At 42.6% G+C, this 57,671-nt stretch carries 39 protein-coding genes and 1 pseudogene (1 of these 40 cut by a window edge); 20 read left to right on the top strand and 20 right to left on the bottom strand.

All coding sequences use genetic code 11. The features are described from left to right. The 6 genes from Xsze_RS16630 to Xsze_RS16655 all read left to right on the top strand — a co-directional run. Window positions 1–348, top strand: partial view of a cache domain-containing protein gene (locus tag Xsze_RS16630; RefSeq protein WP_051462324.1) — the final stretch only. 405 nt of this gene lie to the left of the window's left edge; only the last 348 of its 753 coding nucleotides appear in the window; its start codon lies beyond the left edge, outside the window; it ends in the stop codon at window positions 346–348. Continuing rightward, entirely contained in the window at window positions 345–1,631 is a 1,287-nt protein-coding gene (locus tag Xsze_RS16635; RefSeq protein ID WP_038235864.1) for a 4-aminobutyrate--2-oxoglutarate transaminase, read from the top strand. The genes Xsze_RS16630 and Xsze_RS16635 overlap by 4 nt, the downstream gene beginning before the upstream one ends. A gap of 66 nt (window positions 1,632–1,697) precedes the next feature. Continuing rightward, window positions 1,698–2,081: a DUF805 domain-containing protein gene (locus Xsze_RS16640; protein WP_038235865.1), complete on the top strand. Its 384-nt coding sequence runs from the start codon at window positions 1,698–1,700 to the stop codon at window positions 2,079–2,081. A gap of 32 nt (window positions 2,082–2,113) precedes the next feature. Beyond that, window positions 2,114–3,628 carry an NAD(P)/FAD-dependent oxidoreductase gene (locus tag Xsze_RS16645; protein ID WP_038235867.1) on the top strand — a complete coding sequence of 505 codons (1,515 nt, stop codon included), beginning with the start codon at window positions 2,114–2,116 and terminating at the stop codon, window positions 3,626–3,628. A 251-nt stretch (window positions 3,629–3,879) separates the two neighbouring features. Then, window positions 3,880–4,551 carry a substrate binding domain-containing protein gene (locus Xsze_RS16650; protein ID WP_244431766.1) on the top strand — a complete coding sequence of 224 codons (672 nt, stop codon included), beginning with the start codon at window positions 3,880–3,882 and terminating at the stop codon, window positions 4,549–4,551. A gap of 113 nt (window positions 4,552–4,664) precedes the next feature. After that, window positions 4,665–5,525: a helix-turn-helix domain-containing protein gene (locus Xsze_RS16655; RefSeq protein ID WP_051462326.1), complete on the top strand. Its 861-nt coding sequence runs from the start codon at window positions 4,665–4,667 to the stop codon at window positions 5,523–5,525. A 128-nt stretch (window positions 5,526–5,653) separates the two neighbouring features. Here the strand turns inward: Xsze_RS16655 and Xsze_RS16660 are convergent, their stop codons facing one another. From Xsze_RS16660 to pntA, 5 genes are all read right to left on the bottom strand, one after another. After that, window positions 5,654–11,683, bottom strand: a complete 6,030-nt coding sequence (locus Xsze_RS16660; RefSeq protein WP_038235869.1) for a non-ribosomal peptide synthetase — start codon at window positions 11,681–11,683, stop codon at window positions 5,654–5,656. After that, on the bottom strand, window positions 11,680–16,383 hold the full coding sequence (locus tag Xsze_RS16665; RefSeq protein ID WP_084616174.1) for a non-ribosomal peptide synthetase: 4,704 nt from the start codon (window positions 16,381–16,383) through the stop codon (window positions 11,680–11,682). Before Xsze_RS16665 ends, Xsze_RS16660 begins: the two co-directional genes overlap by 4 nt. Then, window positions 16,380–21,086: a non-ribosomal peptide synthetase gene (locus Xsze_RS16670; RefSeq protein WP_038235871.1), complete on the bottom strand. Its 4,707-nt coding sequence runs from the start codon at window positions 21,084–21,086 to the stop codon at window positions 16,380–16,382. The genes Xsze_RS16665 and Xsze_RS16670 overlap by 4 nt, the downstream gene beginning before the upstream one ends. Window positions 21,087–21,636: 550 nt before the next feature. Continuing rightward, the gene (pntB, locus tag Xsze_RS16675) at window positions 21,637–23,040 is read right to left on the bottom strand and encodes a Re/Si-specific NAD(P)(+) transhydrogenase subunit beta (protein ID WP_038235873.1); all 1,404 of its coding nucleotides are present in this window, start codon (window positions 23,038–23,040) and stop codon (window positions 21,637–21,639) included. A 10-nt stretch (window positions 23,041–23,050) separates the two neighbouring features. Continuing rightward, a complete protein-coding gene (gene pntA / locus Xsze_RS16680) occupies window positions 23,051–24,583 on the bottom strand; it encodes a Re/Si-specific NAD(P)(+) transhydrogenase subunit alpha (protein WP_038235876.1) in 1,533 nt (510 codons plus the stop codon). Window positions 24,584–25,564: 981 nt separating this feature from the next. Between pntA and ydgH the strand changes: the two genes are divergently transcribed. From ydgH to Xsze_RS16710, 6 genes are all read left to right on the top strand, one after another. Further along, window positions 25,565–26,518, top strand: coding sequence for a DUF1471 family protein YdgH (gene ydgH / locus Xsze_RS16685; RefSeq protein WP_038235955.1), 954 nt, complete (start codon window positions 25,565–25,567; stop codon window positions 26,516–26,518). Window positions 26,519–26,899: 381 nt separating this feature from the next. Next, window positions 26,900–28,291 carry a basic amino acid/polyamine antiporter gene (locus tag Xsze_RS16690; protein WP_038235878.1) on the top strand — a complete coding sequence of 464 codons (1,392 nt, stop codon included), beginning with the start codon at window positions 26,900–26,902 and terminating at the stop codon, window positions 28,289–28,291. Between the two features lie 972 nt (window positions 28,292–29,263). Continuing rightward, complete coding sequence (locus Xsze_RS16695; RefSeq protein ID WP_038235880.1) at window positions 29,264–29,797, top strand: fimbrial protein; 534 nt, start codon at window positions 29,264–29,266, stop codon at window positions 29,795–29,797. 135 nt (window positions 29,798–29,932) lie between these two features. Then, on the top strand, window positions 29,933–30,619 hold the full coding sequence (locus tag Xsze_RS16700) for a fimbrial biogenesis chaperone (RefSeq protein ID WP_038235882.1): 687 nt from the start codon (window positions 29,933–29,935) through the stop codon (window positions 30,617–30,619). A 136-nt stretch (window positions 30,620–30,755) separates the two neighbouring features. After that, window positions 30,756–33,293 carry a fimbria/pilus outer membrane usher protein gene (locus Xsze_RS16705; protein WP_244431767.1) on the top strand — a complete coding sequence of 846 codons (2,538 nt, stop codon included), beginning with the start codon at window positions 30,756–30,758 and terminating at the stop codon, window positions 33,291–33,293. Window positions 33,294–33,331: 38 nt separating this feature from the next. After that, window positions 33,332–34,333, top strand: a complete 1,002-nt coding sequence (locus Xsze_RS16710) for a fimbrial protein (RefSeq protein ID WP_038235885.1) — start codon at window positions 33,332–33,334, stop codon at window positions 34,331–34,333. A 51-nt stretch (window positions 34,334–34,384) separates the two neighbouring features. Here Xsze_RS16710 and hrpA read toward each other — a convergent pair whose 3' ends face one another. After that, on the bottom strand, window positions 34,385–38,314 hold the full coding sequence (gene hrpA, locus Xsze_RS16715) for an ATP-dependent RNA helicase HrpA (protein ID WP_038235887.1): 3,930 nt from the start codon (window positions 38,312–38,314) through the stop codon (window positions 34,385–34,387). Window positions 38,315–38,580: 266 nt separating this feature from the next. On the opposite strand from hrpA, the gene Xsze_RS16720 reads away from it, so the two are divergent. Next, window positions 38,581–39,264 carry an FMN-dependent NADH-azoreductase gene (locus Xsze_RS16720; RefSeq protein WP_038235889.1) on the top strand — a complete coding sequence of 228 codons (684 nt, stop codon included), beginning with the start codon at window positions 38,581–38,583 and terminating at the stop codon, window positions 39,262–39,264. 29 nt (window positions 39,265–39,293) lie between these two features. On the opposite strand, the gene Xsze_RS16725 is transcribed toward Xsze_RS16720, so the two are convergent. Genes Xsze_RS16725 through Xsze_RS16735 form a run of 3 tightly spaced genes read right to left on the bottom strand, consistent with a single transcriptional unit; the run spans window position 39,294 to window position 42,502 of the window. Next, window positions 39,294–39,614: a YdbL family probable chaperone protein gene (locus Xsze_RS16725; RefSeq protein ID WP_038235891.1), complete on the bottom strand. Its 321-nt coding sequence runs from the start codon at window positions 39,612–39,614 to the stop codon at window positions 39,294–39,296. Between the two features lie 11 nt (window positions 39,615–39,625). After that, on the bottom strand, window positions 39,626–39,802 hold the full coding sequence (locus Xsze_RS16730) for a YnbE family lipoprotein (RefSeq protein ID WP_071991757.1): 177 nt from the start codon (window positions 39,800–39,802) through the stop codon (window positions 39,626–39,628). A gap of 45 nt (window positions 39,803–39,847) precedes the next feature. After that, window positions 39,848–42,502, bottom strand: coding sequence for a YdbH family protein (locus Xsze_RS16735; protein WP_038235895.1), 2,655 nt, complete (start codon window positions 42,500–42,502; stop codon window positions 39,848–39,850). 245 nt (window positions 42,503–42,747) lie between these two features. Here Xsze_RS16735 and Xsze_RS16740 point away from each other — a divergent pair, with 245 nt between their 5' ends. The 4 genes from Xsze_RS16740 to Xsze_RS16755 all read left to right on the top strand — a co-directional run bounded on the left by Xsze_RS16740 (window position 42,748) and on the right by Xsze_RS16755 (window position 46,078). Then, complete coding sequence (locus Xsze_RS16740; protein WP_038235897.1) at window positions 42,748–43,743, top strand: 2-hydroxyacid dehydrogenase; 996 nt, start codon at window positions 42,748–42,750, stop codon at window positions 43,741–43,743. 25 nt (window positions 43,744–43,768) lie between these two features. Then, entirely contained in the window at window positions 43,769–44,203 is a 435-nt protein-coding gene (locus tag Xsze_RS16745) for an META domain-containing protein (protein WP_038235899.1), read from the top strand. A 292-nt stretch (window positions 44,204–44,495) separates the two neighbouring features. Further along, complete coding sequence (locus Xsze_RS16750) at window positions 44,496–44,774, top strand: hypothetical protein (RefSeq protein ID WP_209435268.1); 279 nt, start codon at window positions 44,496–44,498, stop codon at window positions 44,772–44,774. A gap of 317 nt (window positions 44,775–45,091) precedes the next feature. Further along, entirely contained in the window at window positions 45,092–46,078 is a 987-nt protein-coding gene (locus tag Xsze_RS16755) for a tail fiber protein (RefSeq protein WP_051462327.1), read from the top strand. Between the two features lie 45 nt (window positions 46,079–46,123). Here Xsze_RS16755 and Xsze_RS16760 read toward each other — a convergent pair whose 3' ends face one another. The 10 genes and pseudogenes from Xsze_RS16760 to Xsze_RS16805 form a co-directional block, all read right to left on the bottom strand. Continuing rightward, entirely contained in the window at window positions 46,124–46,507 is a 384-nt protein-coding gene (locus tag Xsze_RS16760) for a phage tail fiber protein (RefSeq protein WP_038235903.1), read from the bottom strand. Between the two features lie 957 nt (window positions 46,508–47,464). After that, on the bottom strand, window positions 47,465–48,235 hold the full coding sequence (locus Xsze_RS16765; protein WP_038235905.1) for a Thoeris anti-defense Tad2 family protein: 771 nt from the start codon (window positions 48,233–48,235) through the stop codon (window positions 47,465–47,467). Between the two features lie 176 nt (window positions 48,236–48,411). Then, window positions 48,412–48,648, bottom strand: coding sequence for an antitermination protein (locus Xsze_RS16770; RefSeq protein WP_051462328.1), 237 nt, complete (start codon window positions 48,646–48,648; stop codon window positions 48,412–48,414). 2 nt (window positions 48,649–48,650) lie between these two features. After that, window positions 48,651–49,118, bottom strand: a pseudogene (locus Xsze_RS16775) (toprim domain-containing protein); the annotation flags it as partial. Between the two features lie 621 nt (window positions 49,119–49,739). Next, complete coding sequence (locus Xsze_RS16780; protein WP_038235907.1) at window positions 49,740–50,078, bottom strand: hypothetical protein; 339 nt, start codon at window positions 50,076–50,078, stop codon at window positions 49,740–49,742. 132 nt (window positions 50,079–50,210) lie between these two features. Then, window positions 50,211–50,522: a type V toxin-antitoxin system endoribonuclease antitoxin GhoS gene (gene ghoS, locus Xsze_RS16785; protein WP_038235909.1), complete on the bottom strand. Its 312-nt coding sequence runs from the start codon at window positions 50,520–50,522 to the stop codon at window positions 50,211–50,213. Between the two features lie 649 nt (window positions 50,523–51,171). Continuing rightward, window positions 51,172–51,609, bottom strand: coding sequence for a YcgN family cysteine cluster protein (locus Xsze_RS16790; RefSeq protein ID WP_209435269.1), 438 nt, complete (start codon window positions 51,607–51,609; stop codon window positions 51,172–51,174). Window positions 51,610–51,627: 18 nt separating this feature from the next. Then, on the bottom strand, window positions 51,628–52,284 hold the full coding sequence (locus Xsze_RS16795) for a fumarylacetoacetate hydrolase family protein (RefSeq protein ID WP_038235913.1): 657 nt from the start codon (window positions 52,282–52,284) through the stop codon (window positions 51,628–51,630). 56 nt (window positions 52,285–52,340) lie between these two features. Beyond that, on the bottom strand, window positions 52,341–53,441 hold the full coding sequence (locus Xsze_RS16800; protein ID WP_099139148.1) for a lytic murein transglycosylase: 1,101 nt from the start codon (window positions 53,439–53,441) through the stop codon (window positions 52,341–52,343). Between the two features lie 44 nt (window positions 53,442–53,485). Next, the gene (locus Xsze_RS16805) at window positions 53,486–53,758 is read right to left on the bottom strand and encodes a YcgL domain-containing protein (protein ID WP_038235916.1); all 273 of its coding nucleotides are present in this window, start codon (window positions 53,756–53,758) and stop codon (window positions 53,486–53,488) included. A gap of 160 nt (window positions 53,759–53,918) precedes the next feature. Here Xsze_RS16805 and minC point away from each other — a divergent pair, with 160 nt between their 5' ends. Genes minC through minE form a run of 3 tightly spaced genes read left to right on the top strand, consistent with a single transcriptional unit; the run spans window position 53,919 to window position 55,711 of the window. Further along, complete coding sequence (gene minC / locus Xsze_RS16810) at window positions 53,919–54,602, top strand: septum site-determining protein MinC (protein ID WP_038235918.1); 684 nt, start codon at window positions 53,919–53,921, stop codon at window positions 54,600–54,602. Between the two features lie 23 nt (window positions 54,603–54,625). After that, the gene (minD, locus tag Xsze_RS16815; protein ID WP_038235920.1) at window positions 54,626–55,438 is read left to right on the top strand and encodes a septum site-determining protein MinD; all 813 of its coding nucleotides are present in this window, start codon (window positions 54,626–54,628) and stop codon (window positions 55,436–55,438) included. Between the two features lie 3 nt (window positions 55,439–55,441). Beyond that, complete coding sequence (gene minE, locus Xsze_RS16820) at window positions 55,442–55,711, top strand: cell division topological specificity factor MinE (RefSeq protein WP_038235922.1); 270 nt, start codon at window positions 55,442–55,444, stop codon at window positions 55,709–55,711. A 97-nt stretch (window positions 55,712–55,808) separates the two neighbouring features. Here the strand turns inward: minE and rnd are convergent, their stop codons facing one another. Next, window positions 55,809–56,969 (bottom strand): ribonuclease D, encoded by a 1,161-nt coding sequence (rnd, locus tag Xsze_RS16825; RefSeq protein WP_038235924.1) that lies wholly within the window; start codon window positions 56,967–56,969, stop codon window positions 55,809–55,811. Window positions 56,970–57,671 lie beyond the last annotated feature (702 nt).

Below are 57,671 nucleotides of genomic sequence, written 5' to 3' on the forward strand. Positions count from 1 at the left end.
CCATATGTAGACTATGTTTGCAATGGCGACTACACCATCACGGCTTCACATCCCGTGATGATTGGAAAGATGTTCGTTGGCGTCGCTGCTGTAGATGTCTTGGTATCCACGCTTGAGCGCCAGCTACAGCCGGTGCTCAGTGCACTGGGACGTCCCGCTCTGATCGTTAATTCCCAAGGTCGGGTTGTGATTTCGACTACGCCGCGTATCCATACCGGCGCACTTTGGTCTGACATGGACACGGTCGTTGCAGCTCATGCACTGCGGCTGGTTTTTCCACAAACAGTGTCAAGGCAAATACATTCTTCTTCAATTCCATATTATCATCACCAAGGATCTCATTCATGACAGCAAACAATCTGGCCGGACGCCGCAGTGCGGCCATTGCTAAGGGCGTGGGAGTAACCACGCAAATCTATGCCGAGAGAGCCGAAAACGCTGAGATCTGGGACGCCCAGGGACAGCGTTATATTGATTTCGCAGCGGGTATCGCTGTAGTCAACACTGGTCACCGACATCCACGTGTGATTGAAGCGGTCAAGGCACAGCTCGACAAATTCACCCACACTTGCCATCAGGTTGTACCCTATGAGAATTACGTTGCCTTGGCTGAACGCTTGAATCGGCTTGTACCCGGTGACTTTGCTAAGAAAACTGTGTTCGTGACCACTGGGGCTGAAGCAGTGGAAAATGCTGTTAAGATGGCTCGCGCTGCCACCGGTCGGCAAGGTGTGATTGCTTTCAACGGTGCCTTCCATGGTCGCACTTTTCTGGGAATGGCCTTGACTGGTAAGGTTGTACCTTACAAAACTGGCTTTGGCTCGTTGGTAGGTGATGTTTACCGAGTTCCGTACCCGATGGAATTACATGGTATCAGCGTCGAACAGACCTTAACGGCTTTGGGTCAATTGTTCAAGGCTGACATCGAACCTTCACGTGTAGCCGCCATCATTCTGGAACCGGTTCAGGGTGAAGGCGGCTTCTATCCTGCTCCACCAACCCTAATGAAAGCACTGCGTGAGATTGCTGACCGTTACGGCATCGTCCTGATCGCTGACGAGATCCAGACCGGCTTCGCACGGACCGGCAAACTTTTCGCAATGGAACATTACGACGTTGTACCGGATCTGACCACTGTAGCCAAGGGCTTAGCCGGTGGCTTTCCTCTGGCTGGAGTAGTTGGCCGAGCTGAGATCGTCGATGCCGCACAGCCGGGTGGGTTGGGTGGTACTTTCGGTGGCAACCCAGTCGCGATTGCTGCCGCACATGCAGTACTTGATGTGATCGAAGAGGAAAAATTGAGTGAACGTGCCATCATACTTGGTAACCGGCTCAAACAACGACTCAACACATTACGTGCGCGAGTTCCGCAGATAGCTGATGTGCGAGGTCCCGGGCTAATGGTTGCAGTGGAATTTAACCATGCTGATAGTTGGGAACCAAATCCAGACTTTACTGCTGCCGTTCGGCTGGATGCACTGGAACGTAACCTAATCTTATTAACCTGTGGCGTACATGGCAACGTAATTCGCTTTCTTCCACCTCTGACCATTCAGGATGCTGTGTTCAACGAGGCTCTGGATCGCCTTGAAGAGGCATTGTTGAATGTTGCTGCCAGGGAGGCTATCTGATGAGCACAGTGATACTGGTGTTGTGCTCAAAAATTCACCCAACAGCTACAAAAGGGAGAATAAAGGATGAAAAGTTATGTACAGGCGTTGAGATACTACGTCACGTTCAAAGGTCGTGCTACGCGGTATGAGTTCTGGGGATTTCTGCTGTTTCACTTGCTGGTGATTTTGCTGATTTCCTTTTTGGAAAGAGAGTTTGCGATCGCCAATCCGGAGATCTACATGGGAAAATTTACCGGGCTTTACTTGTTGGTGACTTTCTTGCCTGCATTGGCGGTGACAGTGCGTAGGCTACATGACAGCGGCTTGAGCGGTGGATGGGTACTGTTTGGTGTCGTCCCTCTGTTGGGCTGGTTGATCGTGTTGGCACTGGCAGCAAGAGGTAGCATTGGCAGCGATGGTACATCGGGTTCCAAACTCGAAGGAAGCACATCTGGCTTAACACGTTAACTCGGCACACTTCAACCGATTGGAAGATAACCATGTCAATGAACAGAAGAGATTTCATTACCAGTACAGCAGCACTGTCGGGTGTATCACTACTGACTTCCTTACTGCCTACAAAGTTACTTGCCGATGTGCCCGGAATTTCTGCGGCAGCCATCAAGCCGGAACTGCTATCAGACGCACGGATGGCACCAACCCGCTTGGGCATCGATTCACGGATTTGGAACTGGCACAAGAATGCGGCTCATTCTGGCCCCATGCCGATGAACTGGTATGAGGCCACCTTGACCGAGTGGCCTAGCTTTGGAAAATTGCCGGGTGATCAGACTTGCGATGTGGTTGTCATCGGTGGTGGCTTGTTGGGTGTTTCTGCTGCATTACATTTAGCGGAATCTGGTCGGGATGTAGTACTCATCGAGAAAGACAATATTGGTTCAGGTGCTTCTGGGCGCAATGGCGGGCAGATTACGCCTGGGTTAGCGCGCTGGGAAGCTGAAACGATGGCAGATAACCTATCGCCTGATGAGGCCAACCGTCTGTGGCGCTTTGCCTCGGTTGAAGCAATGGAGCTCGTCGACGAACTCGCCGCGCGTTATGATTTTACCTGCGACCGAAAACGTGGACACATTACCGCTGCTGTGCATCCGGGACACATGGGGGTTTTGGTCAAAAACGCTGATGCCCGACGGCAACTCGGAGATTCTGCCTTACGCATCATTGGGTCACATGAGCTACAGGAAATGGTGAAATCGGATATTTACCACGGTGCAACCATCGATAGCATTGGCGGGCAAGTTCATCCATTGGCATTACTGCGCGGTATGGCCTATGGTTTTTGTCAATCGGGTGGCCGTATCTATGACGGCACGGCAGTCAAAACCATTCAGGACACACCTCAAGGTACAGTTGTAGTGACTGACTTTGGTACCGTCAAGGCACGCGAAGCTGTCGTATTGGCGGTGCATTATGCAACTGAGGAGTTTTTATCCAATGGAAATACTACTGTGCCATTTTACACTTACGTAGCTGTTACTCCCCCACTTCCGGTTCACGAGTTGCTGCCGGCGGATCTACCGGTTTACGACACTCAGTTACAGATTGATTACTACCGAGCGGTGCGTGGCAATCGACTGTTATTCGGCGGCCAGGGTACTGGTAATTCATGGTCACCGCGTGATGTGAACAACTACCTGCTCGAACGTATCCGCACAGTCTTTCCGCAACTGCACAATCCTGAGCTTGAATACTCTTGGAGCGGTATCAGCGACATTACCCTTAATGGCGCTATTGATGCCCGCAAGAGTGACGGCCAGATTCCACGCTATCTGGTTCATGGCTGGAGTGGTCATGGTGTGGCACAAACAGTGCGTATCGGTAAGGCAATAAGCGATGATATAACCGGCCGCAATGACGACTTTACCATGCTTACCCGCATCGAGCATGATGAAATCCCGCTAGGTAAATACCTCGGTCCGGTGGCAATTCCACTGGTTAAGGGCGCTCTTAGCCTGAAGAGTCTGTTTAATCCTGCGGAGGTGGTCTCGTTCTGATGAATATGTCGATCTTGTACACATTGCCCGACTATTAAGATAAATTGGCCTAGTACTAGTGCTGTCTGGGGTTAGCTAAACTAACTTAGCCTCGTTCGGCGTCATTGAAGCCGTTATATTCCGGAATTCTTTTGGTGACTTGTTCCCCGCCCTATCACGGGTCCGGCGGAAGAACTCTCGAAAATGACGAGTAACGAGGCCTCAATGTTTTTTAGATTAAAATCACATTTTCAGTACGACTCTGCTTTAGCTTGTTCGCTGCTCTCTTTCCTGCATTGCAAAAGATAAGAAAAAAGGTTCGTCTTCCAACGCCGGTCTGTTCACAAACTTCTGCGGCCGCTTTAGCTGAATTTTCGTACAAAGTTCTGGCGTTTTCACATTTCTCAATGTGGGGTCGTGGGCGGCCACCACGTTTACCTCTGGCTTTAGCCGCCGCTCTTCCGGCTGCTGCCCGTTCTGCTTTTCATGGGCGGTTCATCTCCAAGCAAATTCACCATTTGGTTGCCAGCCCGGAATATGTGGAAAAATACGGTGCTCCCACAAGGCCGGAAGATTTAAGTAAACATCATATTTTGGCTTACAAAGGTGCTATGGGGCCACAATATTGGTCATTTACACGAGGCGGAAAAAAAGTTCAGCTGTTACCGGAACCCAAAATAGTTTCAAATAACGCAGAAATGCTGACCCTTGCAACTGAAGATGGCGCGGGAATTATTTTGTTTCCCGACTGGCAGATAAGCGCATCCCTAAAGCAAAAGAAAGTGATTGAATTAATGACGGATTTTGAGGTTTCAACAGGTGTACCCGACCAGTCGATATATATGCTTTATCCTGGAAATCAATATCCGTCCCTGAATACACGCGCTGTTATTGATTTTTTTCTGGAAAAATTTGGTTCACCACCTTATTGGAAGTATCCCTGATAGTGAAGATATCATTTAAGCATAATATCAAACTCATTTATTCAAGCTAATTTGCATTGATACTGATAAAGTCCGCTTAAAGATATATAACCAGCCAATTGATGAGGAAAGATATGTCTGTGATTACCACTAAAACCATTATCTATGAGCTTATTTCCTGGATTGAAAATAATCTTGATAATCGACTCAATATAGATACTGTTGCTGAGCGATCAGGGTATAGTAAGTGGCATTTGCAACGCATATTTAAAGAGATAACCGGCGAATCTCTGGGACGTTATATACTCAAACGTCGACTATACAAGACCGCGGTAGCGTTATGGTTTTCTGGGCAAAAAGCTTATGAAATTGCAATGCGTTATCAATTTGAGTCGCAACAATCATTTTCACGTTCATTCAAATCGCATTTCAGCGTCACTCCGGGGATTTGGAGAAAAACCGAAAACTTAGAGTTAAATCGGCTATTTCCGCCTTTTACCTCAGCAACATTCAACATCCCTGAGCCTACCCTGAAAAAAATAGAAGGTTATGATATTTTCATCCATAGTGATGCAGGTTATTCCATCATTGAAGAGGACTCAAATAGCAACCAATTCTATGATGATGCAAATAATAACCTATATAAACTATTAGAGAAAAACATCCATGGGCCAATAGATACCTATGTCATCATTAACCATGAACCTTCAAAAAATACAGGTAATTTTGCTGTTCGCATTCAACTTGGGCACAATGCATCCGGTTATATTCAAACATCAAAAGTTAATGTTAAGGGTAACTACCTGGTTTTTAAATGGTATGGAAAAAACAATGAGTTCAGCAAGCGAGTACAGCAGATCTATGAGTGTTTGCTCCTTGGTTCTTCTTATGTGTTACGCCCAGATCCTGATATAAAAATCATACGTGACTTTAATGTATCAAATCATGCTCAGGATACGTATTGGGATTATGAATATTTAATCCCCGTTGTATAATTTTATTGCTGGTGTATTTCGCCAGATTTCAGAAGCCTCATGGAACTGATAGCGATTGACGATAATTGGCCTCCTCCATGAGGCCCTATTCTCGCTTATTAATTAAATTGATTTTTTCTTAAATGAAGTTATTCATAAAATCTACTGATACTCACTCTATTTTGATCAGATACGATAGCTTCCAGCAACTTTTCATAATACTTCGCAAGTTTATTGGCAATCTCGTCAGTGTACAGTTCTGGGTTATAGCTTAGTTCACATATGATATTCTGCGATGCATTGACGAAATTTATCCCCAATGACTGAAAAGGCACCGGATCAACTTTTATCATTTCCATATCGAGATTGGGTAACGATATTTTGCTGCTTTCTGGGCTATCCGCGTAGTTGTAGAAATTCTGGGCATCCATATAATTAAAAATAACATTAAATATACAATCCCTGGTCTTTTCTCCTACGTCATCAATCACCGCAGCCATGTGAATATCTGAATTCTCCAGCGAATTATAAATAAACTGGCTGACTTGCAGAATGATGTCATGAAGGCTCATCTCTTTGCTGATAGTGGATTTCACAATCAGGTCATCCAAGAACAAGCCCATGATCTGATGGCTATCGATATGGGAACGATCTGCCTGTGGTGAGGTGATAACATGTTGCGATTCACCAGAATACATAAAGAGACAAGCGTGGAACAACGCCATATATAGCATGTAAGGGGTGATTTTATGGGTTCCGCAGTATTGTGAAACGGCCTTATCCAGTGATTCAGGCGTATTAATATTGATGACTTTAAATTGATTCTTTGTATCCATATGCTTGCTGAAAGGAACAGGGAAGCTACGCCCATCCGTATTAATATCAGCAAATTGTTGCCGCCAGAATTTTAGTTGATTTTGATATTTTTCAGTCTTATGACGTTCATGTGAATCATACGCAAAATCAGAGTATTGCATTGAAAGAGGCGGAAGAGTAATTTTTTGTTCCTGTGAGTATGCCGTATACAATGTCTTCAGTTCATTCATAAGAATATTGATAGACCACCCATCGGAAATAATGTGATGAATGTTAATGAACAAAACTGAGCGTGTTTCTGACATCGGCAATAAAAATGTCTTGAATAATGGGCCAATGAATATATCAAAAGGTGTCTTTAATTCTGTTTTCCAGAGCTTGTTAATTTCAGTGGCAATGTGTTCTTTTTCTAATCCTTTTGGCAACAAATCGATGATTTGTAAATTGACTTTCATATTGTTATTGGGCGTGATGAAAACTTGTCCATCTTCTTCGTAAAATCGTAATCGTAAACTTTCATGTCGTTCTATAATCACAGACAAACTTTTTTCCAATGCCCTTTTATTCAGTTCCCCCTCCAGCAAAAAGAAGAGTGGAATACTGAAAGCATCATCCAACAGACCTTCTTTGGTCAAAGACCAGAACATTTTTTGATAGTAAGAAATCGGTATTCTTTTATCCGTTATATTTCTCCTATCGGATACATTTTCTGTTGGCGAATGTGATGTTGGCGATAATGTGGATATGCCTTGCTCTTGAATGCTGCGGATCAGATTGGCAATCTGGGCAATGGTTGGGTTCGCAAACATATTATTCATGCTGAAGTTGTTGCATAAATCATTTTTTATAGAGGTCGTTATTTTCACCGCCAAGAGTGAATGACCACCGAGTGCGAAGAAATTATCATAAATACCAACTTGGTTGATTTTCAGGTGTTTTTGCCACAATTGACAGAGTTTTTCCTCCATTTCATCCCGTGGTGCGACATAAGTTTGGTGGTGTACGTCACCATCATTTGGCACCGGCAGCGCTTTTTTATCTATTTTATTGCTCAATGAAAGTGGCATGCGTTCCATTGGGATATAAAGGCTGGGGATCATGTATTCAGGCAATTGTTTTTTTAGGGCCGCTTCCAGTAATTTGGGAAGCTCTCCACCAATGGCAGAGATTTTCGGATAATTAGCCAGATGGGTTTGGCTATATTCATGGCGAGCCTGCACGGGAGGCAATTCATGGCGGCTGAAAATCACATCCAGCAGGTCAAATTGCTGTTGTGACCATGTCACGCCGCATTGATAACCGCACTGTTCAGCATATTGGAGCAAGGATTCGAACGCCGAAATTTGCGCCATCGCTTCTGATGTCAAACTACCATCATTTGTCAATGACGAGATGATTTGGCTCGCTGGCCAATGGCGCAACCCTTCTGCCACTTCAACATCATCTTTAATACGGGCGTTGGGAATACCCGAGACACCGAACGTATCGTATGTTCCTGCTTCCAACTGACTGTTAATTTTATCAATCGTATTGAAATTGAACCAGACCACAGACTGTTCGTGGCATATCGCCGCAGTTTCATCGCGTTTATGTAAGATGACTTCATAACGATAACGCAGCATTTCATTGTCGCCGATGCCCCGTTTAACCAGAATATCCACGCGGTCAATTTCCGGATAACGTGTTGGCAGTTGGGTAAAGTAAGTCGGGCTGAGCAGGAATTCTTCTTCTTGCTGTAACCGCCTATGGACACGATTTGCCAGTGTTCCTGCGTCGATGCGCTGCCCATTGCAACGGCTTTGTTCTAGGGCTGTCATGTGGGCTGTCAGCAGATCTAAATTGCGGATATCCCCCAACAAAATGTTTCCCCCTGCTTCAACGACCGGCAATAATTGGGCAATCACTTTGTCCAGATATTGTACGTTGGGGAAATATTGAACCACCGAGTTAATGACTACCGTATCGAAAGTATCGTTCGCGCCCCCCCCTAAATTCAGGGCATCCCCCTGATACAATTGGACATGGGACCAACCCCGCTGTTGCAAGGTTTGCTGGTGCCGCGCCAGAACTTCTGCCGAAATATCGGTTGCCAATACCGATTCACACTGTTCAGCATAGCGATATAATAGCAAGCCCGTGCCACAACCGATTTCCAGTAAACGACGCGGATGCAGATCATTGATTCGCTGAACGGTACCCGCCCGCCACTCTTCCATTTGCTCAAGCGGAATGGGCTTATCGGTATAACTGTTTACCCGACCGCCAAAATCACTGTCAGCATCATCCTGATCGGCAACAGGATTTTTGTTGGTTCTTTGCCGATATTGTTCATCAAAGATTTCTGTCCAACCCTTCATGTAATCGGCATTAAATTCGGTGGCTTTCTTAGCCAACCAGTCTGTGCTTGGGCAAACATAGGCAATCAGTTTTTTATCTTCACCGTCGCCATGTGTGATCACCGCGGCACTGCTTAAAATGTTCTGTTCTGCCAAGACAGATTCGATTTCCCCCAACTCTATTCGGTAACTGCGAATTTTGACCTGCGAGTCAATGCGGCCAATGAATTCCAGCTCACCGTCAGGCGTCCAGCGCACCAAATCACCGGTACGATAAAGTCTGGCGGCCGGATCAGCGCTAAATGGGTCACGGATAAATTGTTTTTCCGTCAGTTCTGGCGCGTTCCGGTAACCGCGCCCCAATTGGACACCGCCGATATGCAATTCCCCCACTGCGCCCAGAGGGACTAGATTGCCATCGGAATCCATAATGCGCATCACGGCATTTGGCAACGGTTTGCCGATCGTCACCCGCTTATCTGCCGTCAATAATCCGCTGGTAATAATGGAAGTACATTCTGTCGGGCCGTAGACGTTGAACAGTTGGCGCTCTTGTGACCACTGTGCAGCAATATAGGGCGGCACCGCTTCCCCGGCTAATAACAACGTTGAAACGCTGCGCCATTGATTGAAAGCCAAATGGGGCAACAACGCTGGTGGCAATATCGCATGGGTAATTTGGTGTTTTTCAACAATATCATTCAGTAATTCAGGGGAACGGCGCTGGTTTTCAGAAAGAAGGTACAGCGTTGCCCCGTACGCCAATGTCATAGCCATTTCCAGAATGGCTGCATCAAAGCTCCATGACGCAAATTGCAAGACACGGCTATTGGCATCAGCGCCATACAAATCCGCCTGCGCATGTGCCAGATTAACCCAGCCTTTGTGTTCCAGCATCGCGCCCTTCGGCCTGCCTGTCGAACCCGATGTGTAGACAACATAAGCCAGATGATTTTCAGTCAATGAAAATGGACGGTCAGTAATATTATCGGTAGATAAATTTTTCAGCTTTGACTGTATGTCGGTGGTATCAAGGCAAATGACTTTTTGTTGACTGACAGGTAATTTTTCAACCAATGATGTTTCAGTCAGGATCAATTCTGCCCCGCTGTTCTCCCGCATATACCGGAGGCGCTCTTTTGGATAACTGACATCCAGTGGCACATAAGCGCCACCGGCTTTTAAAATTCCCAGCAGGACAACAACGGCCTGCAATGAGCGCGGGAGGCAAATCGCCACCAAGGTGTCCGGCTGAATACCCTGTTCCATAAGGTAATGTGCCAATTGGTTGGCTTGTGCATTCAGTTCTCTATAACTGAGCGAGCTTTCGCCAAAAACCAATGCGTTTTTTTCAGGCGTGAGCGCAACTTGTTTTTCAAACAATTCATGGAAACACAGGCCGCGCGGGTACTGAATTTGAAGCCCATTTAATTCACGCAATAATGTGTGTTTTTCAGCATCAACTAAAAATGGAAGAGCATGGGCGGGTGGCTCGACATTAACCGAATTTTCACCCATCGTTTCAACAATGCTGGTCAGCAGGGTTTCGTAATTGTCGAGTAAGCGGTCAATGGTAGCATCGTTAAACAGGTTAGTGTCTGCAATCCATAAAATCGTTAACTCATCTCCTCTTTCATAAACAAGCACTTCCAAATCAAACCGGGTCGTGAGCAACGGCTTTTCTTCTCCAGAAACAGCGTTTTCCTGTTCCCAAATGATATCGAATTGATTGTTTTGTACAGAGAAAATTATCTGGAAAATGGGGTTATGATTTAAATGCCGCTCCGGACTGAGTGTTTCCACCAACTTTTCAAAAGGCAAATCTTGATGGTCATAGGCATCCAGAATAGTACGTCTATTTTGCTTCAATAATTCACTGAAAGTGAGTTGCCCTGATAAATCAGTCCGGATAACCAGCGAATTGACGAAAAAGCCGATCAGGGGTTCTATGTCTCGGTGCCTCCGGCCCGCTATCGGCATGCCGACCACGATATCTTTTTCATCGCTGTAATGGCTGAGCAAGACGGCAAAGGCCGTTTCCAAAAACATAAATAATGTCACTTTATGTTTGGTACACAGTTCCCGGATTTTTTGAGTCAGATGCTGCGAAATCTGTTGCGGGTAAACTCGTCCTTCAAAACCTTGTTTTTCCGGGCGGGGATTATCCAGCGGAAAACAATGTACAGGAGGAATGCCGGCTAACTGGTTTTGCCAATACGCCAGTTGTTTTTCCAGAACCTCACCTTGCAGCCAATTCCGTTGCCATTGGGCATAATCGGCATATTGAATTTTTAACGGAGGCAGCGGATTAGGCTCCCCCTGACAGTAAGCCCGGTATAAAGTAAGAAGTTCACTGAGGAAAATCGGAATAGACCAGCCATCGTAGGCGATGTGGTGCATCGTATAGATGATGGCATAATCTTCTGCGGCCAGTTTAATGACCCGGATACGCAGCATTAAATCGGTACTGAGGTTAAAAACCTGACGCCCTTCTTCTTTATTAATGTGTTTTAATTGGCGTTCTTTTTCGGCTTCCGGAAGTGATGATAAATCATGATAGAGCATGGGCAGTTCAAAGGCCGCCGCAATCACCTGCCGCGGTTCGTTGCCAATAACTTTAAAATGGGTGCGCAAGGCTTCATGGCGTTCAAGCAAACTTTTTACTGCCGCTTCGAATGCCTCAATGTTGATTGATTCCCTTAATCTCAAATCCCCGGTACCATTGTATTGTGGGCTGCTGCCGTTAGCCTGATCAATCAGCCACAAGCGCTGTTGGGCAAATGAGAGTGGATAATCACTTGCATGCTCATCACGCTGGATGTCTTGCAATTGATATGTATTCGCTTTTTCCGCTGAGTTAGCGTAATTCAGGAATTCAATCAATTCTTGCTTATGCTCTTTCCATTCGCTGAGCAACTCCGGCGGTATCGTGTCATTCTGAGTCTCATATTGTAAGCGGTTATCTGCAACAAACAGCGTAATTCCTTGCCTTAACGCTTCATTGACGATCTGGGCGATGTTTTTCATATATCCCCTCTCAATAATGTTTGTGTTTTCCCTTGCTCTGTCTGGAGATGTTTTCTTCTTGTCTGAATAAGATGAATCGTGACAATTTGTGATAATTTTTCCAGCGTTGGATTTTCGAAAATACTCTTCAATGGAATTTCGACATTGAGTTCATTGCGTATTGAGCTGATAAGGCGTGTTGCCTGAAGTGAATGTCCGCCCAAAGTGAAGAAATTGTCATAGACTCCAATCTGGCGAACTTTCAGTAAGTTTTGCCATAACTCACAAAGTTTCTTTTCTATTTCATCTCTTGGGGCGATATAGGTCTGACGTCGCAGATCGTCCTCGTTAGGAATAGGCAGCGCTTTTTTATCAATTTTATTGTTCAGGGAAAGCGGCATGCGTTCCAGTGTGATATAGAGGCTGGGCACCATATATTCCGGTAATTGCTTTTTCAGGGCCGCTTCAAGGTGTTCTGAAAGTTCACCGCTAATTGATGAGATTTGCGGGTAGTTTGCCAAATGGGTTTGGTTGTAATCAGCTCGCGCCTGTATCTGGGGCAATGCACCGCGGCTGAAAATCACATCCAGTAAATCGGGCTGTTGTTGTGACCATGTTATGCCACATTGATAACCGCACTGTTCTGCATATTGGAGCAACAGTTCAAACGATTGAACCTGTTCCGCTGAATGTGGGGAAAAACTGCCCGCTTGCTCCGATGAATAAATGAATTGATTGGCTGGCCAATGGCGCAATCCTTCAGACAATTCAACATCATCTTTAATACGGGCATTGGGAATACCGGAAACAGCCAATATTTGCTCTTTCCGTTGTAGCATATCGCGTAAATTTTCGAGGGAAACAAAGTCTCGCCAAGTGAAAGGCGCATGGGCAGAAGATCCCGCACTGTTTGTGCTTTCCTCTTGCTGATTGCTGACAGCTTTTTTATGCAATATGACGTCATAGCGATAGCGCAGCATTTCATTGTCACCGATGCCCCGTTTAACCAGAATATCGACTCGCTCAATCTCCGGATAACGTGTTGGCAGTTGGGCAAAATAAGTTGGACTGAGCAGGAACTCTTCTTCTTGTTGCAACCTTCTCTGGACACGGTTTGCCAGTGTTCCCGCGTCGATTCGTTGCCCATTACAGTGGCTCTGCTCTATGGCTGTCATATGGGCCGTCAGTAAATCTAAGTTACGGATATCCCCCAACAGAATGCTTCCGCCTGCCTCAACGATCGGCAGTAACTGGGCAATCACGTTGTCCAGATATTGCACATTGGGGAAATATTGAACCACGGAGTTAATGACCACCGTATCGAAAGTATCGTTCGTGTTTACCCCCAAACTCAGGGCATCCCCTTGTTGCAACTGAACATGGGACCAACCCCGCTGTTGCAAAATTTGCTGGTGTCGTGCCAGAACTTCTGCCGAAATATCGGTTGCCAATACTGATTCACACTGTTCAGCATAGCGATATAACAACAAGCCCGTACCACAACCGATTTCCAGTAAACGCCGCGGATGCAGGGTTTCAATGCGTTGCATGGTGCCTGACCGCCATTCTTCCATCTGCTCAAGCGGGATCGGCTGGCGGGTATAACTGTTTACCCAACCGCCAAAATCACTGTCAACGTCATGCTTATCGACGATAATGTTTGCAGCCGTTGTTTGCCGATATTGCTCATCAAAGATTTTTGTCCAACTGTCCACGTAATCGGCATTAAATTCAGCCGCTTTCTCAGCCAACCATTTAGAGCTTGGGCAAACATAGGCAATCAGTTTTTTATCTTCACCGTCGCCATCTGTGATCACCGCTGCACTGCTTAAGATCGCTTGTCCGGACAGAACGGACTCGATTTCTCCCAACTCTATTCGGTGGCTGCGAATTTTGACTTGTGAATCAACGCGGCCAATAAATTCCAGTTCACCGTCAGGCGTCCAACGCACCAAATCACCGGTGCGATACAACCTGTCGCTCGGATCATCACTGAATGGGTCGCGAATAAACTGTTTCTCTGTCAGTTCTGGCGCGTTCCGGTAACCACGTGCCAATTGAATGCCACCGATATGCAATTCACCTACCGCGCCCAGAGGAACTAAATTGCCATCAGAGCCGATGATACACATTACTGCATTCGGCAGTGGTTTACCGATCGTCACCCGCTTATCTGCTGTCAATAATCCGTTGGTAATAATGGAGGTGCACTCTGTCGGGCCGTAGACGTTGAACAGCCTCCGGTCTTGCGACCATTGTGCAGCAATATAGGGAGGCACTGCTTCCCCGGCTAATAACAACGTTGAAACACTGCGCCATTGGTTGAAATCCAAATGAGGCAGTAATGCAGGTGGCAGTACCGCATGGGTAATCTGGTGTTTTTCAACGATATCATTCAGTAATTCAGGGGAGCGGCGCTGGTTTTCAGAAATAAGGTACAGTGTTGCCCCGTACGCCAATGTCATGGCCATTTCCAGAATGGCGGCGTCAAAACTCCATGACGCAAATTGCAACACACGGCTGTGGGCATCAGCGCCATACAAATCCGCCTGCGCATGTGCCAGATTAACCCAGCCTTTATGTTCCAGCATGGCGCCTTTGGGTTTGCCTGTGGAGCCAGAGGTGTAAATGACGTAGGCCAGATGATTTTCAGTCAACGGGAATGGACGTTTGGTTATATTTTCAATGGGTAAATCTTTCAGCTTTGACTGTATATCGGTGCTGTCCAAACAGATGAATTTCTGCTGGTTGAGTGGCAATTGATCGGCCAAGTTCGTTTCTGTCAGGATCAGTTCGGCACCACTGTGCTCCAGCATGTATTGAAGGCGCGCTTTCGGATAGCTGATATCCAACGGAACATAAGCACCACCGGCTTTTAAAATTCCCAGCAGTGTAATCACTGTTTCCATCGTTCGGGGAAGACAAATTGCCACCAAGGTATCGGGCTGAATACCCTGTTCCATCAGGTAATGCGCCAATTGGTTGGCTCGTTCATTCAACTCGCTATAACTGAGCGAGCTTTCACCCAATATCAACGCGGTTTTTTCAGGCGTGAGTGCAACTTGCTTTTCAAACAGTTCATGGAAACACAGGCCGCGCGGGTACTGGGTTTGAGGCCCATTTAATTCACGCAATAATGTGTGTTTTTCCACATCATTCAAGATTGAAAGCTTATCAATGGATGGCTCTTTATTGCTTGCATTGAGGCTCATCGCCTCAACAATGCTGGTCAGCAATGTTTCGTAATTGGTGAATAACCGGCCAATCGTGTCGCGGTTAAACAGGCAGGTGTCCGCAATCCATAAAATGGATAATTCATTCCCCTCTTCATAAACATGAACTTCCAAGTCAAATCGGGTCGTGATGAAGGATTTTTCTCTATCTGGAACAATCGTGTCTTGTTCCAGCGTCGTGTCTTTTTGGTTGTTCTGTACGGCGAAGATTATCTGAAAAATAGGATTATGATTTAAATGCCGCTCCGGACTGAGTGTTTCTACCAACCTTTCGAAAGGCAAATCTTGATGGTCATAAGCCTCCAGAATGGTACGGCTGTTTTGCTTCAACAATTCACTGAACGTGATCTGTTTTGATAAGTCAGTCCGGATAACCAGCGAATTGACGAAAAAACCGATCAAAGGTTCTATGTCCCGGTGCCTCCGGCCCGCTATCGGCATGCCGACCACAACATCTTTTTCACCGCTGTAACGGCTGAGCAAGACGGCAAAGGCCGTTTCCAGGAACATAAATAATGTCACTTCGTGCTTGATGCACAGTTCCCTGATTTTTTGGGTAAGATGTATCGGGATACGTTGTGTAAGAATATGTCCTTCGAAACCTTGTTTTTCCGGACGAGGATTATCCAGCGGGAAACGATGCAAAGGAGGAATGCCGGCTAACTGGTTTTGCCAATACGCCAGTTGTTTTTCCAGAACCTCACCTTGCAGCCAGTTACGCTGCCATTGGGCATAATCGGCATACTGGATTTTTAACGGAGGTAACGGATTATACTCACCTTGGCAGTAAGCGCGGTATAAAGTAAGAAGTTCACTGAGGAAAATCGGAATTGACCAGCCATCATAGGCGATGTGATGCATGGTATAAATAATGACATGGTCATTTTCTGCCAGTTTAATGACCCGGATACGCAGCATCAAATCGGTACTGAGGTTAAAAAGTTGATCTTCCTCTTCTTTATTAATGTGTTTTAATTGGTGTTCTTTTTCGGCTTCCGGAAGTGATGATAAATCATGATAGGCCATGGGCAGATTATAGCTCGTCGCAATTATCTGCCGCGGTTCGTTATCAATGACTTTAAAATGGGTGCGCAAGGCTTCGTGGCGTTCAAGCAGGCTTTTCACTGCCGCTTCGAATGCCTCAATATTGATTGATTCCTTTAATCTGAAATCTCCGGTGCCGTTGTATTGTGGGCTACAGCCATTAAGCTGATCAATCAACCACAAACGCTGTTGGGCAAATGAGAGTGGATAATGTGCGGAGCGACCGTCACGGGGAATATCCTGCAATAAATGATTTTCAGTATCAGCTTCCGCATCAATTGAGGTTAGAAATTCAATCAATTCTTGCTTATGAGTTTTCCACTTGTTGAGCAACTCCGGCGGTATCGTGTCATACTGAGCCTCATACTGTAAGCGGTTATCTGCAACAAACAGTGTAATTCCTTGATTTAATGCTTCATTGACGATCTGGGCTGCGTTTTTCATATATCCCCTCTAAATAATGTTTGTGTTTTCCCTTGCTCTGTCTGGAGATGTTTTCTTCTTGTCTGAATAAGATGAACCGTGACAATCTGTGAAAATTTTTCCAGCGTTGGATTTTCAAAAATGCTTTTCAATGGAATTTCAATGCATAATGCATTGCGTATTAAACTGATCAAACGTATTGCCTGAAGTGAATGCCCGCCTAGTGTAAAAAAGTTGTCGCGAAGCCCCACCTGATGAACTTTCAGCAAGTCCTGCCATAACTGGCTAATTTGTATTTCAATTTCAATTTCATTTTCTGGTGCGATATACGCCTGTTGACGCAAATCGCTGTCTATTGGGGTCGGAAGTGCTTTTTTATCAATTTTATTGTTCAGGGAAAGCGGCATGCGCTCCAGTGTGATATAGAGACTGGGCACCATGTATTCCGGAAGTTGCTTTTTCAGGGCGGATTCGAGGTGTTCTGAAAGCTCACCGCCAATCGATGAAAGTTGCGGGTAGTTCGCCAAATGGGTTTGGCTGTAATCAGTTCGCGCCTGTATCTGGGGCAATGCGCTGCGGCTGAAAATCACATCCAGTAGATCGGGTTGTTGTTGTGACCATGTCAAACCGCATTGATAGCCGCACTGCTCTGCATATTGAAACAAGGACTCCAGCGCTTGAACCTGTTTGGCGGCCTGAAGAGAAAATTTTCCGGCATATTCTGGCGGATGGAGTATTTGATTGGCTGGCCAATGGCGCAATCCTTCTGCCACTTCAACATCATCTTTGATACGGGCGTTAGGTATGGCTGAAATACCAAAGGTATCGAACGTTCCGGCTTGCAACAGGCTGTAAATTTCTTCGGTTGTCTTAAAACCAATTGCATTGAAATCAAACCAAGTGACAGGCGGGGCCTGATAGGGTTCTGCATCTTTAGCTTGTTTATGTAAGATAACGTCATAACGATAGCGCAGCATTTCATTGTCGCCGATGCCCCGCTTCACCAGAATATCCACGCGGCCAATCTCGGGATAACGGTCCGGCAGTTGCGCAAAGTAAGTCGGACTGAGCAGGAACTCTTTTTCCTGCTGTAGCCGCCGTTGAACACGGTTTGCCAACGTTCCCACATCAATGCGCTGTCCATCAGCGTGACTTTGCTCTATGGCTGTGATATGGGCCGTCAGCAGATCTAAGTTACGAATATCTCCCAGCAGAATTTTTCCCCCTGCTTCAACTGCCGGCAGTAATTGGGCAATCACGTTGTCCAGATATTGCACGTTGGGGAAATATTGAACCACTGAGTTAATGACCACCGTATCGAAAGCTGCAGGTATTAAAGCTCCTGAATTAAGTGCATCCCCATGCCGCAATTGGATATGTGACCAACCCCGCTGTTGCAGGATAGGTGGGTGTCGCGCCAGAACCTCTGCCGAAATATCGGTTGCCAATACCGATTCACACTGTTCGGCATAGCGATATAGCAGCAAGCCCGTACCACAACCGATTTCCAGTAAACGGCGCGGATGCTGGACTTCAATGTGTTGCATGATCCCCGCCCGCCACTCTTCCATCTGCTCAAGCGGAAGCGGTTGATGGGTATAACTGTTCAACCAGACGCCAAAATCACCGTCATGTTTATCAGTGATAATGTTTTCCGCCGTGGTTTGCCGATATTGCTCATCAAAGAATTTTGCCCAGCTTTCCATGTAACTGGCATTAAAGGTAGTTGCTTTTTCTGCCAGCCACTCGGTGTTAGGGCAAACATAGGCAATCAGCTTTTTGTCTTCACCGTCACCATGCGTGATCACCGCGGCACTGCTTAAAATCGCTTGTCCGGACAGAACGGATTCGATTTCTCCCAACTCTATCCGGTGGCTGCGAATTTTGATCTGCGAATCAATGCGGCCAATAAATTCCAATTCACCCTCAGGCGTCCAGCGTACTAAATCACCGGTGCGATACAGCCTGTCGTTCTGATCATCACTGAATGGGTCGCGAATAAACTGTTTCTCTGTCAGTTCTGGCGCGTTCCGGTAACCACGTGCCAATTGAATGCCCCCGATATGCAATTCGCCCACCGCACCAAGGGGAACTAAATGACCATCAGAATCCATAATACGCATCACGGCATTCGGCAGCGGTTTGCCAATTGTTACCCGCTTATCTGCCGTCAATAACCCGCTGGTAATAATGGAGGTGCACTCTGTCGGGCCATAGACGTTGAACAGTTGTCGCTCTTGTGACCACTGTGCAGCCATGTACGGTGGCACCGCCTCTCCAGCCAACATGAGCGTTGAAACACTGCGCCATTGATTGAAATCCAAATGAGGCAGTAATGCAGGCGGTAAAACCGCATGGGTAATCTGGTGTTTTTCAACGATATCATTCAGTAATTCAGGGGAGCGGCGTTGATTTTCCGAAAGAAGGTACAGAGTTGCCCCGTAAGCCAATGTCATGGACAATTCCAGAATGGCCGCATCAAAGCTCCAAGAGGCAAATTGTAATCCGCGAATATGTGAACCTGCCCCAAATAAAGCCGCCTGCGCATATGCCAGATTAACCCAGCCTTTATGTTCCAGCATCGCGCCTTTGGGTTTGCCTGTAGAGCCAGAAGTGTAAATCACATAGGCCAAATGGTTTTCAGTCAACGGGAATGGGCGTTCGGTGATGTTCTCAGTTGGTTTGTGTTGTAACTGTGCTTTGATTTCATCACTATCCAGGCAAACGACTTTTTGCTGATCAATCGGTAGTTTTTCTAACAGGTGTGTTTCAGTCAGAATAATCTCAACCTGACTGTGCTCCAGCATGTATTGGAGGCGCGCCCTTGGATAGCTGGGATCTAACGGAACATAAGCGCCGCCCGCTTTAAGAATCCCCAATAGCGCGACGATGACTTGTAAAGAACGGGGAATGCAAAGAGCGACCAATGCATCGGGTTTGATGCCTTGTTCAAGTAAATAGTGGGCGACCTGATTGGCTTGCTGATTCAATGCTTGATAGCTTAGCGTGCTGTCACCAAAAACCAACGCCATTTTTCCGGGATGTAAACTCACTTGCTTTTCAAACAATTCATGGAAACAAAGCCCATCATGATTCTGCTTCCTCGGCCCATTCCGATGATGTAATAAAATTTGTCTCTCAGAGTCAGACAAGAGCGGTATTTCGTGAACGGAAGGTTCTTTATTTACGGCATAATGTCCCGCACTGTATTTCATTACCTCGACTATATTGGAAAGTAATGTTTCGTAATTGACCATTAATCTATCAATAGTATTTCTATTAAACAGACTGGCGTCTGAAATCCATTCCAAATATAATTCGTTGTCTTTTTCGTAAATATGAACTTCCAAATCAAAGCGCGCTTTCCAAAACGGACGTTTTTTTATTTCAATATGTTTATTCTGTTCCAGCATAGTATCTTGCTGGGTATTTTCTAAGGTAAACACTATTTGGAATATGGGGTTATAATTTAAGTTTCGTTCCGGACTGATTTTTTCTACTAAAGTTTGAAAGGGGATATCTTGATGGGCGTAAGCATCCAAAATGTTGCGGCTGTTTTGTTTCAATAGTTCACTGAACGTTAATTTTCCCGACAAATCGGTTCTGATCACCAAGGAATTAACAAAAAAACCAATCAGAGGTTCTACGTCATGGTGTGTTCTGCCTGCCAGCGCCGTTCCTACCAGAATATCTTTTTCACCACTGTAACGACTGAGTAATACGGCAAAGGCTGTTTCCAAGAACATAAATAATGTCACTTCATGCTGGGTACACAACGCTCTGACTTTTTGGGTAAGATACATCGGGATTCGTTGTGTATGAATATGCCCTTCTAGACCTTGTTTTTCCGGGCGGGAATTATCCAGCGGAAAATGATGAATCGGTGAAATACCGGATAATTGCTTTTCCCAGTAAGTCAGTTGTTTTTCCAGAACCTTGCCTTGCAGCCAATCCCGCTGCCATTGTGCATAATCGGCATATTGGATTTTTAACGCTGGCAGCGGATTTTTTCCATCGTGACAATAAACCCGATATAAGGTGAGAAGTTCTTTAAGAAATATCTCCTGTGACCAGCTATCACAAGCAATATGGTGGACGTTATAGATAATGGCATAATCTTTTTCAGCCAGTTTTATTACTCTCATTCGCAACATCAAATCTGTATCGAGTTTAAATATTTGATTCTCTTCTTCCTCTGTCAATTGTTTTATTTGCTCTTTTTTTGCTGCTTCTGGAAATGCTGACAAATCATAATAGTTAATGGGTAAATCGTAGGTCGTTGCGATGACTTGCCGAGGTTCATTATCAATCGTTTTAAAATGGGTGCGCAAGGCTTCATGGCGTTCAAGGACCGTTCTCACTGCTGCCTCAATCGCCTGAATGTTAAGTGATTCCCGTAGTCTAAAGTCTTCTACACAGTTGTATTGCGCGCTGCCTTCGGTTAATTGGTCAATGAACCATAAGCGCTGCTGGGCAAATGAGAGTGGATAATCCGCAGCGCCCGCATTGCGCTGAATTTTTTGTGTTTGGTGTATTTGAGCTTCTTCCGTTGAATCCATCTGACTGAGAAAGTCGGTCAATTCTTGCTTATAATTTTTCCATTCATTGAACAATTCTGACGGTATACTGTCTCGGTTGGTTTCATACTGTAATTGGTTATCAACAACAAATAGCGTAATCCCTTGATTTAAAGCCTCATTGACAATTTGAGCAGCATTTTTCATATGATACTTTTCACCTTTCAATGGTTTTTGTGTTGTTTTTCCTCAGTGTGGAAGTAAGTTCTTGTTTTGTAATTAACAGCTATAAAACATCTTAAAGCCCTTACTTTTATGGAGGAGAAAAATATGAATGTTTTAATACAGGCGTGAGGTATTGGATAATATATATTTATAATCTTTATAATTTGATACAGGGAAATATCACATTTATATTTTATGCACACATTGTCTGAGGAATGGTTCCTGAAATAAAAAATAAGGTGGGGGTTTTACTTTTAAATAGGCTTCCATTGAAGCACAATGAGTAATTACAGTCATAAATACAATGTTAAATATAAGTTAAAATAATTAACAATCATACTATCATAGTCTTGTCAGGAGCCGTCATTTGCTTTTTTATTTGTATATCAAAAACAATTAAAGGTGGATGCTTTTATTCGAACCCAAAATATAATTTATTATTATTTCATCTTATGAAATAAGAAAGAGTTTTATGTAATAACATAAAACTCTAATTAATTTAAATGATGCTATTTTAAATAAGATGACTAAATTATAAAGCTCGAAGAATTGCGGCTACACTATCTTTAGCATCACCAAATAACATTTGGGTATTTTCTTTAAAGAATAAGGGGTTTTGTACTCCAGCATAACCCGTATTCATAGAACGTTTAAAAACAATCACATTTTGGGCTTTCCAAACTTCCAGCACCGGCATTCCGGCAATAGGGCTGGAAGGGTCTTCTTGAGCCGCAGGGTTTACTGTGTCATTAGCGCCGATCACCAATACAACGTCTGTTTCAGCAAAGTCATCATTAATTTCATCCATTTCCAAAACGATGTCGTAAGGTACTTTGGCTTCAGCGAGCAATACGTTCATATGCCCCGGTAAGCGTCCTGCAACGGGATGAATTCCGAAACGTACATTGACGCCCTTCTCCCGCAATTTTGCAGTAATGTCATGAACCGGATACTGTGCTTGTGCGACAGCCATACCATAGCCCGGAGTGATGATCACTGATGTGGCATTTTTCAGCAGTTCAGCGACCTCTTCTGCTGTTGTCTCACGATAATCACCCATTTCTTGTTCACTATCCGTTGCAACACCATCCGTTGCAACACCATCAGAGCCAAAACCACCGGCAATAACGCTGATGAAAGAACGGTTCATCGCCTTGCACATAATATAAGACAGTATTGCCCCCGAAGAACCGACTAAAGCCCCGGTGACGATCAACAAATTGTTGCTTAGCATGAAACCAGCCGCTGCCGCTGCCCAACCTGAATATGAATTCAGCATCGAAATAACGACCGGCATATCAGCACCACCGATGGAAGCAACCAAGTGCCAGCCAAAAGCAAGTGCAATGATTGTCATAACCAGTAAAGTGAAAGTTTGTAAGCCAACACTTCCTGTTCTTATGAATGTGGCCATTAATATAAAGGAGATGATCAACGCGGCCAGATTCAGTTTATGCCGATGAGGCAACATTAATGGCTTGGACGATATTTTCCCGCGTAACTTACCAAATGCCACCACTGAACCGGTAAATGTCACAGCCCCAATAAATACGCCAAGGAAAACTTCCGTCAGATGGATGTTTTCCATAATAGGCGTGACGAAGACATCATGTGTAATGAAGCTGTTGACCCCAACCAAAACTGCCGCTAACCCGACAAAACTATGGAGAATGGCAACTAATTCCGGCATCTGTGTCATTTCCACTTTTTTAGCAAGCCGGATACCAATGACCGCGCCGATAACCATAGCCAGAATGATCCAGCCAACCTTACCAGAGTCAGGTCCCAAGATAGTGGCAATCAACGCAATTGCCATACCAATGATGCCAAAAATATTGCCTCGTTTTGAGCTTTCATGACGTGAAAGCCCAGCAAGACTGAAAATGAATAAAATGGCGGCAACAATGTACGCCGCTGTCACTATTCCGTTCGACATAAATTACCCCTTACCCTTTACGAAACATTTTCAGCATACGTTGAGTGACCATAAAGCCACCAAAAATATTGATGCTGGCAATCAAGATGGCAATAAATGAAAAGAAACTTACCCATCCCCCCTCGCCAATTTGCAATACAGCCCCAACGACTATAATCCCTGAAATGGCGTTGGTGACTGACATTAATGGTGTATGCAATGAATGAGTTACATTCCAGACAACGTAATAACCCACGATGCACGACAGAGCAAACACGGTGAAATGAGATAAAAATTCCGGTGGTGCAACATGTGCCAACCATCCATATAAAATGATGGCCAAGGCAAGTACCCCATATTTCAGCCATGGAGATTTTGGTTTTTCTGCCGGTTTATTCTCTTTCTTCAGCGATGCAGGTTTGGCCGCCGGTTGTGCGGAAACTTGGATTGGCGGCGCGGGCCAAGTTATTTCGCCCTCTTTGATTACGGTTACACCACGGACAACAACATCATCAAAATCAATGGTGATCTCTCCGTTTTTCTCTTTACACAGTAACTTCAGCAAATTAACCAGATTGGTTCCGTAGAGCTGTGATGATTGGGTAGGCAAACGGCTGGGCAAATCAGTGTAACCAATAATTTTGACACCATTTTCTGTCATGAAAAGTTGGTTCGCTTGCGTATACTCGCAATTGCCACCATTTTGGGCTGCCAGATCAACGATGACACTGCCGGGTTTCATAGAATCAACCATTGCTTTGGTGATAAGTTTTGGTGCTGGCTTTCCCGGTATCAATGCCGTCGTCACGATGATATCGACTTCTTTCGCCTGAGCAGCAAACAATTCCATTTCTGCTTTGATAAAGGCTTCCGACATGACTTTTGCGTAGCCATCACCGCTACCGGCATCTTCTTTGAAATTCAATTCCAGAAATTCAGCGCCCATACTCTGTACTTGTTCTTTCACTTCCGGACGAGTATCAAAAGCACGAACAATTGCACCGAGGCTACCCGCAGCACCAATTGCGGCTAAACCGGCAACACCAGCTCCGATGATCATGACCTTAGCTGGTGGTACTTTACCTGCTGCGGTGATCTGCCCAGTGAAAAAACGGCCAAATTCATGAGCAGCTTCGACGATAGCACGGTAACCCGCGATATTTGCCATTGAACTCAGGGCATCCAAGGATTGTGCACGGGAAATTCGTGGGACAGAATCCATGGCCATAACCGTAATCTTACGTTCGGACAACTTCGCCATTAATTCCGGATTTTGGGCTGGCCAGATAAAGCTGATTAATGTGGCCCCTTCTTTCATCAAGGCAATTTCACTGTCTTCAGGAGCATTCACTTTAAGAATAATATCTGATTGCCAAACTTGATGATGTTCAGCAACCTCCGCCCCGGCTTTTTGATAAGCAATATCATCAAAACTGGCAAGTTGCCCCGCTCCCGTCTCAACGATGACGCTGAATCCCAATTTACGTAATTGTTCTACGGTTGATGGCGTGGCAGCGACGCGTGCTTCATTGAGAAGTCGCTCTTTTGGTACACCAATATGCATAATGTTTCCTTCTATGAGAATGAAATATTACTGATTATTACCTGCTGAAGCTTATTTAACGACTAGATTGACTTTATTGCTTCAATCAACAAAACCTATCAATAAAATAGTGAAAATTTGAAATAATATTAGTTAGTTACTATATTTGAGGCCAGAAAAACAAAATAACGATTTAATGTAAATGATACTTCATCTCGTATAACTCACTATATTTATTACAAATATGTTTATTAAATTCGCAACAACTTATACCAAGACATGACAATCGTTTATTGAGGAAGCACAACTTATTGTGATAATTAGCGCTTAAAATATAAAAAATCAATAAAACAATAGAATAAAAATGATGCAATGTATACGAAGGTGTACAAACTATAAGAGTGCATTCAATACATTGATAGCAATTGATTTTATACTGATCAGACAGAAAAAAGTGAGATCAGTGTGCTAAGGTGAAAAATTCCGTTTTCAGATAACTTTCTGATTTAACAAAAATACCGCTCTGAATGGGATGTCTGGGATTATAACGTGAGTTATAAACACCCCAATGTCGATTCGATTCCTTTTTCCATTCCAACGATACCCAAATTGAAATATAATTTTTCCTTTAGGTGTCACATGAACAGATAAGTCGTCTCAATCGGATTTAGTAAGCATTTTTTTCTTGAGGTTTACCATTGATAAAGCGAAATCATGAATCAGTAATTGACATCACACTCCCCTCAAAAAATAATGTTGCTTTTAATCTGGATCATGTACGCAATTACGTGCGCATTTCTCATGAAACAAGATGAAAATTCATGAATAACATTGAATGTCATAGAGGTGGCAATGGATAAATAATCATTTAAGATCACGTGAATTAGTGTGTAAATATAAGAATGTATGGCATTATTACGTGTAATAGTTGCGCTCTATCTGATACATAACAATGTTCAGCACGTTATAACTATTTTAATGCGCAAGGCGAAAGGATTTTTTATGAAGCTGAAGACAACGATCATCGCTACCGCGATGCTCTCATTAACCTCGATTACTGCTGCACATGCGGCTAAAGAATTAACACCAGAACAAGCCGCAGGGCTCAAGCCTTTTGAGCGAATCGCAGTCACTGGTCGTTTTAATGCGATTTATGAAGCTGCTGATGCAGTTTCTCGTCAAGCAGATAAAAAAGGCGCTGAAAGTTTTTACATCCAAAGTCTTGATGACCTGAATGGACGTGGTAATTTGCGTGTAGTTGCTGACTTGTACCATAAAGATGCAGAAAAAGCAGATACAGCACCTAAATATCGTACCTATCGCGGTATTAAAGAGTTGCCTAAAACGGAAGCCGTTACTGTAGAACCTTTCGATACTGTAACCGTGAGTGGTTATTTTCCTATTGACCAAGAATTGAGAGAAGCTATCGCTAAAGCAGCCAAAAAGAAAGATGCTGCATCTTTCTTTATTGTTCGTGACATTACCCCCAATAATGGCGGTAACCGAATCGTCACTGCCTATGTTTATAAAAAAGATGCACCAAAACGTCAGGTTCAACTTAAAGAGGCTGTGATCCCAGCCGATTCTGATGCTGGACGCCAGGCACTGGCACAAGGTGGTGAAGAAGCCAAAAAAGTTGAAATCCCGGGTGTTGCTTCCTCAACTTCAACAAGCAGTCTTATTGGCCGCTTTTTTGAAACCCAGTCATCAACAAGTGGGCGTTACACTGTAACCCTGCCTAACGGCACCAAAATTCAAGAGCTGAATAAAGCATCTGCTGCTCAGATGGTTCCATTTGACTCCATCACCTTCTCTGGGTATTACAACACAGCACCAGAAGTTTCTTATCAGGTCGCCAAACGTGCGGCAGAGAAAGGGGCAAAATATTATCATATTACGAGAGAATGGCAGTCGAACGGTGGTAATGTGACTATCAGTGCTGATTTATTCAAATAATTGAAATTCCATTCATAAAATAATGATGAGCAAGGCACAAATATTTTTGTGCCTTTTTTATTCAATTCCTTTTTTTCTGATCTACCTCTACCGATTTGTCATTATGCTTTTTGATGATCAATCCTAAATAGAATAACAATTAATTAACAATAAATGTTTTTTGCCAATGTCATTTTATGCATAAATTTTATATTTTTTTGCATAGTCAACCATTGCATACGGCCCTTTCACTCCGTAGAATCGCCCTGTTTTTTGGTTTTATCCACTAGACCTTCTCTGCAATCCATAGCATGGATGCAATAAATGTCCAATATGTGTTCGATATTCAGGACAAGTGTTCTGGCTAATCGCGTTGATTATCTTATTTTTAGGAACGTATCTTTGGAAAAGAAATTAGGCCTTACGTCTCTGACGGCGTTAGTACTCAGTTCCATGGTTGGGGCCGGAGTATTCAGTCTGCCACAAAACATGGCACAAGTTGGTAGCCCTACTGCATTAATGATTGGTTGGGGAATAACAGGTATAGGTATTCTCTTTCTGGCCATATCCTTGCTGTTGCTTTCACGTCTTCGCCCTGATTTGGACAGCGGTATATTTACTTATGCAAAAGAAGGATTCGGTGAATTAGTCGGATTTTGTTCTGCATGGGGGTATTGGTTTTGTGCCATTATCGCTAATGTTTCTTATTTGGTCATTGTTTTTGCGGCATTGAGCTTTTTTACTGATACTGAACATTCAGTCATTTTCGGAGATGGAAATACATGGCAAGCGTTGATAGGTGAATCTATATTGCTATGGTTTGTTCATTGTTTAGTTCTCCGGGGCGTGCAAACCGCTGCAAGCGTTAATCAACTAGCGACGATGGCAAAATTATTGCCACTGGGCATCTTTATTGTTTTAGCGGCCATCGCTTTTAAGATGGATGTGTTCACTTTTGATTTCACCGGCATTGAAATGGGGGTTCCTGTTTGGCAACAGGTGAAAGATACCATGCTAATCACTTTGTGGGTTTTCATTGGTGTTGAAGGTGCTGTCGTTGTTTCAGCCCGGGCCAAAAAGCGCAAAGACATAGGCATTGCAACTGTTCTGGCAGTTATTTCAGCACTAAGTGTTTATATTCTTGTAACCCTGCTTTCACTAGGATTAGTAACCCGACCAGAGCTAGCAGCCATGCGCAATCCCTCAATGGCTAATCTGATGGTTGATTTAATGGGACCTGTAGGTCAAATTGTGATTATTGCGGGATTGATTATTTCTGTTTGTGGTGCCTACCTGAGCTGGACAATCATGGCCGCAGAAGTCCCTTTCATTGCGTCTTTACACAATTCATTTCCTAAAGAATTCAAGAAACAAAATAGTAAAAAGGCACCTGAATCATCTCTTTGGATAACAAATGGCATGGTTCAGCTCTCTTTAGTGCTGATTTGGTTAAGTGGCAGCAATTACAATACATTACTTTCACTTGCTTCTGAAATGATCCTGGTCCCTTACTTTCTTGTCGGTGCTTTTTTAGTTAAGGTTGCATTTGAGCGCACTAGCCGAGCTTTATTACTTATTGCATTCGGTGCTTGTATTTATGGTTTATGGCTGATTTATGCATCTGGCTTAATGAACCTGCTACTTTCTGTTGTTTTGTATGCGCCAGGATTGTTGGTTTTCTTATATGCCCGACAACAAAATAAAGAAAGAACACCATTAAGAACAGTAGAAAAATCATCTATTGTGATTTTGTTTTTGACAGCCATTATTTCGGGTTGGTTATTGATGCATTAACCCCCTACTTTTTGCTAATACTAGCTTACTTCTTAAGAGGGAAAACAGGATTCCCTCTTATTTTTTACTCAAAATCCGTCAGGAATCCAACTCATTTTAGTTGGATTTTTTTTACTGCATTTCGCTACAAAGAAAGATACTTAAGCTACCTTATTGGAAATGATTTTAATTTCCACCTATTTTTTTTTAGTGTGTTCATACGTTTTTTAATGAACTTATTTTTGTGCTTTTATATTTTGCGGGGTTTGATATTTTTTATTGGTTTCATAAGGATTTTTCTTTTTTATAAAAAGTATGTTGTAACTAAATTCAGAAAACTTGAGCAAGTAGCAATCAACACATAAGCATTTGTTTTGATTCCGTTATATGCTTTTTGAAATTTCGGTGAAAAGTGCATGATAAAAGCCGATTTTTTGGGGAGGTATTATTAATAACAAGTTAACTTTGTATGGTTATAATGAGTAGGCATTTGACTTAAGTTATTATATAAAATCTAACATATGTAAAATACTCGAAATATAAATCATCATAGTGCGCAGTAGTCACAAATACATAATATTTGATTAAAAATGTAGTAAAGAAAATAAATAACAAACATATACATGCTTATTATTTCATTTGTTTTTACATCACATCATAAATTAATAGCTAATCTTATAAAACAGAATAAAAGTTCATTTACGTTAAGAAACACCCCTGCCTTATGAATAACAATGCTATTAATATTCACTTTATGGAAAAAAACTCCGAATAATAGTGTTATGCGAGTTATTATTTTGAACTTTGCGAATTATTCGCTACTATATTCTTATCCTTATCGGTTGATAAGGAAATGTGAACTGTTGTTTCTTTACTATTTTTCGGGTGTAGGCCTAAGTAATTCATTTGCTGTATTAATGTACGGCTTTAATTTTAAACTTAATGACCTATTCCTCTGTCGTGTAAATTCACCAGAGGTTGGATGCGTTAGAAATGAAAATAAAACTCATTATTTCTTCTTTACTTGTTTCATCTGTATTTATGTCTGCAGTTCATGCTGCTGATGGAGCAATCAAATTTACAGGGAAAATTACTGCGTCAGCATGTAAAGTTGATTCCGGTTCAATGGACCAACCCGTCAATATGGGCACTGTTAGCTCAAATTCATTCAATGGAATGGGAAGCACCTCTTCCCCTACTCGCTTCAATATAAAACTAACAGACTGTCCAAAAGAGTATAAAAATGCCTATGTCAAATTTGATGGCCAGACAGATAGAACAAACAACAGGTATTTAGCATTACAAAATAATGGATCAGAAATAGCAGCACAAGGTGTTGCGCTCGCAATTTATGAACTCAACAACAGTTCATATCCACTTGCGATAACACAAAGATCTATGGCGTACCCGCTGATAGAAAACCAAAGTAACGTATTAAGTTTCGTGGCCAAATATATCGCAACAGGGGACAAAGTAACAGCAGGCTCAGGTAACTCGCTAGCAAACTTTACTATCACCTATAACTAAGGGAATTTATGGCAAGGAAGCCAAAATAACATTGTCGTTATAAATGAGAGAAAACAATAGCTCCTTAGTAAGGCTTGTCTATTAAAAATATATAAAAAATCATATTTTCTTTTTCTTTTTTTTGGAGCAGATAATTTGAAATTCTTTCGTATTTTGGCTTTTATTTTAACCTGCATGTTTAGCATCAATAGTTCTTTTGCCGGTGTAGTCATTGGCGGCACACGCGTTGTTTATATCGGCAATCAAAAAGAAACCGCTATTTCCATTAATAACCCAGAGGCTGATATTTCTTATCTCATTCAATCCTGGGTACAAGGGGAACATGATGAAACTAAAACGCCTTTTATTATAACTCCCCCACTTTTTAAATTAACGGCCGGAAATGAGAATATTTTACGAATTGTTAAAACCGGAAGTGATTTACCTGACGACAGGGAGTCCTTGTTCTGGCTCAATGTAAAATCTATTCCTGCAACAAGTAAAACAGAACAAAACCAATTACAAATAACAGTTAAATCCCGGTTTAAGTTATTTTATCGCCCCGCAGGCTTAGAAAAGAATGCGAGTGTCGCTTATAAAGCACTAACATTCAGAAAAGAGGGGAATAAACTTATTGCTGAAAATACAACACCTTACTACATTTCTTTCTCTGAACTATCCGTTAGCAATAGTACAAAAAACTATAATATTGAATCACCAGGTATGCTCCCGCCGTTTAAACAAATGAGTTGGGATATTCCCGTTAAAAATATCAATAAAGTCATTTGGACAACCATCAATGATTTTGGTGGAGTTACACCGGAAGAAACGCGTACGTTCTGATCAAAAAAACCATACCATTTATATATACCCCTTATTTTTCAATATCCAGATTGAAAGATAAGGGGTATATCAAAATTAGAAAACTATCATGGGCCACGACCGTTATAATCTTCAAAAAATTTTTTCTAATCATTGGATGTTGTTTATCAACATAAGCTTTCATTGTCTATCTAGAAAAATATGCCTATATAGCCGATTACTTTTTTCCACATTATTCATTTTATTTATTTGTGGTTATCACAGTAAAACTTACGCTGAAGAATATTTCAACATCAATGCATTAGAAATCCAATCAGGTTTTCCTGAAGATATTGATCTATCCGCATTTATTCAAGGAGATCAACAACCACCCGGTAATTATTGGGTTGACATTTACCTTAATCAAGAGAAAGTGGATACCAGAAATATTGAGTTTATTATTGTAAATGGTAAGCTGTTACCAAAACTAAAAATACAGCAACTTAAGTCCATGGGGGTAAATATTGATTCCTTCGCCTCATTACGTGACTTACCACCAGAAATGGAAATCTCTGATCTTGCCCAATATATTCCATCAGCATCATCTTCTTTTGATTTCAGATTACAACAGCTGAATCTCAGTATCCCCCAAGCTGCACTAAATAACCAAACCCGAGATTATGTTCCTCCTCATTTATGGGAACAGGGGCTGACATCTCTATTGGTCAATTATAGCTACAGCGGTTCATTGAATTGGCAGGATAATCAGCCCGGTTCAACAAAAAATCACTTTCTTAGCCTGAGATCAGGCGCTAACTGGGAAGCATGGCGTTTACGGAATTATTCCACCTACAGCAGTCAGGATAAGAAATGGCAGAATATCAACACGTATCTTGAGAGAGATATTCACTCCCTGAAAAGCCAACTGACGTTTGGTGACACATATACACCTTCACCCATTTTTGATGGTTTCCAGTTTCGCGGTCTTCAGTTGGCTTCTGATGACAGCATGTTGCCTGATAGCCTAAGGGGATTTGCACCGACTATCCGAGGTATTGCCCACAGTAACGCACAAGTTTCTATCAGGCAAAATGGCTATATTGTCTATGAAACTTATGTGTCTCCCGGGCCTTTTGTTATTAACGACCTTTATCCAACAAATGCCAGTGGTGATCTCGAAGTCATTGTCAAAGAAGCAGATGGAAAAGAATATCGTTCTGTACAAGCTTTTTCTACTGTCCCCCTTATGCTGCGGGAAAACAGCCTGCGCTATTCACTTGCGCTGGGCAAATACCACTCCAATTATCTTCATGGTAAAGAACCCTATTTTATGCAGGGAACCTTAACTTATGGGATCTCTAATCATGTTACGGCATATGGTGGCACTATCATCGCTAAAAATTATCAATCAATGGCCTTAGGTACAGGGTATAATTTTTCAAATTGGGGTTCTTTTTCCTTTGACATAACTTATGCCAAAACTCATCCCGAGGCTGTTTCCAGTGAATATGGCCAGTCTTATCGATTCCAATATACCAAAGATCTGGCATTGACTGGTGCTCATTTTACCCTCACCGGTTATCGCTATTCGACTCAAAATTTTTATGATTTTAAAGAAGCGAATGAATCAGATTCAACAGGTTATGGAGCATTGCAAAGCAACACCAACAAACGCAGTAAACTCCAGTTGAATATTAGCCAACCCCTTGGTGATTGGGGCTCTTTCTATGTCTCGGCGTTACAGAAAGATTATTGGCATCAAAATGGTTATGAAAAAAATATCAGTGCAGGTTACAACACCAGCTATAACTCCATTAATTACAATCTGAATTATTCCTACAGCAAGTTTCCGGGTCTAAATCAGAATGAACAGATGATCTCCTTCAGTATTCAGATCCCTTTGGAGAATTGGCTAAAAAATAGCTGGGTAAGTTATAATACGACCAACAGCAAGCAAAGCCACCATTCTCACCAACTCAGTTTAAATGGCACGGCTCTTGACGACAACAAGTTGAGTTATAGCATTCAGCAAAATTATACCAGTCATAATAAAACTGCCGGCGGTAGTCTCAATACTGAATATAAGGGAGCCTATAGCCAAATCAGCGCAGGTTACAATTATAACAGACACTCCAGTCAACTGACTTACGGCCTAAATGGCGGGATTGTTGCCCATGCTTATGGTGTGACGTTTTCCCAACCTTTGGGAGATACGCCAGTATTAGTGCGCGCTCATGGCGCCAAAGGCATTAAAGTGCAAAACTTTGCCGGTATCGAAACCGACTGGCAAGGCCATGCCATTGTTCCTTATGTCAGCAGCTATCGAAAAAATCGTATTGCTTTGAATACTTATTCAATGGGAAATGATGTTGATATTGACATTAATACCCAAACCGTTGTTCCTACCCGTGGTTCATTAACTCTGGCCAATTTTAAAACCCGCATTGGTCACCGCATTTTATTAACCCTTTCTCATCAGGGCAAAGAAGTGCCATTCGGAGCAATTGCAACGCCGGTACAAAAGGGTGAGGAAGATGAATCCAATAGTGCGATTGTCAGCAATGATGGTCAGGTTTACCTCAGTGGTATCCCTAAATCAGGGCAGATCTGGGTGAAATGGGGTCATAAAGAGGCTCAAGAATGTCATGTGAAATATCAATTGCCAGATCAAATCCCTGAATCTGGTTTATATACGCTGAATGCGTCTTGCGAATGAGATCACGCATTTATTTAATATTTTGATGGGAATTATTTATGGCGAGCAGCTTAAGATTATTATTGGCGGGCTTATTTATCGTTGGCATGATGAGCAGTTTTGCCAGTCAGGCATACACTTTTTGTCAACATAATGAGGGTGTGACTGCCAAAACAACCAGAGTGAGTTTTGGTAAAATTGTAATCCCAAGGGATTACGCTATTGGGAGAGTCATTAAAGAAATTTACTTAGGTGAAGTCGAGCAATTAGGCGATATTGCTTATTGTGATCATCCAACTTACGTTTCGTGGGATGAACCGGCCTTCAAGCGAGCACATTATAATTATGATGCAATCTATGATTCAGGCGTGCCGGGCGTTGGTATCCGCATCAACACGTGGGGGCCGGGTTTTGGTATTGACTGGTTGCCCAGAGTTTCAGACAGAGTACTAACCTGTTATCCGTCACAAGAAGCAACAGGTAAAATACAATATTGTGGTAAAACCTGGGGCTATCTGACGCTGCAATTAGTGAAAATTGCACCGACTACCGGTTCAGGAAAACTCGAACACAGGCTATTAACCCGAGCGAGACTGAATCGTGATGTGACTATCCACACTTTCTATTTGGCAGATACGGAAATCGTAACGCAAGGTTGTTCTCTTACACAAACTACAACCTACGTGAATATGGGAAATATCAAAACAAGTGAATTTCGTGGTGTTAACAGTACCGCCGGAACCAAAGGTTTCACGCTGAGATTAGATTGCAATGCAAATTTAACGGTCAGTGTTTCATTGGATGGCCGCCCGGCTAAAAACTCTTCCAATAATATTTGGGCGCTGGATTATAGCAATGACAACGCCACGGCCAAAGGTATTGGTTTACAGATTTTGTTATTTAATCGCACATTATCCATGCGTGAACCTTTTTTGATCCGTTCCAGCAATGCTATCAGGCACTTTTATATGCCATTGCAGGCCCGTTATATCCAAACAAAGCCACGAATAACACCAGGTAAAGCGAATGCCACAGCAACCATTACACTGACTTATCCATAGATTTTTCTATTATTAAAAAATTGGGCTATTCACATAGCCCAATTGATTTGATTAAGATGCTATATTTTCCATTGCCTGAAAAATACGCTTATCTGATATCGGATATGCCGTCCCCAATTGCTGGGCGAACAAGCTGACTCGGAGTTCTTCTATCATCCAGCGAATTTCTTTTACTTCAGGCAATTGTTTCTGCTGAACGGACAGTTTTGCCTGCCATTGTTGCCATTGACGCTGAATATGTTCAATTCGGCTCATATGTGCCCTATCCTTGTGCGGATCAACCGCCAATTTTTCCAATCGACGCTCAATACCGTTCAGGTAACGCAAAACATCTGCCAAACGTTTCCAGCCGTGAGAAGTTACAAACCCACCAAATACCAGACCCGAAATTTGTTCTTTTATATCTGATAATGCAAGCGCAACCGAAATATCAACCCGCCCTTTCAGGCGCTTGTTAATCGTAAAGACCGTCGTCAGGATCTGTTCAACTTGTTTGGCTATATCAACGACTGCATCATTCAAATCAGCGCGTACTTTATCTTGCAAACAAGAAAACGCCTGTTCATTCCATGCCAGCCCGCCATTTTCTGCAATCAATTTATCTACACCACAGGATATGCAATCATCAATGAGATCCAGTACTTTTCCATATGGATTAAAATACAGACCCAATTTAGATTTGTTCGGCAATTTTTCATGCAGATATTTAATCGGAGAAGGTATATTGAGCAGCAGCAGGCGGCGAGTTCCTTCCCACATCGCATTCTGTTGTTCAATTTCAGTTTCGAACAGTTTAATGCCAATACTGTCTTTTTCATCCACCAATGCCGGGAATGCTTCAACAGAATAGCCCCCGCGCTTTTGCTCATAGCGCTCAGGAAGATCACCAAAACTCCAGATATGCAGACCACTTTGCTCAATGCCATCATCCGCAACCGCCGAAAGTGTTTCTTGTACTTTTCCTTTCAGTTGCAATTTCAGCGCCAGCAAATCTTTTCCTTCTGCTAGGGTTTTATTTTTCTCCCCCAGAATGCGGAATGTCATCTTCAAATGATCAGGAATTTGTTCCAACTGCCAATCTTCTCGTGACACCGTCACGCCAGTCATGCGACGCAGTTCTTTCTCAAGGCTATCCAGTAAAGTCGCTTGCGGTTGCGTGACTCGCTCTAAAAATGCCTGTGCATAGTTAGGCGCAGGCACAAAGTTACGTCGTATTGGTTTTGGCAATGATTTAATCAAGGCTATTACCAATTCATGACGAATACCCGGAATTTGCCAATCGAATCCTTCATCTTTGACTTGATTTAATATCGGCAATGGAATATGCACGGTCACACCATCGGCGTCAGTTCCTGGTTCGAACTGATAACTCAACCGAAATTTCAGACTATCCTGATACCAATAATTTGGATAATCCAGTGCGCTGACTTTATCCGCATCCCCTTTAATCAGCATGTTTTTTTCAAAGTTGAGCAGCTCAGGCTGATCTTTGCTGACCGTTTTCCACCAGCGATCAAAATGACGGGATGAAACAACCTCTGTGCCAATCCGTTGATCATAAAAACTGAACAATGTTTCATCATCCACAAGAATATCACGCCGACGGGATTTATGTTCCAGCTCCTCAACTTCTTCCCGCAATTTCAGGTTAGCGCGGAAAAATGAATGACGAGTCTGCCAGTCACCTTCAACCAGCGCATGACGGATAAACAGTTCACGACATAACATGGGATCTATTCGGCTATAGTTCACCAAACGCCCCGCGACAATCGGCAGGCCATACAGTGTGACTTTCTCTGCTGCCATCACTGCTCCCTGAGATTTTTGCCAGTGCGGTTCACTATAATGGTATTTGACTAAATGCCCGGCCAATGGCTCTACCCATTCCGGTTCAATGCGCGCAGCGATGCGTCCCCACAGCCGGCTGGTTTCCACTAATTCAGCAACCATTCCCCATTTGGGTGGTTTCTTGAATAAACCGGAGCCCGGAAAAATAGAAAAACGGGCATTACGTGCGCCTGTATATTCTTGTTTATCGTTGTCTTTCTGGCCGATATGGGATAACAAGCCAGTCATCAATGCAATATGAATACTGCGATAATCAGCTTCCTGACTGTTGATGGGCAAACCTATTTCTTTCACAACTTGTCTAAGCTGCGTATAAACATCCTGCCATTCTCTTACACGCAGGTAATTCAGATAATCCTGGCGACACAGCTTGCGGAATAGAGAACTCGACAGTTCTTTCTGCTGTTCTGTCAAGAAATCCCATAATTTCAGGAAGGCAATGAAATCTGAATCCTTATCAGAAAAACGGCGGTGTTTTTCATCGGAAGCCTGCTGTTTTTCCAGTGGCCTTTCTCTTGGATCTTGAATTGACAAGGCCGCTGCAATCACCATCACTTCACGGACACAACCATGTTTCTGGGCTTCCAATACCATTCGGGACAAACGTGGATCAATCGGTAGCTGTGCCAGTTGACGCCCCATTGGTGTCAATCGGTAATTTTTTTCTGACAATGATTCCGGATCTATCGCTCCCAACTCTTCCAATAAGCGAACACCATCTTGAACATTGCGTTTATCTGGTGCTTCAACAAATGGGAATGCACTGACATCTCCCAAGCCAATGGAAGTCATCTGCAAAATAACGGAGGCTAAATTAGTCCGCAGGATCTCAGGATCGGCAAATTCCGGGCGAGACAAGTAATCCTCTTCGGAATAGAGGCGAATACAAATTCCGTCAGAAACACGCCCACAACGCCCTTTTCGTTGGTTGGCGGATGCCTGAGAAATCGGCTCTATCGGCAAACGCTGCACCTTAGTGCGATAACTGTATCGGCTAATGCGCGCATATCCGGTATCAATCACATATTTAATCCCCGGCACGGTCAACGATGTTTCCGCTACGTTGGTTGCCAAGATAATGCGACGCCCGACATGGGATTGAAATATTCGATTCTGCTCGCTATTAGATAACCGCGCGAAAAGCGGCAATATTTCAGTATGCGGGAAATTTTGTTTATTGAGCGCATCTGCGGTATCACGAATTTCTCGTTCACCACTCATGAATACCAGTATGTCACCTGAACTTTCACGCCCAAGTTCATTCACTGCATCAGTGATAGCCTCAAGCTGATCACGATCGCTGTCATTATCATCACCCGCGACAGGCCGATAACGCACCTCGACCGGATAAGTACGTCCTGATACTTCAATAATTGGCGCATGATTAAAATGACGGGAGAAACGTTCCGGATCAATGGTTGCGGAAGTAATGATAACTTTCAGATCAGGACGCTTTGGCAGCAACTGACACAAATAACCGAGGATAAAATCGATGTTCAGGCTTCGTTCATGGGCTTCATCAATAATTAGCGTATCATATTGCAGCAATAAACGATCTTGCTGCAATTCGGCCAGTAATATACCGTCAGTCATCAGTTTGACCAATGTATTTTCACTGACCTGATCGTTAAAGCGGACTTTATAACCGACTGTCGAGCCAAGTGATGTTTCTAATTCATCAGCTATGCGGTTCGCCACCGATCGCGCAGCCAAACGACGGGGTTGTGTATGCCCGATAAGCCCCTTAACTCCCCGGCCCAGCTCAAGGCAGATTTTCGGGATCTGGGTGGTTTTCCCCGACCCTGTTTCCCCCGCAATAATAACCACTTGATTATCCCGAATGGCTTTATAGATAGCGTCTTTTTTCTGGCTGACCGGTAAATTTTCAGGATAGTTAATTGAAGGACATGCCGTTTGGCGGCGAGCCACTTTTTGTTTTGCTGTGGCGATATCTTCGGAAATAGATTGTGCCACCGCCTGCAAAGAAGCCTGATTTTTAATTTTTGCTGCGCCATGCAGACGCTTTTTCAAACGGAACTGATCGCGCAGCATGATATGATCAAGTTCGGTGAATAATTCAGCAAATAATTCAGCAAATAATTCAGCAGATCGTGCTGTCAAAGGTGATTCCACAGTAATAAATCCTTGTGACGTTTTTAAACTGAGTAGCGCTGTCTTTGCAGGCTCAGAGGAAGTTTTCTATACATTAATGCTTAGAAGTGTAACATATCTTATTCAATTCTATGTACTTCATGTATGCCCCTTGAATCATTCAATGAATTTGAATACTTATCTCAAAATATTAAGATATTGTTTGAACGATTTCTTGTATAAGATACCCAGCACCTTGAAATAATTAACACTGTTATAATAATTGAAGTTAATAAAGGAAATGACGAATGAGTAAGGTCTTGGTTCTTAAATCCAGCATTCTAGCGCAATATTCCCAAAGCAATAAAATGGCTGACTATTTTGTTGAAAAATGGCTGGCCTACAATTCCGATAGTAATGTCGTTACAAACAATGTTGTTACAAACAATATCACTACACGTGATCTCGCTGAAAATCCTGTTCCAGTACTGGATGGTGAGTCAGTCGGGGCATTACGCCCGAGCGGTGCAGAATTGATAGATCGCCAAAAATTCGTTTTAGCCTTGTCAGATGAAATGATTGCAGAATTGAAAGCCCATGATGTCATTGTCATCACCGCCCCAATGTATAACTTCAATATTCCGATTCAGTTGAAAGCCTATTTTGACCTGATTGCCCGTGCAGGCATGACTTTCCGTTATACCGAACAAGGCCCGGAAGGTTTGCTAAAAGGTAAACGAGCAATAATCTTAACCAGTCGTGGCGGTATTCATAAAGATAGCCCAACAGATCTGATGACACCCTACTTGCGTATTTTTCTTGCATTTATCGGTATTACCGATGTGGAATTCGTTTTTTCAGAAGGTTTGGCACTGGGTGAGGAATCAGCCAGTCTGGCACATCATGACGCCCGTAACACACTGGACACTATTGTAGAAAAAATAGCCACAGAAAAAGTAGCGCAGAAACAACCCGAAGAAGTTGCCGCCTGAATCAGGATAAAGTGCGCCAAATGGCGCGCTTACTTCTTGATCCAATTGCCATTGATACCAAGAACATATTCCCCTGAAGCAGCACGGTTCACTAATTTTTCACCTGCCATTTTCGCCACTTGATCTGTTGTCATGTTATTTTGAGCCGCAATTTCAGCATATTTCTTTTTTCGCTCATCATTAATTTTTTTGACTACAGACTGAGCATCCTGAGTGTTTTTTACTGGTGCCAGATAACCACTAAATGTTTCGCCCACCAACTCTTTTTGTTTTGCTTCGCTTAATGTCATGCCTGGAGCAAAAGAACTGAACAGTAGGCTCATCAAAAATATCAATCTTATTTTTTTCATATTGTTAACCCTTAGAACAAATCAGAGTTATTTTTGAGCATGTCTTCAATTTGCCGATCAACCTTAATATGGATCTCATGCTCAATTTTTACATTCATGTTGATATTGATAGGTTTATCCGGAGTTGCCATTTCCAGTCTGATGCAGCCCGTCAATGCCATACCAAATGCTATACAAAATAGCATCATGCTGACCCATGCCAGATTCACTCTAATTACCTCCAGTTTTTGTTATCATTTATCACTCTCGTCCATTACAGATATATTTTTCTGTAACCACGCTTCCAGATTACTGCCAAAACGCAGGCTACGCCACAATTGGAAAATATTCTCTTCATGATGATAGTTGAGCCTGACTTCACGTCTTCTATCTATTACGGGGTTAACGCCTTTGACTTCTGAATGCAGCGTCAAGATCCCCAAGTTACTAAGAGTAACATAGGCTTTTGAACGACTAATTTCCAAATAACGCAGCCAGTCCATTGCCACTCCTGCCGACAAATCATTTTTTCCGATAGAATCAACCGTATCTTTATCCAGCCTCAATGTCAGATAGCCTTCATTAGAAACCCATCCACGCTGAATAATCCAATCCTTATCATTTAATAGCACAGACAATTCACCACTGATTTTGCCTGACATAGCCAATTGCTTGACCTTTAACACGCCAAATAACTTACTTAAATTCAGTTTGCTAAATCGCACCACAGCAGGCGCTTTTTGCGGAAACCGCAATTTATTCATTTCCAGCTTTCCATCCAGAATATCGACATGCACATTAGTCAATTCCAATGGCTGCTTATCTGTTGATGGATAGAAACCTTGCAAATCTGCCGTCACATTCTGTAAATCAAATAATCCTTTTATTGCCTTGATCCGCAGTTGAACCGGTGATCCCAATCCCAATTGCCAAGTATCCTCCTGCAAGCGCCAAGGCAAAACGAAATCTAAACCGTCAATTTCACCATTTTTTAGCCACACTCCTGCATTTTGCACAACCCAATGGCCGCCCGCACGCAATCCTTGCCCTTTTGCCGCTGAAAAAGCCGCCTGAGCATATATGTTGCCACTCCGCACCGTCATTCCTGTATCAGGAGGAATAAATGACTGGAATGCCAATAAGGATTGTCGGGGCCAACGAGCCTCCCCCCTGAGCCGCTCTCCATCCCAACGCCCGTAAAATGGGATAGGGCCAATGCCTTTGGCATCCAGCTTACCATTCAGCATAAAACTATCCGGTGACTGCCCCGTCAATGTGACTTTAAAATCAAAGGCAGGTAAAAATCCCCCAGACCGAAACTCTGTTCTCTGGGCTGACAGTTGTAAGTCTCCCATTAATTTTTGGCGATTGACCCCACGCTCCCAGACCAATGGCTTAACCAGTTTTAAACGTGGTGATTTCATTTGTACGAGGCCATATCGGATACGATCAAACCCTGTATTTAATGAATTCAGCATTATTTGTGATTGTTCCCAACGGCCGATACCGGAAATGTCCCATTTAGCTTGTAACGGGGGAAGATGCCCATTTCCCCAATAACGCCATTGCCAATTTCCCTGATCGAACATAAAATCTTCGGCATAGCCATCCAGATGTAATTTAAACTTGCCCCAATAGCTATCCTGAGCCGTGACGATGGCCTGAAGGCGCCCCGTAAAACCTTCACGATCCAGATAGGTGCCCGCCAAAGGCAACCTTGCTTCTTTAACCGTAAAAGTTTCACTGACCTTACCCCATGCCCGCAACAATGATCCTGAGCGAAAAGTGATTTTAGGTTCAGCCACTGACCCGGTAATAATTGCAGGCAATGACAGTGTCATCATCATCTGCTCACTGTTCATCTGCCCGGTTAACTGGAATGGAAGATGGAAGTCATTGATGTCGATGGAGGTTGGTTGCACTGAAAGGACAAGATTTGCTTTTCCCTGCTTATTTTGGGTGACCAGATTAGCCCGCCCGCTGACAGACATTCCCGATAACCCTTTCTGCCATTGCTCAAGAGTCAAATTCACGCCTCCTGATAATGGCTGACGGTTTTTTTGCCATTGCCATTGACCATCCGTTATCTGAAATTGTGATTCATTAAGTGACCAAGGCAACTCAGCCAGTTTCAGCTTTTGCTTTTCTTCAATCAGCGTCAGCAAGCCTGTTTGCCCCTGCCATTTCAATATCGCCTGCAATGGCTCCGGATATTGACTGAGGGATAAATATGCCGTGATTTGCCCTTGTGCCGGTAATGCATCAGTGTTCAACGGTAATGAAATATCCCCATTCAGGCTAATATCCTGCTCGGGCAACTTCAAAAAAGCATTTTGAATGATAAGGTTTTTCTTATCATTAATATGAGCATGTAATTTTAATAACTCACCCTGATAAGAAAAGATTTGCCCCTGCGGTGATGAGCTAAATTGAAAACTACCAGCAAATGCCTGCCATGGCATGAACGCAATATTATCGACATTCATTTTAATTGAAGGTAATGCTGATAATATTTCCTGAACAGATAAGGGAGGAGTTTGTTTTGCCGCAGTGGATTGTTTTTCCATAGAAACCAGCTGAGTCAGGCACTGAATTTGGCTCTCAACATCAGTCACCTGCACATGCCAATCATACGCTGCAAGATTTTTCCGGCTCGGATATGCCACAGATATTCCGGATATATTGATTCCCTCACATCCTTCTACCTTTAATGACAAGTGATCCAACCATAACCCATGCTTTTTCAATTCAGGCTGACTCAAAACAAGTGTGGTGCCTTGCGGCAACCAATGACTGACAACCCGTGGTAACCAATGCGGAAGTGTATACCAACCTGCTAATACCAGTAATGTCAGTAGCATGACTATCGCAAAAACTATTGCAAAAAATACTTTCAATATTTTGGTCATCAATCCTTATCTCTTCTTTTCAACCTGAAGGCAACTTCCTGTTATGATAGTCTCATATAAGATTCTAAGCCGATTTATTATACAAGTTATTACCGTGGATAGCTTATCAGGCGATTTATTCGAGTATAGCGAGAGAAAACGCTTAGAACCGTCAGTAAATATCGTTATTGCATTCAATTTTCAGCAATGGAAATTAACGAATGGTTCGAGTGGTCCTGTAGTTATTGCACGTCGGAGATATTGTTATGAAATTAGTTGTTTACAGCACCAAACAGTATGATCGTAAACATTTAGAGATGCTGAACCAAAAACTGGGATTTGATTACCATATCGAATACTTTGATTTCCCCCTGAGACCACAAACAGCCAAAAATGCTGCCGGAGCAGATGCGGTTTGCATTTTTGTCAATGATGATGGAGGGCGTGAAGTATTGCAAGAATTGGCGGAGATGGGGATCAAAATTCTGGCATTACGTTGTGCGGGATTCAACAATGTTGATCTGAATGCCGCTAAAGAGCTAGGTATCAGCGTCGTCCGGGTGCCTGCTTATTCACCGGAATCTGTTGCTGAGCATACTGTCGGATTGATGTTATGCCTGAATCGACGTATTCATCGTGCCTACCAACGCACGAGAGACGCCAACTTTTCTCTTGAAGGCCTGACTGGTTTCAATATGTATAAACGAACGGCCGGTGTGATCGGTACGGGGAAAATTGGCCTTGCTACCCTCAGGATTTTAAAAGGTTTCGGTATGCGTTTACTGGCACATGATCCTTACCCCAATCCGGAAGCCTTAGAAATGGGAGTAACATATGTGGATTTAGAAACTTTATATGCTGAATCCGATGTGATCTCCCTGCATTGCCCCATGACGCCAGAAAACTATCATTTATTGGATGAAGATGCATTCAACAAAATGAAAGACGGGGTCATGATCATCAATACCAGCCGGGGTGCATTGATTGACTCTATTGCTGCCATCAATGCATTAAAACAACAAAAAATTGGTGCCTTAGGCATGGATGTTTATGAAAATGAAAGAGATTTATTCTTTGAAGATAAATCAAACGACGTTATTCAAGATGACATTTTCCGCCGCTTATCTTCTTGCCATAATGTATTATTTACGGGGCATCAGGCATTTTTGACAGAAGAAGCATTAACCAGTATCAGTGAAATAACCTTACAAAATATCCATCAATTAACTTCCGGAAAAGTTTGTCCGAATATTGTTGAATAACCCTCAGCACACATCAGGAGAACAAATGAAAAAAGCGATTCCATTGGTGATCGCCACCCTACTACTCACAGCATGTCAATCTTTCAAAGTTAATGCTACGGGTAATATTACAATCAAAGACTTACAAGGCCATCATTTTGCTTTAGTCAGTGTCAACAATGAAGATGTTTCAAAGAAAGGAGATAGTAAGCTATCCATCACTTTTGATAAGAACATGTATATCTCAGGTGCCATGTGCAACAATTTCATGGGAATGGGTCATTTGAAAAACAACGTATTGACGGTAAAACCACTATCCAGCACCCAAATGTACTGCGTCAATAAGAAACTCAATCAATGGGATAAGTTGATTAATGATGTGCTGACTCAGGGGGCAAAAGTCAGCCTAAAAGGTGAACAGCTTACATTGGTTAATGGGATGAATACCCTGGTTTATACGTTGCGTGATCTTACCGAATAATTTGATGCCCTTTCCCCTTGACATGATTACCCAGTAATATACTGGGTAATCTATAAGAAGAAACACATAGATTACTTGCTAACCCCTTGCAGAATCTCGCTATTACCGTAATATTACTGGCTTTCCATTTTTGCAGATTTTTGTGTTTTTAAGGTAATTTAAGGTTATTTTTGGATTACTAGCGCCCCTATGAGCACCCCTTAAAATTGTAGAAATACGAACTGGAGAGCATCAAAAATGGCTTACTTTAGTATAGAAAAACTCTCACGCTAAAACGTGGAGAGCTATGAGAGTGGCTGAATTAGAACAAAATGGAGTTCCCACACAGAATAATGCCGAAGATCTAACGGTTGGTGATTTATTATCCAGATTTATCAATAACCCTAATCTAGGGAAAAAGCAGGAAGAACAAAAAAATGTATTGAACACATTACTAAAAAGCGATCTAGCAAAACTTCCCCTCACAAAGCTATCAGTTAACCATATCATTGAGCATTGCAAGCAACGACATTCCAAGGGATTGCCCCTACCACCATCAATCACGATGTCATCTATTTATCGTCAGTTCTAAAATCAGCCGAACCTGTCTATAGCGCAATCTGTTGATTTTTCTTATTTCCGTCACTAAGGGGGAATTTAATAAAATCAAAGGGTTAAGAAACGTGAAATCCTGCTTTTATTTCACCCTGCTTTATCAGTGACCTGACAAAGTCTATTAATTTCCTACCTGACATTTTATGTCATCCTGCCATCGAAATATGCTACCTATCAAATAGTAAGCCGTACTCTCGTATTGGTGAACCTATTTATTGATGCTCACAGGCGGAGAAGCCGCCCGCCTTTATGTTACTTAGCAATACATGTTGTTGATTAAATGAGGGAGTAAATATGCAAGATAAAAAGCTTGATGCATCTGTTTCCGCAGAGAGTAATCTCGTTATTGTTACCACGCCGGAATATATCAAAGAAGCCATTAAAGAACACGCGGCAAGTCGTAATCATCCAGATGCAACACTACAAGATAAAGGATTTGTTGTCTTGAGTAATGATATCGGTAGTGACAGTGAAACTATGGCGGCAACACCCAAAGCAGTGAAAGCGGTTTATGATTTAGCTAATACAGCAAACAATAAAGCCAGTGACAGTGTTCCAATCGGACGTAAAGTTAATGGCTATAGCCTATCCGCTGATCTCACCCTTAAAGCAGAGGATATCGGAACTTATACTAAAGCAGAAACTGATTCCCATATCAGTGAAGTTAACTCATTGGCAACCATTGCAAATCAGAATGCTATCAATGCTAAGACTAATGCCGAAAGTAGATTGGCTAAAAATCAAAATGGAGCAGATATTACTGATAAACCAACATTTGTGAACAATCTTGGTTTAACTGAGACAGTAACGAGGGCAAAAAACGCAGTACAAGGTACACAATATACTGATCACTTAACAGCTCATAACGCAGCCTGGGTTAAAATTGCCGAGGTCACAATGAAAACTTCATCGAGTACACCAAGCACTATTAATATTAACATAGTAGGAGGATCAGGGTATAACGTTGGATATCCTGGGCAATGCTCGATTGCAAATATAGTCTTAAGAACGGGAAACAATGACCCTCACGGAATCAATGCCGTGATGTACATAACCAATACTGGCGCTCCCACTGGTTTAGCAACCGTTAATACCTCCGGTGACAACTATGATATTTACGTAGCATTTGCCCCTTATTCAAGAGGTATACTTTTAAACGCTTTCGCATCAGACGGTGCCATTATTAACAACTTGTCAAATCTGGCAAGTTCTCCAACACTTCCTGAACTTGCATCTAAAGGAAAGGTATTTTCCTATCAATTACAGGAAGTAACCTCATAATGATTACATCAGGGGCAATCTGATTCGCCCCTACCCTTACTTTGGCTAATCCGACAGTTCAATACCGATAACAACCTCTGCTGCTTCCTTCCGTTGTTGCTTCCACAACGAATCCTCCGGCATCTGAACACGGACATCCAGATGACACCCTTCGGGAATGTCACAGGGTTCGCCGTCTGCATAGTAGACCCGTTCATCTCCCTCAATGGCTTTTATCCACCAGTGCTGAAAACATTCCGGCAACTGACTTTGCTGAAGATGGAAGGCCTCTATCGTGATGCTGCCATCTTTTTCCACCCGGTCATCAAGGTAAATCAGTTCGAGGCCATTGTTCTTCTTCGGGGAAAAGATACTGCCATGGACACCCCATGCCTTATGCTGGCCTTTGATATGATTTAACAGTTCGGCGACCGCTCCTCCATCCCGCAAAGTTTGACCTCAAATGCGGTCCAATAATTCAGCAATGTTCTCCAGCTGTGATTCAAGTTGGTTTAAGGGTTCAGTGTCGTACTTGATACCAACCGTGATCGTATGTGCTGCTGTACCTTGTGACATGTTTTGTCCTCCAAAAGAAAAAATCACCCGTCATCACCCTGAATCATGATGGCAATACAGGCCGGCTCGAAGGCTGCCACACCCCTTCGCCTGCCTATAGCGGATGTTGCTGATAATGCCCCGTATTCATCGGTGGCATGGGTTATTTTTGATTCTGTCGGTACGCTCAAAGGTAAGGAAACATGTCATTGCTTATACCGATAGACGGCGATAACCCAACGCAGGGGTGTCGACAAAATGACTAAGTGAAATCAATAGGTTTACTTTTTTTGTCCAGCCCATAAATCAACTGTAACGGAAATTCCCATGGTTGAAATTAAAAATGCCACCAGCCCGTGTGCGTTGGGTACGCGATGAGAACGGGGTGATGGCATGGGTTATTGCTTTACCCACTCAAGGGAATGGGTAAAGCAATATTGTGTTTAGTTTCAAACGTTAATTAATTGTTAAAAATTATTCGCTTTTAATTTAGTTGAAATGGCGTTATTAAATTTTGCGGTACTGTAATTGATATAGGGTGAGTAAGATGAAAAAATATATTCTTCTTTGCCTGCTAGTAAGCCCTACTCTTTTAGCTTCAATGCAAGCTTGGGCTATGGCTATCCCTCCTGAATGGCAAAAATGCATGATCGCTGCGAAAATATGTTTTCGAACACCGAACGGTGGCTTGGTTTGCGAATGGTAGTAGCGATTCATCCATTGAGATAGATTTCAAATAGTTAAGGTTGCCAGTCGCAATGTGTGGTTACGAATGTGATTAAAGTGATTGCGGTGGCAAATATGAAAAAGACCACGCCGGAGCGCAGCCTTGAATTAGGGGGTAGATTTGGGTTATTCCCAGTTGAGGCAAAAGTTTTTTTGTTGCCCAGTTTGTTGCAATAAGATACCTATTTTTTGTGCGTCATGATTTTTATATTTGAATTCGAAAGCATAATTTTCACTGTTTGAAGTGTTTGGATATTGTGTTGGAGTGGATTTACCAAGATTATATTTTTTATTATCAATTATTACCCAAAAGTCTTTATTTTGAAATAAATCTATTACTTTCTGGCGACTTTCTTTATTTGGTTTAGTGCTTACATCAAAGAAAATAATTCCATCATACAAAAGAAAACACCATATTTTTTCAATATCTATTACATTACTCTGCTCATTATTTAATTCTCCAAAATGATGCCCCCAATCGAGATTTCTTATATAACCCCAAGCGACAGGCTCATTTGGTAAGCTAGGATTATTATATGTGCCACTCCCCGACGTAAGATCAAAAGACAGCATGCAATCTTCTGTCTTCATCAACTTCCAATCACACGCCATCAAATCTTCTGGTGTTGGCTCCCAAGGGAATGGAAAACTTTGTTGGTCATGCTTCTCAATATGGATAGGCCCACTACCATCATTTTTAGCAGAGAGCTGAATGTATTCATTAGCACCCCATCCACTGCGGCTTAATACCTTTCCTATATACACTTGCATTAGCGCCCATGGTGAAGAACCGTCTGGTGCCACATTGTCAACTTCGATATCAATCTGCTTCTTATAGTGGTACAGGTCAGGATCAAATGGGCATTGTTTATTATCCAACTTATTCACTTCAGACATAAGTCCCTCACTTTATTATTCATTAAAGGTCATTTCAGCCTACTGTTAACTCATCAGAAACCTTACTTAAGTCAAATTTTGTTCTCAATCGGATTACGACTATAGCAAGGTTCATAATTTGAAAGATGATGCACCATTCGGTGAAGTCTATATTCCCAGCCGCTTTTGCAATCAGCTTAGGCACGGTTCGCCTTGCATACTGAGTTAACCCCTACCGTGCTGAACTTGTCTTCTTCGCTCACCTCGTTCTTGGCAAAGAATGCCGTCATGCCAAACTTAGCCTGTGAGGTTGCCATACCTAAAGCGGCCGCCGTATCCATACCTTGCATTCTGTCCGGGGCGGTACTGGTGGAAGCGTCACTAAAAGTCGGTGATTTAGGGTGAAAATGTTTCAGGGTTGATTCGAGTTTCATTATTACCCTTCCTCCCGCTGTTCTTTCATAAATACCAACTCCCTAACCTGATCACCGTTCTGGAGCATATCATTGAAATCCCCGTGATCGGGCCAGTAAACACTGACTTGCTCTAAGTCGTTGTGGGCGGATAAATTCTTTTGGGCGCATTTCCGGGCGGGGGGTTGACCTGTCGCGCTCTGGTCATAATCCGCAAAGATAATGAGATGCTTAACGCCGTTGGGAACAAGGAACTTCTCCATAAAGCCGGCGTTCACCGTTGACCATGTGTTTACGCCGTAAATCTGTTTGTACGACAAGGCAGTTTCAATACCCTCTGCAACCCTCAATGTGGACGCCACCGGAAATAAACGGATTGCCAATGATTGGGCGTGCTCGCGATAGCTTTCTTCTTATGCGGCATCCCGTTTTTTCTGTACGGTGATATTGGCTTTTTTATCGCCATCAAGGTACGTGTGGTGCAAGGAACACTCTTTCGGTAACGTTCATGAGCGTGATCTCGCCAACTACATTGATGAACAAAGAGAGCTTTCTGCAAAAGAACGTAGAAAAGATACAGTTTCAAAGGAAATAAGCGAACGAACCCGCCAAAAACTATCGGGGTGCTATCATTTCAGCACCCCTTATATCATGTAGTTCTTTGATTTATAAATTAATAACATCTATAGCATCTAGTGATCTTTAAAAGTCTGCGTGTAATATTATGATTCGTAGTGGAATTTTAACTCAACACTGTTATTGATGATAAAAATCGTTATTTATGACAGAAGAGCACCAATGATTAATGTTACGGCTATCCAACTCCCTACAAACGTGATATAGCTTATCCATCTGTTATTCATTTTTGATTTCCTTCTTTATTATTTAACAAATATCCAGAGCTGCACAGTAGTGGCTAACATCGATTATCAGATATCCAAGACAGCATCAGCATGACTTGATATATATTCGGTAATCGGCATAAATACCATTCCAATATTTATTACATCAATGATGCCGTCAACACTTTCCAATAATTTGAGCAATAAAAAAGGCCGACTAAGCGGCCTTATGATGCATTATTTTTAATGCATCTTTTTTAGATCTTCAGGTCATAATGGTTCTATTTTATTCACTTTTTGAAAGCTAGCCCTAGAATATTGATTGTCATCCGGCTCTTCTTGGGTGAGTTCAAATGATTGCATCGTGGTTTTAGTTATCTCTGTCACTATATAATCAAGTTTGTCCCCAGCTTCAAATTCCACATTTTCTGATTTATAGGTTAAATATATTTCATTACCTGAAATTGCATATTTCATTGTTCCTATTTCTTCTGAGTTTATCTCTCTTTCACTTGACTCACATAAGAAAGGGTAATAAACCATTTCACCGTTTACTTTGAAATTGAGCAAATAGTACCAACTTGCCAATTCAGGCCATAATGATGACATAACCCAAATTCCTACTATGTTATCTCTGATGTTTTTTCCGGTGACAAAGCACATCCACCAGCTAACAGCATTAGCATAATAAGAGAAATGATTTTTTTCATACCTGCCTTATTGATATAACACGGCATAAAATCAATCACCTGAACCTGATTCAGTCTGTTGTTTCTCAGGATACAGCGCAGCACTCCAGTTATTGTATGTACAAACAAATATAGAGGGATCTTTATTCGAGAACGGTGTAGCCATCGATTTAATCTTTTCCGTTAATTCCATGGATTCCAATGAAGAACTACCAATATAGGTTCCGCTGGGGAGGTGATGATTTTTTCCGTTAGGAAAACGAATAAACTGATTAAACTGATTTGCAGTCATCCTTTTATGTAATTTTTCATAGCCATCAGTACCCGTTCCATACAACTCCACACGAACCAAATAACTTGCCATTTTCCATTCCTTGCTTTGACTATTGAACGAACAAGTTATCAGTTTTTATTCACTATTTAAAGCCGAAAAAGAGAGGGAAATATTCACATTAATGACTATTTCAAGAATGGATGCGTGTATTATTTAATTATAATTCTTTTTGATATTCGTTGAAAAAAATCCATTCAGATTATCTCTAAATAGATAAATATTCATTCATGAATGATATTATCTTGAACAACAATTAAAACCCAAAGTATTTTCACATTCAGATTCTTTTTCACTAAGATATCTATCCCTATCGAGGTAGTAACGTGTCTTCCCTCCCCTTTTATAATTCAGATCTACCTCTAAAGTAATATCAAAGAGCAGCATATAATATGACATGTTAATCTTTTAACTTTCGATTTCAGAACCGAATCATCCATTTATTATTTATTAAAAACTAATACTGGTACTCAGACTTGAATTCTAGCTTTAGAATTAGGCATTTCCATTTCATCCATTACACTCATTTAATAAAAACATTTTGGTATTGCAAAATAATAACCTGAGCCCGTAAGGTATTCTAAATGCTGATTTCGGCTCCTATGCCCCCAATATGCCCAAAATAAGCCCCAAGCATACAATGCATGATATAAAATCCCTTTTATATCAATCCATAAAACACTTATTCGGGTTTATTGAGAATATGCTCTTCCCAGTCAACTACATCAGCTTCGCGCACAGCAATATACCTGACGGAAATACGCTCAGCGTGCATGGCTGATTTCGAACCATTAATCAATGGATGCCATGGCAATAATTTTTTCCCTTCGCCAATCAAACGATAGGCACAGGTTTGCGGCAGCCACTCAAAAGTCACCATATTCTCACGTGTCAGTTTGATACAGTCAGGTTCATACCTGAAACGATCCTCATAATTTTTACACTGACACGTCTTAATATTCAGTTGATTGCAAGCAACGTTGGTGAAATAGATTTCATCAGTATCTTCATCCATCAACTTATTCAGGCAGCACTGACCACAACCATCACACAGTGCTTCCCATTCTTGATCTGTCATTTGCTCCAGGGTTTTAACCTGCCAAAAAGGTTGAGACATAATTTCTGTCATTCCTCATGGTTAAATTACTCTGGTTGTCAAAACATACTCATTAAGAGAGATGCTTAGGTTATCACCAGAGTGTAATGGCCCTACGCCTTCAGGCGTTCCCGTTAAAATAATATCGCCCGGACGCAGGGTAAAAAAACGTGACATATAGCTAATCAGCGGGACTATAGGTATTCGCATGTCACTCGTATTGCCGTTCTGGCGCAATTCACCATTCACTGTCAAAGACAGTTGAGTATTTTGTGGATCACCAAAGGCATTCGCCGGGATAAAACCCGATATCGGGCACGAGCCATCAAATGCCTTGCTTTTTTCCCACGGTTGCCCTGACCGTTTAAATTCACGTTGCAAATCACGTAATGTCAAATCCAGTGCAACAGCAAAGCCCGCAATCGCTTGACTTACGCGTTCCTCATTAGCGTTTTTCAGTGTTGAACCAATCAAAACCGCCAATTCAATTTCATGATGCACTGAACCTAGTGTATACGGAATGGAAACAGGCTGACAGAGATCGCAAAGTGCCGTTTCAGGTTTGATGAATATCACGGGTTCATCAGTAGCCTGAGAACCCATTTCTTTCATGTGATTCTCGTAATTACTGCCAACACAAACGACTTTATTAGCAGGAAAATTTAACAATACCCCCTGCCAATCTCGATGCTGATACATAATATTCTTCCTTATCTGTTTCCAATACGCCTGGGCCAAGTTTTACACTCTGAGTTTCAGTGAGTAAGGAAATGGGTTCGTTGCGTGATACCATCTGCCATCATACCAACACTGAGGGCAAAGTAGTAAGAACGATTCCAATGCATAATAGTACGGAAATTTTGGGTGACCCAAAATGCTCTTTTGGCAGGAGCATCCGGGATAACAATCCAGCCCTTAGTATTTGCCGGTAAATTTTCCAAATGAGGCGATGACACCCCCAGCATCTGCCATTGAGCAATGGTTTTCCCCTGTTCAGTTTTGATCCCTTCCAGAGTCATGTCAAAATCCGCAGGCAAAGAAATGCGATATCCCCACGGTAAATCTTGCTGCCATCCTTCCTTGGCCAAATAGTTTGCCGTAGAGGCGAAAACATCGGTTTTGTTATCCCAAATATCAATTTTTCCATCGTCATCCCCATCTGCACCATAGGTTAAATAGGAAGTTGGCATAAACTGATTTTGCCCCATCGCCCCCGCCCAAGAGCCTTTTAGTGTTTTGTTTTCATCAATGTATTGGCTCTCCATGATTTCCAGCGCTGCCAATAATTGTTTGATGAAAAACACTTCTCGACGGCCTTCGAAAGCCAGTGTTGATAATGCGGAGATAACATCTTCTTTTCCCTGAAGTTTACCAAAGCCGCTTTCCAGGCCCCATAAAGCAACGATATAGGCTTCCGGTACTTTGTATTTGTGGCTGATTTTCGCTAACTGGGAAAGATGGTTTTTATATTGTGCAACACCTTGTTCAATTTTCCAGGTTGGCAAAACACGTTTCAGGTAATCATCCAAGGTAATTTTTTTTTCCGGCTGATTACGGTCAGCCTTAATGACCCGTGGAATAAAATGGATATCAGCAAATGCCCTGTCCAATGTTGTTTCACTGAAACCCTGCTCGCGCGCTTGCTGTTTCAGCAATGCCACATAAGCAGGAAATTGCGATGGTTCACGGGAATCCAATGGAAAATGTTGCACCAATCCCCGAACTTCTGCCTTTGATTGGGCAGTCAATGCAGGTTGGTTGTTCAACTGTTTATCACATAGGCCGGCAGTACATGATGCATTGCAACCTGACAGTAAGGTTGCCGTCAATAAAGTCATCCCAGTGATCAATTTCATAAATCAGTTCCTCAATTCAGGAGCACACAATTGCCAGCAATTATTTATTTTTTCATGGGTTCTAAATGCTCATTGAGCAAACTTTCCACTGGTGGGGGAACTTGCAAATAAAACCCTTTTTCATTCAGCGCCGTTTTCACTTTTTCAATATCGGCATTGGCCAGTTTTTTTCTGTCTGACAATGAAATCATCATTGAATATTGTGGTTCCCCAAAGGTTTTTAATAATTCTTCAGGAACGCGTGAAAAATCACCTCTTTTTTCAATATAAAGATATGTCTGGTCACGTTTTGGGCTTCTATAGATTACACAAATCATTGGCATAAACTCTTTTTAATTAACTCTGCGACTTGCTTGAATAATTCACTAACTATAACATGCTTATTATATTTAAGAATATCGTCTCCCAGATACTGTTACAGAAAACAGTTCCAGAGATTTTTGTGGGAAACCCTAACTTTGCTGAGTCAGAATATCGATGCCACAGTCGCCAATTGAGCTAAAAGGCAGTAATTTTACGCTTTCGGTTGTTCATCTGCATGATGACCAGCCGGAAATCATTCACAAGGCTATCCAGGAAAAAATGGAACAGGCCCCTGACTTCCTGAAGAATGCGCCTGTTGTTATCAATATAGCCAATCTTCCTGTTGACGCAGACATTTCCGCTCTTTGCAAAATCATCGAGTCGGTTGGGCTGCGTATTGTCGGCATTAGTGGTTGTCAAAACGAAGAGCAACGAAAAATAGTTTTAAAATCAGAACTTCCTTTACTAAAAGAGGGAAAAAGTCAAAAAGCTCTTACACAAGAAAATAATCAAACTGAACCAATTTTCAAAAAAACTCGTATAATTAATACACCTGTTCGTTCAGGACAAAGAATTTATGCGCCAAACAGCGACCTCATTGTAACAAGCAATGTGAGCGCTGGCGCTGAATTAATCGCTGATGGAAATATTCATATATACGGCGTGCTGCGTGGACGAGTATTGGCAGGCGCATCTGGTGATCAAGAGAGCCAGATTTTCTGCACTCATTTAAATGCTGAACTCGCTTCTATTGCCGGTCAATATTGGCTCAGCGAAAAATTCCCGGACGATTTTGTTGGAAAAGCAGCAAAATTACGTCTGGTGAACAATGAATTAACTATTGAAACTTTAGTCTAGCCCTTATAACAAGGAATCGCTTCATGGCACGCATTATTGTTGTTACATCTGGTAAAGGTGGCGTTGGCAAAACCACTTCAAGCGCGGCCATTTCTACTGGTCTCGCCCAAAAAGGGAAAAAAACCGTCGTTATCGATTTTGATATCGGTTTACGAAATCTCGATTTGATCATGGGCTGTGAACGTCGAGTAGTCTTTGACTTCGTGAACGTCATTCAAGGTGATGCCACTTTAAATCAAGCGCTTATAAAAGATAAGCGCACAGATAATTTATACATTTTGCCTGCTTCTCAAACCCGTGATAAAGATGCCCTTACCCGGGACGGCGTCGAAAAAATCCTGAATGAGTTGGATCAACAGGGATTTGAATTTATTATCTGTGATTCACCAGCCGGTATTGAAAGTGGTGCATTGATGGCGCTTTACTTTGCCGATGAAGCAATTATTACAACAAATCCAGAGGTTTCGTCTGTTCGCGACTCTGACCGCATTTTAGGTATCTTGGCGTCTAAATCACGCCGGGCAGAACAAGGCGATGAACCCATCAAAGAACACCTTCTTCTGACGCGTTATAATCCGGGACGCGTCAACCGTGGTGATATGCTGAGCATGGAAGATGTCCTGGAAATACTGTGCATTCCTTTAATTGGTGTCATACCAGAGGACCAGTCGGTTCTCCGTTCGTCCAACCAAGGTGAACCTGTCATTCTGGATAAAGAGTCTGATGCGGGGATAGCATATGCAGATACCGTATTACGTTTACTCGGTGAAGAACGACCTTTCCGTTTCATCGAAGAAGAAAAGAAGGGCTTTTTAAAACGCCTGTTTGGGGGGTAACGCATGGCTTTGTTAGATTTCTTCCTGTCGAGAAAAAAACCGACAGCCAATATCGCCAAGGAGCGGCTACAAATCATCGTGGCAGAGCGGCGCCGTGGTGACTCGGAGCCTGCCTATTTGCCTGAAATGAAGAGAGATATTCTGGCCGTTATTTGCAAATATGTGCAAATCAATCCAGAAATGCTTTCTGTGCAGTTTGAGCAAAAAAATGATGACATCTCAGTACTGGAACTCAATGTAACATTACCGGAGATTGAGGAATCGCTAAAATAGCAGTATCAAATGACGCTATTTAATTGAATACTGTGATTTTTCAGTAATAGATCGGGATGTATAACATCCCGATTTAAGTTGACAGCACCGTTTTGCATTATTGCCCTGAATAGTTCGCCAATATTTCAGCAACCGGTTCAGCCAATAATTGACCACGCCAGCCGCGGATTAATTCAGGCTGAGATTCTGATGATTTTAGTTTCCAGTGCCAATTGAGCAACTGATTGATTTGCCTGCGGGAAGCCAGTAATTCAGCACTAAAATGATGAGATTCACTCACCTGGGTCACTAATGATTTAATATCTTTAAATGCCTTGCGGTAGCCGGGATGATCAATTAAGTTCATCACTGGAGCCGGGCACGCCTCCTCTGAAATATCTTTACTCTCCGCGGCCATCGCCAGTAAGCGGCGACCATGGCAGCGAATTTCCTGCCCGCTTAATCCTAAGGCACTCAACTCAGCCAAAGATGTCGGCAAATAGCGGGCTATCTGCCATAAATTTTCTTCACGAACCACAAAATTAACCGCTAAATCACGCTCCCTCGCCTGATTTAATCGCCATGCAGCCAATTTTTGCAAACAAGCCAGCTGCCTTGGCCGCAATTGCCAGGCATTACCGATGTCTTTGTAAGCGCATTCTGGCAGTAATATTTCTTGACGGCGACGAGCTATCAGCTTGCTTTCATCCTTTGCCGCACCGAGATACCCTGCCTGTTCAGTTTTTTCCATCAGGATATCAGCAAGGGGCAATAAGTAATAAACGTCTGCCGCAGCATATTCACACTGCTTTTCACTTAATGGGCGAGCTAACCAATCGGTGCGGGATTCGCTTTTATCCAACTCTACATGCAGATATTCAGCAACCAACGTTGCAAAACCACATGACATTGGATGGCCAATAAACGCTGCCAACACCTGAGTATCAATCATAGGCTCAGGCAAACACTGGAAGCTATTTCCGAAAACCTCTAGATCTTCACTTCCTGCATGAATAAATTTCAATACATTCGGGTCAGTCAATAATTCCCTGAAAGGTTGCCATTGTGAGATCCCCAAGGGATCTATCAGAGAAAGCTGTTCTCCATCAAACAGTTGTATTAGACCTAAATGAGGATAATACGTTCGTGTGCGTACAAACTCAGTATCCAATGCAATTCTTGCTTGTTTTTTTGCCTGTTCACAAATCAACTGCAATTGGGTGTCGGTAGCAATCAACTGATAATTATAACTTAACAATAAAATATCCTTTAAATACATTGTATTACATGTAAATGCCACAGGAAAATATAACAGTGAATGCCGTTATATACAAACCATAAAAATCTCTGAATATCCTTCAGTTGGACAGCAATTTCTATAGTATTAAACATGCTTTCCGCTTGCCACAACTTTAACAAATCCGGTTCGCTGATACCTGTGTCTGATGCGATGAATGCGATGAAAATGTCGGTCATATTCAGCAGAAGCAAATCGCCAGACTATGCTCAGCATTAAAACAGAATTCACGCGGTCGTCCACGGTGATAAAAAAAGAAGCCCGAAACAAAGGCCGCCATGCCACCTGAACCGGCCACAGTGCGTGGGTGGGGGCCGCGCAGGACATGACCGACGGGCTACAGCCTCACCCAGATCATGCACGAAGGCAATTGGAAACAGCCCGAAACCGGGTTGGGTTATATCCGCAATATTGAGGCGAAAAAGAGTGTGATGATAGAGTTGGTTGAAGGAAAGTAATAAATTAGATTTCCTATGGAATTATTATTACCCAATTTTTCATTTTACTTTTTTTTCAATAAAAAATTGATAAAAATATAACTGAGCTGCTTCTTGGTACTTCACCTTTTTGGTATTCCATTTAAAAGATTATGTTTTTTATTATTTTCTAACCTGAGGTTATTGTAAGTAATATATTAATAATTATGGCTATAAAAAATATTATTTTCTGGTTTAACACTTAATG

Origin of the sequence: Xenorhabdus szentirmaii DSM 16338 (assembly GCF_002632585.1) — a bacterium.
Lineage (GTDB): Bacteria > Pseudomonadota > Gammaproteobacteria > Enterobacterales > Enterobacteriaceae > Xenorhabdus > Xenorhabdus szentirmaii.

Coding starts and splice junctions, on each gene's coding strand:
- Xsze_RS16720 (WP_038235889.1), top strand. CDS start 38,581: ATGAGTAAGGTCTTGGTTCTTAAATCCAGCATTCTAGCGCAATATTCC.
- Xsze_RS16710 (WP_038235885.1), top strand. CDS start 33,332: ATGGCGAGCAGCTTAAGATTATTATTGGCGGGCTTATTTATCGTTGGC.
- ydgH (WP_038235955.1), top strand. CDS start 25,565: ATGAAGCTGAAGACAACGATCATCGCTACCGCGATGCTCTCATTAACC.
- Xsze_RS16705 (WP_244431767.1), top strand. CDS start 30,756: ATGTTGTTTATCAACATAAGCTTTCATTGTCTATCTAGAAAAATATGC.
- Xsze_RS16670 (WP_038235871.1), bottom strand. CDS start 21,086: ATGAAAAATGCTGCTCAAATTGTCAATGAGGCTTTAAATCAAGGGATT.
- Xsze_RS16695 (WP_038235880.1), top strand. CDS start 29,264: ATGAAAATAAAACTCATTATTTCTTCTTTACTTGTTTCATCTGTATTT.
- Xsze_RS16665 (WP_084616174.1), bottom strand. CDS start 16,383: ATGAAAAACGCAGCCCAGATCGTCAATGAAGCATTAAATCAAGGAATT.
- minE (WP_038235922.1), top strand. CDS start 55,442: ATGGCTTTGTTAGATTTCTTCCTGTCGAGAAAAAAACCGACAGCCAAT.
- Xsze_RS16755 (WP_051462327.1), top strand. CDS start 45,092: ATGCAAGATAAAAAGCTTGATGCATCTGTTTCCGCAGAGAGTAATCTC.
- Xsze_RS16765 (WP_038235905.1), bottom strand. CDS start 48,235: ATGTCTGAAGTGAATAAGTTGGATAATAAACAATGCCCATTTGATCCT.
- Xsze_RS16640 (WP_038235865.1), top strand. CDS start 1,698: ATGAAAAGTTATGTACAGGCGTTGAGATACTACGTCACGTTCAAAGGT.
- Xsze_RS16745 (WP_038235899.1), top strand. CDS start 43,769: ATGAAAAAAGCGATTCCATTGGTGATCGCCACCCTACTACTCACAGCA.
- Xsze_RS16740 (WP_038235897.1), top strand. CDS start 42,748: ATGAAATTAGTTGTTTACAGCACCAAACAGTATGATCGTAAACATTTA.
- pntB (WP_038235873.1), bottom strand. CDS start 23,040: ATGTCGAACGGAATAGTGACAGCGGCGTACATTGTTGCCGCCATTTTA.
- Xsze_RS16805 (WP_038235916.1), bottom strand. CDS start 53,758: ATGATTTGTGTAATCTATAGAAGCCCAAAACGTGACCAGACATATCTT.
- pntA (WP_038235876.1), bottom strand. CDS start 24,583: ATGCATATTGGTGTACCAAAAGAGCGACTTCTCAATGAAGCACGCGTC.
- Xsze_RS16655 (WP_051462326.1), top strand. CDS start 4,665: ATGTCTGTGATTACCACTAAAACCATTATCTATGAGCTTATTTCCTGG.
- minD (WP_038235920.1), top strand. CDS start 54,626: ATGGCACGCATTATTGTTGTTACATCTGGTAAAGGTGGCGTTGGCAAA.
- minC (WP_038235918.1), top strand. CDS start 53,919: ATGCCACAGTCGCCAATTGAGCTAAAAGGCAGTAATTTTACGCTTTCG.
- Xsze_RS16645 (WP_038235867.1), top strand. CDS start 2,114: ATGTCAATGAACAGAAGAGATTTCATTACCAGTACAGCAGCACTGTCG.
- Xsze_RS16730 (WP_071991757.1), bottom strand. CDS start 39,802: ATGATGCTATTTTGTATAGCATTTGGTATGGCATTGACGGGCTGCATC.
- ghoS (WP_038235909.1), bottom strand. CDS start 50,522: ATGGCAAGTTATTTGGTTCGTGTGGAGTTGTATGGAACGGGTACTGAT.
- Xsze_RS16795 (WP_038235913.1), bottom strand. CDS start 52,284: ATGTATCAGCATCGAGATTGGCAGGGGGTATTGTTAAATTTTCCTGCT.
- Xsze_RS16735 (WP_038235895.1), bottom strand. CDS start 42,502: ATGACCAAAATATTGAAAGTATTTTTTGCAATAGTTTTTGCGATAGTC.
- Xsze_RS16800 (WP_099139148.1), bottom strand. CDS start 53,441: ATGAAATTGATCACTGGGATGACTTTATTGACGGCAACCTTACTGTCA.
- Xsze_RS16725 (WP_038235891.1), bottom strand. CDS start 39,614: ATGAAAAAAATAAGATTGATATTTTTGATGAGCCTACTGTTCAGTTCT.
- Xsze_RS16780 (WP_038235907.1), bottom strand. CDS start 50,078: ATGTCATCATTATGGCCTGAATTGGCAAGTTGGTACTATTTGCTCAAT.
- Xsze_RS16660 (WP_038235869.1), bottom strand. CDS start 11,683: ATGAAAAACATCGCCCAGATCGTCAATGAAGCGTTAAGGCAAGGAATT.
- Xsze_RS16635 (WP_038235864.1), top strand. CDS start 345: ATGACAGCAAACAATCTGGCCGGACGCCGCAGTGCGGCCATTGCTAAG.
- Xsze_RS16770 (WP_051462328.1), bottom strand. CDS start 48,648: ATGAAACTCGAATCAACCCTGAAACATTTTCACCCTAAATCACCGACT.
- rnd (WP_038235924.1), bottom strand. CDS start 56,969: ATGTATTTAAAGGATATTTTATTGTTAAGTTATAATTATCAGTTGATT.